General features: G+C 64.3%; 53 protein-coding genes and 1 tRNA gene (1 of these 54 only partly in view). 25 read left to right on the top strand and 29 right to left on the bottom strand.

What is annotated here, in order from left to right; genetic code table 11:
- From hemE to rho, 3 genes are all read left to right on the top strand, one after another.
- Positions 1-199 carry the 3' end of a uroporphyrinogen decarboxylase gene (gene hemE / locus GM910_RS07720; protein WP_159586939.1) on the top strand. 830 nt of this gene lie to the left of the window's left edge, so only the last 199 of its 1,029 coding nucleotides appear in the window; the start codon falls outside the window, past its left edge; its stop codon occupies positions 197-199.
- Positions 196-729, top strand: a complete 534-nt coding sequence (hemJ, locus tag GM910_RS07715; protein ID WP_159586938.1) for a protoporphyrinogen oxidase HemJ — start codon at positions 196-198, stop codon at positions 727-729. Before hemE ends, hemJ begins: the two co-directional genes overlap by 4 nt.
- Before the next feature lie 217 nt (positions 730-946).
- The gene (gene rho, locus GM910_RS07710; protein ID WP_159586937.1) at positions 947-2,212 is read left to right on the top strand and encodes a transcription termination factor Rho; all 1,266 of its coding nucleotides are present in this window, start codon (positions 947-949) and stop codon (positions 2,210-2,212) included.
- Positions 2,213-2,272: 60 nt separating this feature from the next.
- Here rho and GM910_RS07705 read toward each other — a convergent pair whose 3' ends face one another.
- A complete protein-coding gene (locus tag GM910_RS07705) occupies positions 2,273-4,294 on the bottom strand; it encodes a thioredoxin domain-containing protein (RefSeq protein ID WP_159586936.1) in 2,022 nt (673 codons plus the stop codon).
- 47 nt (positions 4,295-4,341) lie between these two features.
- On the opposite strand from GM910_RS07705, the gene mnmE reads away from it, so the two are divergent.
- The 5 genes from mnmE to GM910_RS07680 all read left to right on the top strand — a co-directional run bounded on the left by mnmE (position 4,342) and on the right by GM910_RS07680 (position 10,259).
- A complete protein-coding gene (mnmE, locus tag GM910_RS07700) occupies positions 4,342-5,673 on the top strand; it encodes a tRNA uridine-5-carboxymethylaminomethyl(34) synthesis GTPase MnmE (RefSeq protein WP_159586935.1) in 1,332 nt (443 codons plus the stop codon).
- Positions 5,674-6,019: 346 nt separating this feature from the next.
- Positions 6,020-7,885 (top strand): tRNA uridine-5-carboxymethylaminomethyl(34) synthesis enzyme MnmG, encoded by a 1,866-nt coding sequence (gene mnmG / locus GM910_RS07695; protein ID WP_159586934.1) that lies wholly within the window; start codon positions 6,020-6,022, stop codon positions 7,883-7,885.
- Complete coding sequence (rsmG, locus tag GM910_RS07690) at positions 7,882-8,529, top strand: 16S rRNA (guanine(527)-N(7))-methyltransferase RsmG (protein WP_159586933.1); 648 nt, start codon at positions 7,882-7,884, stop codon at positions 8,527-8,529. The genes mnmG and rsmG overlap by 4 nt, the downstream gene beginning before the upstream one ends.
- Before the next feature lie 29 nt (positions 8,530-8,558).
- Positions 8,559-9,353, top strand: coding sequence for a ParA family protein (locus tag GM910_RS07685; RefSeq protein ID WP_159586932.1), 795 nt, complete (start codon positions 8,559-8,561; stop codon positions 9,351-9,353).
- Between the two features lie 36 nt (positions 9,354-9,389).
- Positions 9,390-10,259, top strand: a complete 870-nt coding sequence (locus GM910_RS07680; RefSeq protein ID WP_159586931.1) for a ParB/RepB/Spo0J family partition protein — start codon at positions 9,390-9,392, stop codon at positions 10,257-10,259.
- Between the two features lie 61 nt (positions 10,260-10,320).
- On the opposite strand, the gene holA is transcribed toward GM910_RS07680, so the two are convergent.
- On the bottom strand, positions 10,321-11,358 hold the full coding sequence (gene holA, locus GM910_RS07675) for a DNA polymerase III subunit delta (RefSeq protein WP_159586930.1): 1,038 nt from the start codon (positions 11,356-11,358) through the stop codon (positions 10,321-10,323).
- 210 nt (positions 11,359-11,568) lie between these two features.
- Here holA and GM910_RS07670 point away from each other — a divergent pair, with 210 nt between their 5' ends.
- Positions 11,569-11,745: a hypothetical protein gene (locus GM910_RS07670; protein WP_159586929.1), complete on the top strand. Its 177-nt coding sequence runs from the start codon at positions 11,569-11,571 to the stop codon at positions 11,743-11,745.
- A gap of 146 nt (positions 11,746-11,891) precedes the next feature.
- Here GM910_RS07670 and GM910_RS07665 read toward each other — a convergent pair whose 3' ends face one another.
- On the bottom strand, positions 11,892-14,267 hold the full coding sequence (locus GM910_RS07665) for a peptidoglycan-binding domain-containing protein (protein WP_159586928.1): 2,376 nt from the start codon (positions 14,265-14,267) through the stop codon (positions 11,892-11,894).
- A 256-nt stretch (positions 14,268-14,523) separates the two neighbouring features.
- Here GM910_RS07665 and GM910_RS07660 point away from each other — a divergent pair, with 256 nt between their 5' ends.
- Together GM910_RS07660 and GM910_RS07655 are read left to right on the top strand one after the other, a co-directional pair.
- Positions 14,524-15,510 carry an AraC family transcriptional regulator gene (locus tag GM910_RS07660; RefSeq protein WP_159586927.1) on the top strand — a complete coding sequence of 329 codons (987 nt, stop codon included), beginning with the start codon at positions 14,524-14,526 and terminating at the stop codon, positions 15,508-15,510.
- Positions 15,511-15,572: 62 nt separating this feature from the next.
- Positions 15,573-16,364 carry a phenylalanine 4-monooxygenase gene (locus GM910_RS07655; RefSeq protein WP_159586926.1) on the top strand — a complete coding sequence of 264 codons (792 nt, stop codon included), beginning with the start codon at positions 15,573-15,575 and terminating at the stop codon, positions 16,362-16,364.
- Positions 16,365-16,496: 132 nt separating this feature from the next.
- Here GM910_RS07655 and GM910_RS07650 read toward each other — a convergent pair whose 3' ends face one another.
- From GM910_RS07650 to GM910_RS07610, 9 genes are all read right to left on the bottom strand, one after another.
- Entirely contained in the window at positions 16,497-17,495 is a 999-nt protein-coding gene (locus GM910_RS07650) for a glycosyltransferase family 2 protein (protein ID WP_159587028.1), read from the bottom strand.
- 22 nt (positions 17,496-17,517) lie between these two features.
- A complete protein-coding gene (locus GM910_RS07645; protein WP_201285429.1) occupies positions 17,518-17,976 on the bottom strand; it encodes a VanZ family protein in 459 nt (152 codons plus the stop codon).
- Between the two features lie 22 nt (positions 17,977-17,998).
- On the bottom strand, positions 17,999-19,192 hold the full coding sequence (locus tag GM910_RS07640; RefSeq protein WP_201285432.1) for a glycosyltransferase family 4 protein: 1,194 nt from the start codon (positions 19,190-19,192) through the stop codon (positions 17,999-18,001).
- 271 nt (positions 19,193-19,463) lie between these two features.
- Positions 19,464-20,729 (bottom strand): glycosyltransferase family 4 protein, encoded by a 1,266-nt coding sequence (locus GM910_RS07635; RefSeq protein ID WP_159586925.1) that lies wholly within the window; start codon positions 20,727-20,729, stop codon positions 19,464-19,466.
- A complete protein-coding gene (locus GM910_RS07630; RefSeq protein ID WP_159586924.1) occupies positions 20,726-21,496 on the bottom strand; it encodes a polysaccharide deacetylase family protein in 771 nt (256 codons plus the stop codon). Before GM910_RS07630 ends, GM910_RS07635 begins: the two co-directional genes overlap by 4 nt.
- A gap of 4 nt (positions 21,497-21,500) precedes the next feature.
- Positions 21,501-22,817, bottom strand: a complete 1,317-nt coding sequence (locus GM910_RS07625; protein WP_159586923.1) for an O-antigen ligase family protein — start codon at positions 22,815-22,817, stop codon at positions 21,501-21,503.
- 16 nt (positions 22,818-22,833) lie between these two features.
- Positions 22,834-24,405 carry a GumC family protein gene (locus GM910_RS07620; RefSeq protein WP_159586922.1) on the bottom strand — a complete coding sequence of 524 codons (1,572 nt, stop codon included), beginning with the start codon at positions 24,403-24,405 and terminating at the stop codon, positions 22,834-22,836.
- 128 nt (positions 24,406-24,533) lie between these two features.
- Entirely contained in the window at positions 24,534-25,709 is a 1,176-nt protein-coding gene (locus GM910_RS07615) for a GNAT family N-acetyltransferase (RefSeq protein ID WP_246225909.1), read from the bottom strand.
- Positions 25,706-27,019 carry a lipopolysaccharide biosynthesis protein gene (locus tag GM910_RS07610; RefSeq protein ID WP_159586921.1) on the bottom strand — a complete coding sequence of 438 codons (1,314 nt, stop codon included), beginning with the start codon at positions 27,017-27,019 and terminating at the stop codon, positions 25,706-25,708. Before GM910_RS07610 ends, GM910_RS07615 begins: the two co-directional genes overlap by 4 nt.
- Positions 27,020-27,221: 202 nt before the next feature.
- Between GM910_RS07610 and GM910_RS07605 the strand changes: the two genes are divergently transcribed.
- Together GM910_RS07605 and GM910_RS07600 are read left to right on the top strand one after the other, a co-directional pair.
- A complete protein-coding gene (locus tag GM910_RS07605; RefSeq protein ID WP_159586920.1) occupies positions 27,222-27,926 on the top strand; it encodes a N5-glutamine methyltransferase family protein in 705 nt (234 codons plus the stop codon).
- A complete protein-coding gene (locus tag GM910_RS07600) occupies positions 27,923-29,038 on the top strand; it encodes a hypothetical protein (RefSeq protein WP_159586919.1) in 1,116 nt (371 codons plus the stop codon). The genes GM910_RS07605 and GM910_RS07600 overlap by 4 nt, the downstream gene beginning before the upstream one ends.
- A 12-nt stretch (positions 29,039-29,050) precedes the next feature.
- Here the strand turns inward: GM910_RS07600 and nadE are convergent, their stop codons facing one another.
- The 7 genes from nadE to GM910_RS07565 form a co-directional block, all read right to left on the bottom strand.
- A complete protein-coding gene (nadE, locus tag GM910_RS07595) occupies positions 29,051-30,061 on the bottom strand; it encodes an NAD(+) synthase (RefSeq protein ID WP_159586918.1) in 1,011 nt (336 codons plus the stop codon).
- Entirely contained in the window at positions 30,058-31,602 is a 1,545-nt protein-coding gene (locus tag GM910_RS07590) for a class I adenylate-forming enzyme family protein (RefSeq protein ID WP_159586917.1), read from the bottom strand. The genes nadE and GM910_RS07590 overlap by 4 nt, the downstream gene beginning before the upstream one ends.
- Before the next feature lie 22 nt (positions 31,603-31,624).
- Positions 31,625-31,897, bottom strand: coding sequence for an acyl carrier protein (locus GM910_RS07585; RefSeq protein ID WP_159586916.1), 273 nt, complete (start codon positions 31,895-31,897; stop codon positions 31,625-31,627).
- Positions 31,898-31,914: 17 nt separating this feature from the next.
- Positions 31,915-33,861 (bottom strand): asparagine synthase (glutamine-hydrolyzing), encoded by a 1,947-nt coding sequence (gene asnB, locus GM910_RS07580; RefSeq protein WP_159586915.1) that lies wholly within the window; start codon positions 33,859-33,861, stop codon positions 31,915-31,917.
- A 218-nt stretch (positions 33,862-34,079) separates the two neighbouring features.
- The gene (locus GM910_RS07575; protein ID WP_159587025.1) at positions 34,080-35,555 is read right to left on the bottom strand and encodes a pyridoxal phosphate-dependent decarboxylase family protein; all 1,476 of its coding nucleotides are present in this window, start codon (positions 35,553-35,555) and stop codon (positions 34,080-34,082) included.
- A gap of 25 nt (positions 35,556-35,580) precedes the next feature.
- Entirely contained in the window at positions 35,581-36,666 is a 1,086-nt protein-coding gene (locus GM910_RS07570) for a PLP-dependent cysteine synthase family protein (protein ID WP_159586914.1), read from the bottom strand.
- Positions 36,667-36,887: 221 nt separating this feature from the next.
- Positions 36,888-37,388: a cupin domain-containing protein gene (locus GM910_RS07565; protein ID WP_159586913.1), complete on the bottom strand. Its 501-nt coding sequence runs from the start codon at positions 37,386-37,388 to the stop codon at positions 36,888-36,890.
- A gap of 193 nt (positions 37,389-37,581) precedes the next feature.
- On the opposite strand from GM910_RS07565, the gene GM910_RS07560 reads away from it, so the two are divergent.
- On the top strand, positions 37,582-39,567 hold the full coding sequence (locus tag GM910_RS07560; protein WP_159587024.1) for a BTAD domain-containing putative transcriptional regulator: 1,986 nt from the start codon (positions 37,582-37,584) through the stop codon (positions 39,565-39,567).
- Positions 39,568-39,883: 316 nt separating this feature from the next.
- On the opposite strand, the gene GM910_RS07555 is transcribed toward GM910_RS07560, so the two are convergent.
- Positions 39,884-39,958 (bottom strand) — tRNA-Gly (locus tag GM910_RS07555).
- A 204-nt stretch (positions 39,959-40,162) separates the two neighbouring features.
- Here GM910_RS07555 and GM910_RS07550 point away from each other — a divergent pair.
- The 3 genes from GM910_RS07550 to GM910_RS07540 all read left to right on the top strand — a co-directional run bounded on the left by GM910_RS07550 (position 40,163) and on the right by GM910_RS07540 (position 42,079).
- A complete protein-coding gene (locus GM910_RS07550; protein ID WP_159587023.1) occupies positions 40,163-40,660 on the top strand; it encodes a prolyl-tRNA synthetase associated domain-containing protein in 498 nt (165 codons plus the stop codon).
- 91 nt (positions 40,661-40,751) lie between these two features.
- Positions 40,752-41,741 carry a thioredoxin gene (trxA, locus tag GM910_RS07545; protein ID WP_159586912.1) on the top strand — a complete coding sequence of 330 codons (990 nt, stop codon included), beginning with the start codon at positions 40,752-40,754 and terminating at the stop codon, positions 41,739-41,741.
- Positions 41,742-41,869: 128 nt separating this feature from the next.
- Entirely contained in the window at positions 41,870-42,079 is a 210-nt protein-coding gene (locus tag GM910_RS07540; RefSeq protein ID WP_159586911.1) for a Trm112 family protein, read from the top strand.
- A 185-nt stretch (positions 42,080-42,264) separates the two neighbouring features.
- Here GM910_RS07540 and GM910_RS07535 read toward each other — a convergent pair whose 3' ends face one another.
- The 3 genes from GM910_RS07535 to GM910_RS27155 are packed head-to-tail and all read right to left on the bottom strand — an operon-like array spanning position 42,265 to position 48,069.
- Positions 42,265-45,627: an error-prone DNA polymerase gene (locus GM910_RS07535; RefSeq protein ID WP_159586910.1), complete on the bottom strand. Its 3,363-nt coding sequence runs from the start codon at positions 45,625-45,627 to the stop codon at positions 42,265-42,267.
- The gene (locus GM910_RS07530) at positions 45,624-47,030 is read right to left on the bottom strand and encodes a DUF6504 family protein (protein WP_246225911.1); all 1,407 of its coding nucleotides are present in this window, start codon (positions 47,028-47,030) and stop codon (positions 45,624-45,626) included. Before GM910_RS07530 ends, GM910_RS07535 begins: the two co-directional genes overlap by 4 nt.
- 55 nt (positions 47,031-47,085) lie before the next feature.
- Positions 47,086-48,069: an ImuA family protein gene (locus tag GM910_RS27155; protein WP_246225908.1), complete on the bottom strand. Its 984-nt coding sequence runs from the start codon at positions 48,067-48,069 to the stop codon at positions 47,086-47,088.
- Between the two features lie 183 nt (positions 48,070-48,252).
- Here GM910_RS27155 and GM910_RS07525 point away from each other — a divergent pair, with 183 nt between their 5' ends.
- Both GM910_RS07525 and GM910_RS07520 read left to right on the top strand, forming a co-directional pair.
- Entirely contained in the window at positions 48,253-48,696 is a 444-nt protein-coding gene (locus GM910_RS07525; protein WP_159587022.1) for a metallopeptidase family protein, read from the top strand.
- Positions 48,671-49,027, top strand: coding sequence for a YunG family protein (locus tag GM910_RS07520; protein WP_425482661.1), 357 nt, complete (start codon positions 48,671-48,673; stop codon positions 49,025-49,027). Before GM910_RS07525 ends, GM910_RS07520 begins: the two co-directional genes overlap by 26 nt.
- Positions 49,028-49,093: 66 nt before the next feature.
- On the opposite strand, the gene GM910_RS07515 is transcribed toward GM910_RS07520, so the two are convergent.
- Together GM910_RS07515 and GM910_RS07510 are read right to left on the bottom strand one after the other, a co-directional pair.
- A complete protein-coding gene (locus tag GM910_RS07515; RefSeq protein WP_159586907.1) occupies positions 49,094-49,300 on the bottom strand; it encodes a DUF1737 domain-containing protein in 207 nt (68 codons plus the stop codon).
- A complete protein-coding gene (locus GM910_RS07510) occupies positions 49,297-50,187 on the bottom strand; it encodes an HpcH/HpaI aldolase/citrate lyase family protein (protein ID WP_159586906.1) in 891 nt (296 codons plus the stop codon). Before GM910_RS07510 ends, GM910_RS07515 begins: the two co-directional genes overlap by 4 nt.
- Positions 50,188-50,302: 115 nt before the next feature.
- Here GM910_RS07510 and leuD point away from each other — a divergent pair, with 115 nt between their 5' ends.
- The 3 genes from leuD to leuB all read left to right on the top strand — a co-directional run bounded on the left by leuD (position 50,303) and on the right by leuB (position 52,590).
- A complete protein-coding gene (gene leuD / locus GM910_RS07505) occupies positions 50,303-50,908 on the top strand; it encodes a 3-isopropylmalate dehydratase small subunit (protein ID WP_159586905.1) in 606 nt (201 codons plus the stop codon).
- Positions 50,909-50,921: 13 nt separating this feature from the next.
- Positions 50,922-51,314, top strand: a complete 393-nt coding sequence (locus GM910_RS07500; protein ID WP_159586904.1) for a RidA family protein — start codon at positions 50,922-50,924, stop codon at positions 51,312-51,314.
- Positions 51,315-51,477: 163 nt separating this feature from the next.
- Positions 51,478-52,590: a 3-isopropylmalate dehydrogenase gene (leuB, locus tag GM910_RS07495; RefSeq protein WP_159586903.1), complete on the top strand. Its 1,113-nt coding sequence runs from the start codon at positions 51,478-51,480 to the stop codon at positions 52,588-52,590.
- 46 nt (positions 52,591-52,636) lie between these two features.
- Here the strand turns inward: leuB and GM910_RS07490 are convergent, their stop codons facing one another.
- The 3 genes from GM910_RS07490 to GM910_RS07480 all read right to left on the bottom strand — a co-directional run bounded on the left by GM910_RS07490 (position 52,637) and on the right by GM910_RS07480 (position 53,729).
- A complete protein-coding gene (locus GM910_RS07490) occupies positions 52,637-52,780 on the bottom strand; it encodes a peptide ABC transporter permease (protein ID WP_159586902.1) in 144 nt (47 codons plus the stop codon).
- 61 nt (positions 52,781-52,841) lie between these two features.
- On the bottom strand, positions 52,842-53,318 hold the full coding sequence (locus GM910_RS07485; RefSeq protein ID WP_159586901.1) for a DUF6644 family protein: 477 nt from the start codon (positions 53,316-53,318) through the stop codon (positions 52,842-52,844).
- A 12-nt stretch (positions 53,319-53,330) separates the two neighbouring features.
- Positions 53,331-53,729 (bottom strand): DUF6152 family protein, encoded by a 399-nt coding sequence (locus tag GM910_RS07480; RefSeq protein WP_246225907.1) that lies wholly within the window; start codon positions 53,727-53,729, stop codon positions 53,331-53,333.
- Between GM910_RS07480 and GM910_RS07475 the strand changes: the two genes are divergently transcribed.
- The 3 genes from GM910_RS07475 to GM910_RS07465 all read left to right on the top strand — a co-directional run bounded on the left by GM910_RS07475 (position 53,728) and on the right by GM910_RS07465 (position 55,610).
- Complete coding sequence (locus GM910_RS07475; protein WP_159586900.1) at positions 53,728-54,000, top strand: hypothetical protein; 273 nt, start codon at positions 53,728-53,730, stop codon at positions 53,998-54,000. The two genes, GM910_RS07480 and GM910_RS07475, sit on opposite strands and share 2 nt — an antisense overlap.
- 114 nt (positions 54,001-54,114) lie before the next feature.
- On the top strand, positions 54,115-55,149 hold the full coding sequence (locus GM910_RS07470) for an aspartate-semialdehyde dehydrogenase (protein WP_159586899.1): 1,035 nt from the start codon (positions 54,115-54,117) through the stop codon (positions 55,147-55,149).
- 5 nt (positions 55,150-55,154) lie between these two features.
- Positions 55,155-55,610 carry a GNAT family N-acetyltransferase gene (locus GM910_RS07465; protein ID WP_159586898.1) on the top strand — a complete coding sequence of 152 codons (456 nt, stop codon included), beginning with the start codon at positions 55,155-55,157 and terminating at the stop codon, positions 55,608-55,610.
- A 6-nt stretch (positions 55,611-55,616) separates the two neighbouring features.
- Here GM910_RS07465 and GM910_RS07460 read toward each other — a convergent pair whose 3' ends face one another.
- Positions 55,617-56,321 carry a class I SAM-dependent methyltransferase gene (locus GM910_RS07460; protein WP_159586897.1) on the bottom strand — a complete coding sequence of 235 codons (705 nt, stop codon included), beginning with the start codon at positions 56,319-56,321 and terminating at the stop codon, positions 55,617-55,619.
- Positions 56,322-56,448 lie beyond the last annotated feature (127 nt).

Below are 56,448 nucleotides of genomic sequence, written 5' to 3'. Positions count from 1 at the left end.
GGAAGGCCCGGTTCAGGGCAATCTCGACCCGATGCGGCTTGTCGCCGGCGGGCGGGCGCTCGAGGAAGGTGTCGACGCCATTCTCACCACGCTCGGGGGCGGACCGCTGATCTTCAATCTCGGGCATGGTGTGACGCCGGAGACGCCCGTGGAACACGTGGAAACCATGGTACGGCGGGTTCGGGAGGCCGGACAATGACAGCAGAGGCGAAAACGGACGGAAAGGGCGCGGTGCGGCGGGCTCTTGCCTCGCTAGCGATTTTCGCCGTGCTGACGGCATTGCTTTTCCTGGCGGCGCCGGACGGCCTCTATCCCTGGATCAAGGCGTTCCACGTCATCGCTGTGATCTCCTGGATGGCGGGAATGCTTTATCTGCCGCGGCTCTTCGTCTATCATTCGCAGACGAGCGCGGGTTCGGCCGAGAGCGAGACCTTCAAGGTGATGGAGCGGCGCCTTCTGCGCCTCATCATCAATCCGGCTATGATCGCCACCTGGATGTTCGGCCTGTGGCTCGCATGGAAGGGTTTTGGCTTTTCCGGCGGATGGCTGCACGCGAAGATCGCGGCGGTCGTCGTCCTTTCAGGCGTTCACGGGTATTTTTCCAGGGCGGTTCGGCTGTTTGCGGCCGACCGCAACGTGAAGCCGGCGCGGCACTGGCGTATGGTTAACGAAGTGCCAACGGTGCTGATGATCGTCATCGTTATCCTGGTGATCGTGAAGCCGTTTTAACCGCCCGTCCGACGGCGCGGACTTTCGCTTTTTCGCTTCGAAAGGAGAGAATCGCGGGAACAAAAAGGCGCCTTGCTCTTTGTCCAACAGGGCGATAAAAGGGCATTTCCTTCCTTCCACGTCCGGTGTCTTTCTTCCGATGTTCCGGACGCTGCCGGCGCCCAAAGCGCCCCAGCCATTCCTCAGGCTTCCCATGACCTATCCAGAGCCCGCCACTATGCAGGAAATGAAACTACAGGAGTTGAAGAGCAAGTCGCCGACCGACCTGATCGCGTTCGCCGAATCGCTCGAGGTCGAGAACGCCAGCATCATGCGCAAGCAGGAGCTGATGTTCGCGATCCTTAAGAAGCTCTCGACCCAGGACATCGAGATCATCGGCGACGGCGTAGTCGAGGTTCTTCAGGACGGCTTCGGCTTCCTGCGCTCGGCGACGGCCAACTACCTGCCGGGCCCGGACGACATCTACATCTCGCCATCGCAGATCCGCCGCTTCTCGCTGAAGACGGGCGATACGGTGGAAGGGCCGATCCGCAGCCCCAAGGAGGGCGAGCGCTATTTCGCGCTGCTCAAGGTCAATACGATCAATTTCGAGGATCCCGAGAAGATCCGCCATAAGATTCACTTCGACAACCTGACGCCGCTCTACCCGGACGAGCGGCTCAACATGGAAATCGAAAACCCGACCACGAAGGATCTGTCGGCCCGCGTGATCGATCTCGTGGCGCCGCTCGGCAAGGGCCAACGTGGACTGATCGTGGCGCCGCCGCGCACCGGCAAGACCGTGATCCTGCAGAACATCGCCCATTCCGTCACCACAAACCACCCCGAGTGCTACCTGATCGTGCTCCTCATCGATGAGCGGCCAGAGGAGGTGACGGACATGCAACGCTCGGTGAAGGGCGAGGTGGTGTCCTCGACCTTCGACGAGCCGGCGACACGCCACGTGCAGGTGGCCGAGATGGTGATCGAGAAGGCCAAGCGCCTTGTCGAGCATGGCCGGGACGTGGTCATCCTGCTCGATTCCATCACCCGGCTCGGCCGTGCCTACAACACGGTGGTGCCTTCCTCGGGCAAGGTGCTGACCGGTGGTGTCGACGCCAATGCGCTGCAGCGGCCGAAGCGCTTCTTCGGCGCGGCGCGCAATATCGAGGAAGGCGGCTCGCTCACCATCATCGCCACGGCGCTGATCGATACCGGCAGCCGCATGGACGAGGTGATCTTCGAGGAGTTCAAGGGCACGGGCAACTCGGAAATCGTGCTCGACCGCAAGGTTGCCGACAAGCGCATTTACCCGGCCATGGATATCCTCAAGTCCGGCACGCGCAAGGAGGATCTCCTGGTACCGCGCCAGGACCTGCAGAAAATCTTCGTCCTGCGCCGCATCCTGGCGCCGATGGGCACCACGGATGCCATCGAGTTCCTCAACGACAAGCTCAGGCAGACCAAGAGCAACGCCGAGTTCTTCGATTCCATGAACACCTGAGCCGGGATCTGTGTGCGGGCATTGGCCGAGGCCCATGCCTTCACTGCCAGCGCTCCGGCCCTATTCCTTCCGAGAGGAGCGCAGGGTAGCTTCCAGGATCACGGGGTCGTGGATGGGCGGCAGGCAGCTTTGGCCGATGCACAGCCAAGCCCCCGGCACCGAGTGGTCGATAGCTATCCCGGCCACTTGCTCGGCTGGCACCTTCTCCTTCTTGAGCATGATATCGACGCGCCGGGGATCGCTGATTCGATTCGCAACCGGAACGAACCGGTCACGCTTTGCCGTATCGTTGATGAGCAGTTTCATGGGGCGTTGCGCCAAGGCCGCGGCGTGGACGATGCCGACCTGTCCGTATGCCTGGGTCTGGGCACGGCCGAGCGCCGCCTCCGCCGTGCGGGCAGCTTTTTCGTAGAGGGCGTGATCGCCGCTTAGCGAGGAAAGCCGGGTCAGGGCGACGATGGTCTGCGCGGTGGCCGATGGCACGGCGTCGTCAACATCTCCGCGAATACGCATAGGCACGTCGGCATTGTCGGATGCGGTGAGGAAATAACCGCTCCCTGCATCGTCGGTGTGCCATCTGTCGAGCATCTCGGCCCAGTGGAGCGCCTGCCCGATGATCGCGTCTTCCTGTAGCGCTCCATGCAGTGCCACGGCGGCAGAGATCATCGCGGCGTAATCGCTGGCCAGCGCCGGAAACAAGCGTTTTTCACCCCTGATGCTGTGCGGCAGGCGCTCGTCCCGCATCGATTCGCAAACGAAACGATAGCCGGTTTGGGCGGCCTCGACCCAGTCCGGCCGCGCCAGCTGGCGGCCGGCGGTTGCGAGGGCGGCGATCGTCAGCCCGTTCCAGTCCACCAGAACCTTGTCGTCCCGCCCTGGCCGGGGGCGCTTTTCGCGCGCGGCAAGCAGCCTATCGAGCAGATCGCGCTGGCGGCGCTCTTCTGCCGGCGGTTGCGCATCGGGACGATGCAGCCGGTGCAGGATCGGATCCCCTTCCCATCCCTCAGGCCTGGAAAGGCTATAGAAGCCAAGGAGCGTTTCGGCGTCCTCGCCCAGGACCTTTTCGATCTCCGTGCGCGTCCACAGATAGAACTTGCCTTCCTCGCCTTCCGTATCCGCGTCGAGGCTGGACGCGAAGGCGCCCCCTTCCACCCGCATCTCGCGCAGCATCCAGCCGATCATCTCTTCGATTCGCATCCGGAACAATTCGTCGCCCGTTTCAGCATAGGCGAAGCAGGCGTGGCGGATGAGCTGAGCGTTGTCATAGAGCATCTTTTCGAAATGCGGGACGAGCCACTGTGCGTCGGTGGAGTAGCGCGCAAGGCCGCCGCCGACATGGTCGTAGATGCCGCCGGAAAGCATGAAGCGCAACGTGCCGAGAACCGCGTCGCGGTGCGCGGCGGTACGGTTCTCCAACCAGTCCAGCCAAAGGACATCGAGGAACGGCGCATTGGGGAATTTCGGTGCGCCGCGCAGGCCGCCGAGATCGGGATCCATCATGGAGGCGATCTTTTCGGCGAGGGGCTGCAAGGGCGGTGTAGCGGGAGCCGCTCCTTCGGGCGTCGGGGCAAGGCGGCTCGCCACATGCGCAGCGAGGACATCGGCGCTGCGGGCCAACTCCGCCTGCTTGTCCTGCCAGGCCGTGTGAACGGCGTTCAGAACCTCGATGAAGCCAGGGCGGCCGAAGCGCGCCTTTTTCGGAAAGTAGGTTCCGCCCCAGAAGGGCCTGGCATCGGGTGTCAGGAACATGGTGAGCGGCCAGCCGCCCTGCTCGCCGGTCGCCTGTAGAGCCGCCATGTAGATCTGGTCGATGTCGGGGCGCTCCTCGCGGTCCACCTTGATATTGATGAAGAGACGGTTCATGACGTCGGCAACTTCGTCGTCCTCGAAACACTCATGGGCCATGACATGGCACCAGTGACAGGCGGCGTAGCCGACCGATAGGAGGATGGGCTTGTTCAGGGCTTTCGCCTCCGCCAACGTCTTGGCCGACCAGGGGCGCCAGTGGACGGGATTGGCCTTGTGCTGCTGGAGATAGGGGCTGGTCTCATCGCCAAGCAGGTTTTTTGCGGGAAGGGCCACGATCTTGTCTCCATATTCGGACTGAAAAGGAAGGTAGAGCGCCGGCCATGGCGGATCAAACGCTAGTTCGTGACACCATCTTTGCCCTGTCGAGCGGCGCCCTGCCCTCCGGGGTCGCCATCGTGCGCCTTTCGGGGCCGGCAACCGGCGCTGTGATCGAAGCGATGACGGGGAGCCTTACCGCCCCACGCAACGCTAAACTGACGGCGATCCGCAACCGCGAGGGCACGCTTCTGGACCGGGGGCTGTGTCTCTTCTTTCCCGCGCCGGAGAGCTTTACCGGAGAGGATTGCGGCGAGCTGCATCTGCATGGCGGGCGCGCGGTGGTGAGTGCGGTGTTGGATGCGCTGGCGTCCTTCCCTGCCTTGCGTGGGGCGGAAGCCGGCGAGTTCACCAAACGGGCCTTTCTCAACGGCAAGATCGACCTCACCGGTGCCGAGGCCCTGTCGGACTTGATCGCCGCGGAAACCGAAGCGCAGCGGCGCTTCGCACTTGCCAATAGCGACGAGCGGCATCGCCGACTTTACGAGGAGTGGCGGCGGCAGCTTATCCATGCCCGGGCGATGATCGAGGCAGAGCTGGACTTTGCCGACGAATCGGACGTGCCCGGCTCGGTCGCGGACGCGATCTGGAGAGAGATCACCACGCTGCGCAGCGCGATCGCCGCCCATGCGACAGCCTACCGCGACGCCGAGATCATCCGCGAGGGCCTTCGAGTGGTGATCCTGGGCGCGCCCAATGCTGGCAAGTCGAGCCTGCTCAACGCGCTCGCGCGTCGCGACGTCGCCATCGTCACGGAGGAACCGGGCACGACACGCGACGTGCTCGAAGTGAACATGGACATCGGCGGCATGAAGGTTGTGCTCACCGACACCGCCGGCATTCGCGAGGCCGAGGGGCGCGTTGAGGCCATCGGCATCGAGCGCTCACTGCAACGGGCGCGCGAGGCCGACCTGGTGATCCTCCTGGAGGATGCTGCCGCGCCAGTCCCGTTCGACGGCGTTTCGGATAAGCCACTGATTCGGGTCGGCAGCAAGAGCGACCTCGTCGAAGGCGAGATGCCGGGGGGGCGGTATGCGTGTCTTCTTTCCACGAAGACCGGCGAAGGGATCGATCACCTGCTGCAGCTTTTGCGCGACGCTTGTGCAGGGTATGATGCGCGCGCCGGCGATCTTCTGCCGTTCCGCTCTCGGCATGTGGCGTTGCTGCAGGAGGCGGTGGAGGCTTTGGATGCCGCGCTTGAGGGGCAGGACGATGCACTGGAATTGAGAGCCGAGGGCCTGCGCCTTGCCTCCACCGCGTTGGGCCGCATTTGCGGGGAGATCGACGTGGAGGATTTGCTGGACACGATCTTCTCAACCTTCTGCATCGGCAAATGATTCACGTGAAACATGGGTGTGAGAGGAGCGGCGTGATTCACGTGAAACATTGGCGGTGATGATTGGCCGCTGGCGGTGTATCGATGTTCTGGCATGGGTCCTCGGGTCAAGCTCGAGGATGACGACCGCAGGGGCGTTTGCGCCGATCGCCCACGTTGGAGAATTGCGGCGGCCTCCCCGCTTCGTCATTCTCCGGCTTGACCGAGGACCCATGCAATCGAGCCGTCAGGGATGAGTAAGCGGGAAATGGGGCGGCCATACCGTTTCACGTGAAACACTTGCCTTCCCGACGGGCTTGACTGACGGACCCGATGCGCGCATCTGGGGCCGGCGAGAAGGAGCGGTTATGGGCGAGTTTTTCGATGTCGTGGTGATCGGCGGCGGCCATGCGGGGTGCGAGGCGGCCGCGGCGTCCGCGCGCATGGGTGCGAGGACGGCGCTCGTGACGCTGCGGCAGGACACGATCGGCGTGATGTCCTGCAACCCCGCCATCGGCGGGATCGGCAAGGGCCAGCTCGTGCGCGAGGTGGACGCGCTGGACGGGCTGATGGGCCGCGTGGCGGACGCGGCGGGCATCCAGTTTCGCCTCTTGAACCGACGCAAGGGGCCGGCGGTGCGGGGCCCACGGACCCAGGCGGACCGGCGGCTCTATCGCGAGGCCATGCAGGCGGCGATCGCCGAACAGGAAAGCCTTCACGTGGTGGAGGCGGAAGCTCATGCGTTGGGCATCGAGAACGGTCGGATCAGCCATGTGGTCGTTTCCGATGAGCGCCGGATCGATTGCGGTGCAGTGGTGCTGACGACGGGCACGTTTCTGCGCGGGCTCATTCATATCGGCGAGAAGACGATTCCCGCTGGGCGGGTGAACGAACCGGCAGTGAAGCGGCTTTCGGCCTCCATGGAGCAAGCGGGCTTCGCGCTCGGGCGACTGAAGACGGGCACGCCGCCGCGGCTCGATGGGCGCACCATCGACTGGAGAGGGCTAGGTCGGCAGGAAGCGGACGATGAGCCGACGCCGTTCTCCCTGCTTACGGATCGGATCGTCAACCCGCAGATCGCCTGCAGCATCACACGCACCACGGCGGAGACGCATGCGATCATTCAGGAGAACATCACGCGCTCCGCCATGTATTCCGGCGCGATCGAAGGCGTAGGGCCGCGCTACTGCCCGTCGATCGAGGACAAGATTGTCAAGTTCGGCGAGCGCGACGGCCACCAGATTTTCCTGGAGCCCGAGGGGCTGGACGACGACACGGTCTATCCGAACGGTATCTCCACTTCGCTTCCCGAGGAGGTGCAGCATGCCTTTTTGAAGACCATTCCCGGGCTTGCTAGGGCGCGCGTGCTGCAGCCGGGTTATGCCATTGAATATGACCATGTCGACCCGCGCGAGCTGGAGCCTTCATTGGAGACCCGGCGCGTCTCTGGCCTTTTCCTGGCCGGACAAATCAATGGCACGACCGGCTACGAGGAGGCGGCCGCGCAGGGCATGCTCGCCGGGCTTAACGCGGCGCGGGTGGCCTCGGGGGCTGCATCCGTCGCCTTTAGCCGGGCCGATGCCTATATCGGCGTGATGGTGGACGACCTGGTGACACGGGGCGTGAGCGAGCCCTATCGCATGTTTACCTCGCGTGCCGAGTTTCGTCTGTCGCTGCGGGCGGATAATGCCGACACACGGTTGACGCCCCTGGCGATGGAGTGGGGCGTTGCCTCGGCGGAGCGGCGGGCGCGTTTCACGCAGGTGGAAAAGGCGCTGGCCGAGGCGCGCGCCCTCGCCCAGGCGCGTGACATGACGCCGAATGAGGCGACGCGCCATGGCATCGCGCTCAACCATGACGGGATTCGTCGCAGCGCTTACGACTTATTGTCATATCCCGATGTGACGCTTGCGCGGCTGACGCAGATTTGGCCGGAACTGGGTGATATACCACCGAAGACGGCCGAGCGACTGGAAACCGAAGCGCGCTACGCGGTCTATCTGGAGCGCCAGGCAGCGGATGCTGATCGGCTCCGGCAAGACGAGAGCAAGGCCATTCCCTCGGATGCGGATTTCAGTTCGGTGCCGGGCCTTTCCAATGAGCTGAAGGACAAGCTGCGGCGGCTGAAGCCGCGCACGCTGGCCGAGGCGCAGCGGATCGACGGGATGACGCCGGCCGCCCTTGCGCTGATCCTGATGGCGCTGCGCCAGGGCGAAGCGCGGGGCGCTGCGTGACGGAGGGGCGCTTTGCGGCGCTGCAGGCAGTCGCCGGGCCGGTTTCACGTGAAACATTTGTGCGTTTGGAGGCCTTTGAGACCGCGTTCCGACGCTGGGCGGCACGCATCAATCTCGCCGCTCCTTCCACGCTTCCGCATCTGTGGGAGCGGCACATTCTCGACAGCGCGCAGCTCGTTCGCTTGGCCCCGGAGGCCAAGCGATGGCTGGACCTCGGTTCCGGCGGTGGCTTTCCCGGCGGGGTGATTGCCGTTTTGCTGATCGAGCGCGCCGAAGCGCATATCGATCTGGTGGAAAGCAATCGGAAGAAGGCGGCGTTCCTGCAGACGACGCTGGCAGGTCTCGATGCCCCCGCCACGGTGCATGCACGGCGAATTGAGGACTGCTACACGGCGGTTCCAGCGCCGGAAATCGTCACGGCGCGGGCGTTGGCGCCATTGAGCCGCCTGCTGGAGCTTGCCGAACCATGGCTTGCCAAAGGCGCAAGGGCTCTCTTTCATAAAGGCCGGGATTACCGGCGGGAAGTGGAAGAAAGCGGTGACGCTTGGCAATTCGATCTGGTAGAACACAGCGAGTCGATCGGCGACGGCGTGATTCTGGAGATCCGCGATCTCCGCCGCCTCTCGCACCGCCGGCGACGGTGATGTTGGATGAATATTGGCTGCAGGGGCCCATGAGCACGCCATCGCGCATCATTACAGTGGCAAATCAGAAAGGCGGCGTCGGCAAGACGACCACGGCCATAAACCTGGCCACCGCGCTCGCGGCCATCGGCGAGCGGGTGTTGATCGTCGACATCGACCCGCAGGGCAACGCCAGCACCGGCCTCGGCATCGACCGGCAGGCGCGCATGGTCTCGTCCTATGACGTCCTGACTGGCGCCGCAAATGTCCGTGGGGCGGCGATGGATACGGCGGTTCCGGGTCTTGCCATCATTCCCTCGACGCTCGATCTGCTCGGCATCGAGATGGAGATCGCGGAAGCGCCGGACCGGGTCCTGAAGCTGCGCCGGGCGTTGCGGGAGGCGCCGGGCGGCGTGCCCTACTCCTACGTGCTGATCGATTGTCCGCCCTCGCTCAACCTCCTGACGCTGAACGCCATGGCGGCGGCCGATTCGGTGCTCGTGCCGCTGCAATGCGAGTTTTTCGCGCTCGAGGGCTTGAGCCAGCTGCTCGAGACGGTGGAGCAGATCCGCACTTCCATTAACCCGCGCTTAACCATACAGGGTATCGTGCTGACCATGTTCGACCGGCGTAACAACCTGGCCAACCAGGTGGTCGAGGACGTGCGCGCCCATATGGGCGACACGGTCTACGAGACGGTGATCCCGCGCAATGTGCGCGTGTCCGAAGCGCCTTCCTACGGCAAGCCGGCGATCCTTTACGACCTGAAATGCTCCGGTAGCCAGGCCTATCTGCAACTGGCCTCCGAGGTGATCCGGCGCGAGCGGCGCCTGCGGGCGGCATGAGTTTTTTTCGCATAGTCTCCAGAGTGTGGAACCGACATGAACGAAGATGCCTCGCGTAAACGTCTCGGCCGCGGCCTGGCCGCTCTGATCGGCGAAATGGACAACCCTTCAGCGAGCGAGCAGGAGGCGGTGCGCGCCGACCGGGTGGCACCGATCGAGTTCATCTCGCCCAACCCGCGCAACCCGCGGCGCAGCTTTGCAGAGGACGAACTCGGCGATCTTGCCCAGTCGATCCGCGAGCACGGCATCGTGCAGCCGGTGGTGGTGCGGCCCGCGGCGGCGGACGGCCGCTTCGAGATCATCGCTGGCGAGCGTCGCTGGCGCGCCGCTCAGCGGGCCGGCCTGACGGAGGTCCCCGTCATCGTCCGCGACGTGGACGACAAGGTCGCGCTAGAACTCGCCATCATCGAGAACGTGCAGCGCTCCGACCTCAACCCGATCGAGGAGGCGCGGGGCTACCAGCAGCTCATGGACGAGCACAGCTACACGCAGGCCGATCTCGGCCAGGTTATCGGCAAAAGCCGCAGCCACGTGGCCAACACGCTGCGGCTGCTCAAACTGCCGTCCGCCGTGAGCGATCTCATCGTCGATGGCTCGCTGACGGCCGGCCACGCGCGCACGCTGGTCACCGCCGCGGACCCGGCGAGCCTTGCCAGGCGTATCGTCGAGCAGGGGCTCTCCGTGCGCCAGGCGGAGGCGCTCGCCGCTGCGCCAGATGTCGAGCCGGCATCGGGTGGCGCTACGCGCAAGGAGAAGGACGCCGATACGCTGTCGCTGGAAAAGCTGCTGAGCGACCATATCGGCATGAAGGTGACGATCAACCACAAGGATAAGGGCGGCGAGCTGCGCATTGCCTACCGCACGCTGGAGCAGCTCGACGAGCTTTGCCGGCTATTGCAGCGCTAGCGCTGGGTGTTAGTGGGAATGGCCGCGCCTCTGAGCAAGATATTAGCCGGCAAATTTACATCTATCGTGCAGCTCGGGCGCCTTCGATGGCAAGCGCCAGAAGCGCTTGGCGGCTGAGCGGCTCGGCTACGGCCGGATGCTGGCGGGACTTCAAGATGGCGCCGTGCAGGCGGTTTGCTGCAGCCTGCAGCATAGCCTGGTTCCAGCGCTGCAGGGCCTGCTCGACCGCGCGCCGCCGGGTGAAGAAAACAGGCGGCCGGGCGGATGCGACGGCGGCGGCCGGTGTCTTGCTCTGGCGATCCACCTGCTCGCGCATCAGCTGCAGTGCCTGTACTTGGCGCAGGGCGGCGGAAAGAACCAGGAAGGGCGGGCTGCCGCTGGCGAGATGGCGCGTAAAGAGCGTGTCGAACGCGGCGATGTTGCCGCAGAGCACGGCATCCACCGCATCGTCGGCGGAGAGGCGGGAGACATCGCCGATCACCGCAAGCACATCTTCGGCTGAAACCTCGCCGGCACCGGCACAGTAAAGCGCCAGCTTCTCCAGTTCGCCGCGCGAGGCGAGCCGATCGCCGCCCAGATTGGCCTTCAGAAGCTGCCGCGCGTCGAGCGCGATCGACAGGCCGCCGGCGGCAAGAACCTCGTCGATCACGGTGTCGATGCCGCGGCCGTCGTCGGCGTAGCAGGGCAGCGCCATGGCCGTAGGGCCACGCTCAACGGCAGTGCGCAGCGCGGCGCTCTTTTTCAGGTCGCCGGCTTCGATCAGCACCACGCTGTCTGCCGGCGGGTCGGCAATGAGCGCTGCCACATCGGCGGCGAGCGCGCTGTGGCCGGCAGCGCCGCGCACCCATACGAGGCGGCGCTCGGCGAACATCGGAACGGTGCGCGCCTCGTCGAGTAGGCGTCCCTGCTGATCCGCGTCGGCGGCGTCGATCCTGACGACGGTGAAGGGGTCGTCGAGGGGCAGGCCGGTTTTCCGGGCGAACACCCGCGCCCGTTCCGACACCAGCCCGCGGTCCGGCCCGTAGATCAGGACCACCGGTATGTCGCGGTCGGGTCGGGCCAGCCAGCCGTCGACTTCATGCGCTTTCTTCTGTGCCATGGGTCCCAAACTAGGCGAGCGGCGGGTCGATGTGAAGCGGCGCGAGGATGGAAGCCCCGGGCAATGACGCGGCGCCGGCGTCCGCGAACATCGGTTCCGTACCCGGATCGCTCGTCAAAGCCAATCGGAATAATGCGCCTGCGAAAATGTCGGGATCCTCCGCCCGCTTCGTCCTTCGGCCGGTTGGCGGAGGCAAAACAGGAGGTTCCCGTGGAACTGTTCTTTCTCATGCAATGCGCGATGGAGGCCGCGGGTCGGCGCACCGCGGAAGCGCTTGCCCAAGGGCGGCTTTCCAGGGAGGGGGTGGCCGGCTTTCTCATGGCTCTTGCCCTCATAGGTCTCTTCGTGAGTGCGCTTGAGATTGCAGCGACACTGGCCGGCGCTTAGACCAGTTCATCGTTTCGCGGAATCGATGAACCGGTCCAACTCTTTGGCTTGTCGCAATCCCGGACGGAAAACCGGTTTCCACTTTTTCTGGAATTGCTCCAGCGGCCTGCCGAGCAGCACTGCTCGGCAGGATATTCGTTGCGTCCCTAGGGCGTGCGCGTCGCCGGTGCGACACGCTGGGGCGCTTCGCGCGGTGCAACCCTCCGCGGCGCTTCACGGGCGGCCGTGCCGATCCGGCATGCGCCGTTCCTGAGCGCGGAACCCTGCGGGCAGAGGCAGGCCCCGTTGCGCACGACGCCGCCCCGACAGGCGATCTCGGGCGCTACCCTTCGAGGTTCCGGCTTCCTGACTGGAGGCTGGACAACAATACCCTTGATCTCAGGGCGGGCCACTTCGCGTATGCAGCGATAGACGTTCGTCCGCACCTCCTCTGCACGGGTGCCTTCCGGACAAGCGCACATGCCGTTGCGTACGATACCGCCGGCGCATGCGACGTTCTTCGGCACGGGATCGACAATGGCGCGTTTCGGTGCCGCGGTGTCGCCTTGCCTCTCCGGCATCTTGCGCGGCGCGGCCGCGCGCAGCGCCGCCACCGTCTCGTCGTCCACCTCGGGCTTCGGAGGCAGGCCGTTGTCTGCCTTGAATGCAAGGAGCGCGGCGCGTGTGCGCCTGCCGAAGGCGCCATCGATCCCGCCGACCTCGCGGTAGCCGAGATCGAGGAGGCGTCGCTGCACCCAGCGGATATCGACAGCCGCCGAGGGCGGCTTGCGGCCGGCAAGATCGTCGGACGGGACGACCACGTCGGGGTTGAGGTTGACCGTGGGCGCCTTGCCGAGGCCCGTCGGCGCCGGATCCTGGCAGGCGAAGTCGTAGCTGGCGACATTGCTCTCGAAGGTCACCGGATGCTCGATGACGATCTGCAACGTTCCCGTCTTGCGTCCGGCCTGGCTGCCCGCTCCGGTTCCCGGCAGCGCCCAGCCGCCTTCCTCGGACACCCAGACACCCTCGCCGCTGGTAGAGAAGTCGAGATATTCGAGGAATTTGCCGATGTTGTTTGCGTGGGACGTCAGGATGGTCTGCCAGGGGGTCGTGATGCCCTGGTGGTTCCTGAGGCGGAACTTGACGGGGACGTTCTTGACGTTCGTCTGGATCCAGCCGACGACAGTTATGCCGCATTGGGAGCCGTCGATCGGTGCCTTCGGGAAGGTGGTCAGGAAGGCCTGCTCGATGAAGGCCGGCTGGCCGAGCGATTGCGGCAGGTCGCCGACCGACGGCCCCACCTGCGGATCGCAGGTGACCGAATATTTCCACCACTCCGATATCACCGTCTTGCCGCCACCGGTTGCGACGAGCCGTAACGAATCTTCATGCAGATTGCCGGGATTGTAGCCCGTCTGCACCTCGCCCGGGCCGTCGGGTATCCCGCCGGAACCGGGGAACGTGTCGTCGGGCGCAGGCTCGACGGTGCCGATCTGGCCGATGCCCGCGGCGGCGTCCATGCCGGCACCGCCGGACGGTTCCTTCGGCGGCTTCTCCACGGGAATGGCGAGGCTCGCCGTAAAATGCTTCGCCCAGCTTCCGTTTTCGCCGGCCTCACTCGTCTGGCTTGCGAGCTTCTCCGACTTCCAGCCGCTTTTGGCCTCGATCCTGGCCTCGAAGGGGCCCGGGATGTTGCTCTCCACGTCCATGGAGAGGTCTAGGTCGACTGGACACGCACCTTCATGGACGCTCGGAGCGCCCTGCAGCGCCGCACCGACCACCTGGTACGGCGGCAGGTCCTGGCTGATCTCCTCGGGTCCGCCGGCGCCGGGCACCGCCTTGCAGGTTACGGAAAGACCGACGTCGAACGTACGGCTGAAATCGACATCCACGAGCGGCTCGCTTCCCAATGCGAAGCCGTTGCCCGACGAATTGAACGAGAAGCCGTCCCACATCTTCGTGTCGGCGCCCAGCGTCATCTCAACGGTGTGCATGAAGCCGAAGCCGTTGTGCAGGCTCTTGCCTTCCTCAAGGCCGGCATTGCACCGGGCTATGATCTCGTTGCCATAGGGCACCAGCGGGATGCCGCCCGAATTCGAACCGCCCAACAGGCCCGACGGGAAGGAAAAGCTGACCGTGCCGTCGATGGATTTCGGGCTGGTCTCGTCGAACATGGCCGATCCGAGGAACGGTGTCCCAAACGTCTCGAAGCAGGCGTGTCCTTCACATGTGCCCAGAAAGACGGCGAAAGCCTTGATAAGGCCGTGCTTCATCTTGATCTTGAGCGGGCCGGCGAGCTGGATGCCGGTATCCCGGATGTGGGTCCAGCTTTCCCCGTCGGCGGAATCGACGTAGACGCCGACGTAAATCCCGTCGGCGGTCAGGTCCATCGACATGGTGTCGAGCGTGCCCTCGGGCGCGGCGTCCGCCACGGTGGTGGGCAACATGGCGGCGAGTGCCAGGCCGCAGCAGGCGACCGCGGAAACGGCTCCTTGGCGAACCGTACGGGCGCATGCGCCGGCAAAGCGGGTCAAGCGGTTCATCGTCGTTCCTCCAGTCAGGCATGCGCCGTCGCATCCGCCCGGCCGATCCCCCGAACCGCCTGCTCTCGCCGCTGCCACTGTCCCTTTGCGTCGAGGCTAACTCCGGCTGGAGGAGAGGTCTTGAACGGAGGCGAAACGAGGCTTGGCCTGAAACGAAGTGTTAGGGTTCGATAAGTCGGAGTTGTGAGCGCCATGTTGCATTGCGGCCACCCGTGCTAGTCTGTGTCTTAGCGTTGTTAGCAGCCAGAGAAATCCGATGGGGGCGCTGCAACTGAACTTCGGCCCGGCAAGGGTTTCCAGCGACGGATTGCCGCCGGCCAAGCGGCCGTCTTTCTGGCGCGAGGCGCTTGGGCCTCATGTGGCGTTCGACATGGAGCCCCTGGACGGCAAACCGTTTCGCTGCAAGGCGACGATCCGCGCCCTGCCGGGGCTGAAAGTATCGCTGATCGGCAGCTCCACGGGCGTCGCCGCGCGCCGCACGCAAGAATGCATCGCCACCGACGGCAATGACGACTTCGTCCTGCTCATCCCTGTGACGGGCAGCGTGACCGCCAGCCAATTGGGCCGCAAGGCGGGCGCGGCCGAGGGCGGCGGCATTACTCTTCTGAACGCCGATCCGAGCTTGATGCGGTATATGCCGGCCGTACAGTGCCTGGCAGTCTGCATGCCGCCGGCCGTGCTCATGCCGCTGGTTCCGAGCATTGAGGCCGCGCGTGCGATTCCCGGTGGCAGTGACGCGATGCGTCTTCTGACCGGCTATCTCCGGCTGGTCTGGGAGGACGGCAGGATCGAAAGTGCCGAAATGCGCCGTGCCGTCTCACACCATATCCAGGATCTGGTCGCTCTGGTTGTCGGGGCGACCGGCGATGCCCGGGAATGCATCGAAGCTCGTGGCATGCGCGCGGCGCGGCTGAAGGCGATCAAGGCCGATATCCTCGACCGGCTCGACCATCCCGGCCTCGGCGTCGCCGCGGTGGCGGCGCGGAACGGCGTCTCGCCGCGCTACATCCAGCTTTTGTTCGAGGGCGAAGGCACCACCTTCACGCAGTTCGTGTTGCGCCAGCGGCTGGCGCGCGCCCGCCGCCTCTTGAGCGATCCGCGCCTCACCGACCGCACAATCAGCTTGCTGGCAACCCAGGCTGGCTTTGACGACATCTCCTACTTCAACCGCTGTTTCCGCAAAGCCTTTGGGGCTACGCCCTCCGATATCCGCGAGATGGCGCGTCGGCAGAATGTGAAATAAATACTCGGCCTGCCGGTGGTACAATTGCAACAGCAATCTGTCCTGACGAATGAGGTGACGTCATGACCAAGGAAAGCACCTATACCGCCAAGTTGCCGGAGCCGGACGGAACCTATCTCTACACGCCCGAGGAAGATGCGATCTGGGGCGAACTCTACCGGCGGCAGATGGCGCTGCTCGCCGACAAGGCCTGCGATGAATATCTTGAAGGGGTTCGGACGCTGGGTTTGAGTCCGGACAAGGTCCCGCAGCTCAAGGATGTCAACAGGCGGCTTGCCGAAAGCACCGGCTTCGGTGTGGAAGGCGTTCCGGCCCTTATCCCGCCCTCGCGCTTTTACGAGCTGTTGTCGCAGGGCAAGTTCCCGCTCGCCACCTTCATGCGTCGGCGCGAGCATATCGACTATATCGAGGAACCCGACCTCTTCCACGAGGTTTTCGGCCATTGCCCGCTGCTCACCAACACGAGCTACGCCAACTTTGTTCGCCGCTTCGGACAAAAGGCCACCAAGCTCGGCAAAGGCTATTCGTGGCATCTGTTCCGCATCTTCTGGTTCACGGTGGAATTCGGTCTGATCAACACGCCGAAAGGCAGGCGCTGCTTCGGCGCGGGTATCGTTTCGTCGCCGAGCGAGACGCGCAACGCCATGGCTTCGACAAAATGCGAGTTCCGGCCGTTCGATCTGATGACAGTGCTGCGCACACCCTACCGGATCGATATCGTCCAGCCGATCTACTACGTCATCGACAGCTTCGCTCAGCTCGAGTCGATCGTCGAGGAGGATATCGCGGCGCGGATCAATGAGGCGAAGGCGCTCGGCGATTTCCCGCCAGCGTTCGAGGCGAAAGCGTCCTGACCGATCTTTCGGTACGGTCTTGCCTTGCGTCAAGTTCCGGGGCCTCGCAGTGCTCGTGGACGCTGCGGCTCCGGTCGCAGGAGAGGTCTCCCGCACCGGCATCCGTTCATCCATGGCGGCGGTGAAGAGCCTTCATGTTTCCTCGCCCAGCCTGCGGCTTTCAATCCAGGCCCGAGGATCGCTGCGCGGGCGGAGAAAGCCAACGGGAAGAGCCGCCGCGTGAAACAGCCACGCAACCACGGAATAGGCGCCCATGACCAAGCTTCCCTTGCGCAGCGACATGGCAAGCACGACGAAGGCGAACAATCCCAAGACGATGGCCAGCGACAGAAGTTTCCCGGGGAGGAAGAGGAGGAGCGACAGCGATAACACGATCCAAGCCAGGACCAGCGCCCAAAGCCTGAGCTCCGGCAATTCCCTGAGCATCTGCCGGAAATAGGGCTTTCCCACCGACCCGCGCAGCACCTCGCCGATGCCAAAGAGATATTTGCTCTTCCAGCGTCTCACGAGGAGGCGAAAGGAGTTTTCGACATGGCCGTAATGGCGCACGAAGCGCCTGTCGAGGCGAACCAGCCGCCAGCCGGCGCCGCGCAGGCGGATGCCAAGGTCGAATTCCTCGTAGCCGTGCAAATTGCGGTCCGTGAGGTAGCCTACGCTTTCGATGGCCGCGCGGCGATAGAGCCCGCCGCCATTCATCCGGTCGATCTCGCCGACCCGGTTTTCCGGCGCGTTGCGGGTTACGCGGCGGGTGAACTCCAGATTGGCGAGGTTCATCTCCTCCACGTGCCCGGTCACGCCCGCCACATCCGGGTGCGCGCGTAAATATTCCAGCGCCTCGGTGAGAAAGGTCGGGTCCAGGTCCATGTCGCCGTCGATGAGGCAGATGAAATCGTGTTGGGCGTATTGAAAGCCGAGCTGGCCGCCGATACCGCAACTGGGCCGCGCCGGCTCGACGATCTGGACCGTGGTTGCGGGATAGTGGGAGACGATCTCGGCCGTCCGGTCGGTGGAACCGCTGTCGGCCACGATAACCTCGCCCTCTCCGTCCGGCAGACCGGCAAGCGCGTGTTCGACGGTCGAAGCGATGTGCTTTTCCTCGTTCAGCGTCTTGATGATGATGCTGACAGCCAAGATCGCCCCCTCTTCCGACTGCTCACGCGCCTGCACGCGGATGATGGTTCCTGCGCGCAGACCAGTGCGGCCAGTCCGTATTGGCCTCTTGCGGGCGCTTGCGGCGGCGCGCGAGGAGGCGCAGCGATATCCAGGTAATGAAAATGCCCCCTGCACCACCGGCGAGTTTCACCGCGAGATCGGAAAAGCGGGGATGACGATCCGTCAGGCTCAGTTGCAGGAGCTCAAGCGCGACGGTCGAGAAGGCGACGATGATGCAGACGAGAACCAGGCGCCTCGGGAAGGCAACAGCATAGAGGGAACCAAGAAGGGCAAAGGCGGCGAAGCGTTCCGCATGGACGGACCCCGTGCGGGGACGCATGTCGAGCGGCGAAAGCGTAGCCAGAAGAATAGCGGCGAAGATCAGCCACGGCGCGGCCCGTCGCGCCCAGACCAGCAGTCCCATGAGGCGATGGCGGCGTGCTTTTCCATGCCGGGACATTTTGGGTTCCTCGAACGTGCGTTCAGGCCAGCAGCGAGCGGTAGACGGCGGCCGTCCGCTCGGCGATCGAGGCCCAGCCATAACGATCCTCGATCTGCCGGGCCTTGCGGCGCCGTTCCTCCTGTGAAGAGATGGCGGAGAGCTTGCGCTCGATCGCCGCGGCCAAGGCATCGACGTCGCCCAAGGGGAAGTGATCTTCCGTCGGCAAGCCCACTTCCAGATTGGCAGGGATGTCGCTTGCAAGAATAGGCAGGCCGTGCCCGAGCGCCTCCAGAAGCGCTATCGGCATTCCCTCGTGGCTGGACGGCAGGACGAAGAGCGCAGCGTTCGCGAAGAGCGCTGCGAGGCTGTCCCCAGTCTGGAAGCCGGTCATGACGACGCCCGGCACCTCGCGTGCCTTTTCCGCGAGCTGGCGGGAATAGGGGGTCTCGAACTCGCTGCCGCCGACAATCACCAGCTTGTGGGTCGGGTTCTTCAGCTTGGCGAAGGCGTCGATCAGGTCGGTCTGGCGCTTTTCCGGGACAAGGCGCGCCACCGTCAGGATGTAGCCTTGCGGGGACAAGTCGGAGCGCTCGAGCGCCTTCCCTCCATCCTCGGCGATATGGATGGCGACACCGTTGGGAATAAAGCTGACGGGAACGCCATAGCGGGTCTGCATCGCCTCCGCGATGCCGCCAGCGATCGCGATACGCCCGTTGGCGAATCGCATACCGAGCGACTCGCCGAGTTTCAGGATCCTCTTGGCGACAGGGCCCCATTTTTGCCGGTTATAGTCGAAGCCGTGGTGGGTCACGACGACCTTCAGACCAAGGAGCCGGGCGAGCGGCACCATGAGCGAGGGGCCGATCGCATGAATGTGCAGGATATCCGGCCGATGGAGACCGGAATAAAGCACGCCGAGAAGTGTGTGGACGGCTGCCTCCAGCGCCACCTTCCGCGGTGACCAGATCGGCACCACATCGATGCCGTTCCAGCTGGTCGCCTCCTTTTCAGGCAGGTATGACCGGCGCCCGATTACGGTGACATGCCAGCCGAGGCGAATGAGCTCGCACCCGAGCATTTCGACATGCCGCTCCACCCCGCCTTGAACGTTGGGAATGCCGCGCAGGCCGAGCATGGTGACGCGTCCCTTCCGGAACGCGGCGGTCGAGGCCGGCAAAGACAGGTGAACGGCGTCGGAGGCTGGTCGGGCGGCGCGAAGTGCTGCCGCAGGCATGGGCTGCTCGGACGTGTGGAGAAGCCCACCAGACGGCTTTCGCGGCTTAGCGCCGTGGCCCTCGCAGGCGGCTGCGGTGTTGACGTCGGACATTACCTCTCCAGGAATGACGGCCGGACGATAGCCGCGATCTCTAAAAGAAGCGTGAATCGGACCGCTAAACCAGTTCATCGGTTCCTGGAGTCGATGATTGGTCTAACTCCTTGTTTTGCGGCAATTTCGAACGGAAAGAAAACCGGTTTCCACTTTTCCTGGAATTGCTCCCAAGGAACTACGTTCCGTGCCGCCGCATATCGCCGAGGTCGGACGAAACAAGGGCGGCATAAAGGTCGAGCATGCGTTGCCGGTAGCGCGTTGCCGAAAACTCGGTCAAGACCCACTCTTTACCGCGCATTCCCATCGCGGCGCGCTCAGCAGCCGACAGGGACGCCACGGTGAGCATGGCTTGCGCGAGGCTTTCGGGCGATCCGGCTTCAGCCGTATAGCCCGTCTCGCCTTCCTTGATCATCTCCGGAATGCCGCCGATGGCGGAGCCTATGACCGGCTTTCCGAGCGCATACGCTTCCAGAATGCTGATTGGCGCGTTCTCGTACCATTCGGAAGGAAGGACTAGAGCCTTCGCCCCGCCGATCAGACGGTGGAGGCTTTCGCCCGACATATAGCCGGCAAACGAGACATCGGCGCCGCTATCGCGAGCTAGAGCGTGCAACGCCGCCTCCTCCGGCCCGGTGCCGGCGATGACGAGCTTCTGCCTGGACAAGGCCGCGGCGCGAATGAGCGTGGTAATACCTTTCTCCGGCGCCAGCCTTCCAGCGTAGACGAAATGGTCCTGCTCCGCCCAATCCGTCCTCAGATGCGATGCGTTGACGAAATTCGGGATGTAGACGAGCTTCTCGGCCGGCCAGCCCCACTCGATGAGCTTCTCGCGATAGAAGCGGCTCGGAACGACGAAGCGGTCGACCTTGTCCCGATAGAGCCCGAGCAACCGGTGCACGATTGTCTCGACAAACACGATGCCGCTCACGGCGAAGGAATCCTTCACGCAGCGGTTCAGGACCACGTTGTGGATGCGCCCTCCCTTGCACTTCTCGCAAACGACGCCCCGGCGCAGCATCTTATAGGCGGGGCAGCCAAGCTTCAGGTCATGCGCGGTCATGACCACGGGAATCCCCGCTGCCTTCAGCGTTGAGAAGACGGCCGGCGATAGGTGATGATAGACATTGTGCGCATGCGCGATCGTTGGCGGCGCGGCTTCGATCAGCCTTGAAAGCTTGCGCTGGGCTTCCAGCGAATAGATGACCTTGGCGGCGTGCATTGCCTTCGTGAGCGCGCCGTGCTGGTTGCCGTACTCGATCTCGGAGATGAAGTAGTCGGACCACGCGGAGGGCTCGTTCCTGTCGTGCTGCATGGCGAAAGGCACGACATCCCAGCCGATCTCGGCAAACAGCGCCATGTGATCGAAGAAAACCGCTTCGGCCCCTCCCCGTCGGTAGAAGTAGTTGTTGATGGCAAGCAGCCGCGGCGCATCTATGGTCATCGGCTTGCCCCCTCCCAGCCGAGCAGTGCGACAGCTTCGCCGATCGTCACGATCCTGCAGCTCTTCGCTGAATAGGCGACCAGATGCTCGAATGTCTCCGGGGTGCAGCCGAACTGGGTCGGCGTATCGGCGATGTCGTGCGTGAAGAAGATCAGCCATCCAGGCGTTGCCGCTACGTCGTCCACCCACCGGGTCGCCGAGCGGGCATAGGCCTCGGGCTGCCGGATCTCCACGGCCTTGAGCATGAGATGATCGACCTTGCCGCGGTTGATGGCCTCGCCCGCTCCCCTGCACGTGAGATAACGCGCGCGAAGCGTCGGTCGCGCCAGGGGCCAGGCTGCGTTGTAGGGAAACGCGAAATTGCGAATAGGTGGCTCGACGCCGGCCGCCGACAGGTAGGCTGCGTTTCTTTCCAGATCCGCCTCAAGGTCGGCGCCCAGGGAGCGGAGCTTCCGGTGCGCGAAGGTGTGGCAGCCGATCTCGTGCCCGCGCATCGAGAGCTCGCGGCAGCCCTCCCTCGATATCAGCGTGCGATCGCGCTCCACGCGCGAGGCGATGCCGCCGGCCACATAGAAGGTGCCCCGGGCGCCATGCCTCTCCAGGATTGCCGCGCCGTTGGTCAGAGCCGTCTCCGGTACGTCGTCGAACGTGAAGGTGACCAGCGGTACGTCCGTCAGCACCTCCCGCTCCTCCTCCGCCGTCCTCCAGACGAGACGGTTGACGGCGCGGTCGATCAGTTCATCGGCTTTCCTCGCAAGACCCCGCACGCCCCTACCCCGCTAGTCTTCTCGGTGAATGGACGATTTGGGCAGAAGATTGGTAACGGAATCCATAAAGCGCCAGCAAAAAGGTGAACCAGAGCGGGTTGCCCCCTTCGTAAAACAGGCTTTCGAGGCCGGCGTTGAACAGAGTGTAAAGCCAGATGCGCGTGTAGAGCCGGGTCAAGGGCGAACGCTGTTCCTCCGGCCTTATGCGCGAAATGTCGCGAAGGGGGAGGAAAACGATCCAGATCAGCGTCAGCACGAGCCCCGGCACTCCCGTCATGAGGGTGATGTCGAGGTAGGAGTTGTGCCCATTGGCGGCGGCCACGGCCCAGGTTTCTATCGTGCCGCCGCTGTAGACCAGCTCCTCCGTCTGCCAGAACGCCTTGAACCCGTGCCCCAGGATGGGGCTGTCGGCAATTGCCGAAAAGGCGAACCGCCAGATATCGGCGCGGTTGGTAAAGGTCGCGTCGATGCCGAGATTCGTGAGCAGTTCGCCGAACGGCTTGATGACCGCCGAGCCGATGGCCAGCAGGTTGAACAGAGCGATGCCTCCGACGGCGATGGGCACCCGCAGGATGCGGAACCGCTCGAATGCCCACGTAAGGACGATGATCGCCGGCAGCATCGCACTGGATGTCTTACCCCCCGTATTGAACAGGAAAAACGCCGCCAGCACCGCGATGGCCGCACCGCCAACGCGCGACCACGCGCGCATGACGAAGAGGCCGAAGAAGGTGGAGACGACCATGGCTGCGGCGGCGCTGTTCTTGTGCGGGAAATGCCCGCGCCAAAATCCGGCGTTCATCGGCTCGCGCAGTTCGGACGCCTGGTGAATGGCGAGCGTCGGCTTGAAGATAATCCCGAAATAGGAGAGCGCCAGCACCGCCATCGTGCCAAACGCGATCATTTTGGCAAAGTGGCGCTCCGACGCGGGAATGAGCAGGTAAATGCTCGCATTCACCGTCACGAGGACTGCCAGCACGACGCCCTTGACGCCCAGCATCGGGTGGCTGGAGATCATGGAGACGAACAGAATCCAGCAGAAAAGCGGTACCAGCAGCGCAAGCGGCTGGAATATCGCGCCGCGCAGCGGATGCAGCATTCCGAAAAGCAGGATGCCGCCGAACAGCCCGAGGAAGACAAGCTGGTTGAGCCGGTTCGAATTGCTCGCGGAGGGATCGAGAGCCGCCTCGCCCGTCAAGTCCACGAACGGGTTCAGCGAGATCCAGAGGAAGAAGAACAGCGCCATGAACAGCACCGTGCGTGCCGCCGTCTGAAGCCCGCCCTCCGGCAGATCGACGGCCGTCAGTTGCGCCGACTGCATCAGAGGCGCTCCTTCATCACACGGCGCGGCGTTGCGGCTCGCGAAGATATCCGAACAAGCCGAGCGTCAGGGCGGCGAAGAGGCCCAGCAAGAGCCCTGCAAAGGCGCCGGCTGCAAGCAGTATCATCGTGCGAGGCGGCCAGCTTCGTGATTTGGGCGGCACGGCGCGCGAAATCACCCGGATGTTGCTGGTGTCGATCTGCTGACGCTCCGTAATCTGCTGACTGCGCGAGAGGTAGGTCTCGTAGAGCGCGGCCTTCGCCCGGGCATCGCGCTCCAGTTCGCGCAGGGTCACCTGAGCGCTGCTGTCATCGAAGACCTTCGCCTCTTCATCTCGCGTTTTCAGCCGCAATTCCTCGGCTACCGTGCGGGCCTGCTCGGCGTCGATCCTCGCGGCATCGACGATGCGCTGCGCTTCGGCCGAGATCGCACGCTGCACGGAGGAAAGCTCGGTCCTGATCGCCTGCAGGCGCGGATGCCTGTCGAGGTAGACCAGCGCGAGCGCCCCCAACTGTTGCTGCAGACGGTCATGCTGCGCACGCAGATCGATAAGCGTTTCCGACTGGAACACGGGGGAGGCGGTAGTGCGCTGCTCTTCCAGCGCCTGCCGCAGTTGGCGGTAACGCATTTCGAGCTGGATTTGACGTTCCTGGGCTTCGAGCACCTGATTGTTCAGTTCGCCGGAAAGGCGCATACTGACGAGTTCGCCGTCGTTCGACTGCAGACCGCTTTCGCGCTTGAACGTCTCCACGCGGGCCTCCGCCTCCGCGACGTTGGCGCGCAACTCGTCCAGCCGCTCGCTGATGCTTGCAGCCACGCGCCCCGCACTCCCGGCCGCGGTTTCGAACACCTCGGCCTCGAAGGCGTCGACGATGGCGTCGGAAAGGGTGACAGACTTCATCGGGTCTTCCGTCCACACGCTGAGGACGACCACGTAGGAGCGCTCCTCCCTGCGCGCTTCCACGCGCTCCGAAAGCGCGCGCAAAACCGCCAGTTGCCGGTTTTCGGAAGCAGGTCCGCTGGAGATAAGCCGCTTTAGGGGGGCCAACCAGTCGGGTTTCACGAATTCGGGGTCTTCGGTAAGGTTCAGATCGCTGATGACGCGGTTCAGCACATTGCGCGAGGTGAGGATCCTCAGCTTGCTTTCCACCTCGAGCAGTTGCGTGTCGCGCTGCGGATTGCTGGCGAACACGTCGTCGGTGACCACCTGCAGATTGGCCGGGTCCACCACGATATCGGTATAGACCGTGTAGCGCGGCGATGCGGTGATGGCGTAGGCGAAAGCCGCCGCCACGCAAAGAAGCACCAAGGAAACGACCAGGACCTTTCCGCGGTCGAGCCAGAAGAGAACGTCGTCCGGGGAGATTCGGCGCAGCTTTTCCAGATAGTCGGCCGCGCTCCCGCGCACAGGTGGCGCCGGTGCAAGGGCCGGTTCCGCTTCCCGCGCCGGTGCAGCGGCAGGTTCCGCTTCCTCTGTCGCGGGCGGGTTGGAAAGCAGGTTGAGAAGTGAGCCCCGCGCATGCAGGTTTTTGGCTCGGTTCCGGGCCGGCTTTGCGGGTCCGCGACGCGGTTCAGCTACTTCATACATGCCAGTCTCATCCGCATCACTGCTCAGCCCGACACCGTGGCCTCGGTACGTCGAAGGGACCCTATAGCGTTATGGTTTAACATGTCTTAATCCACGGGAAACGGGCGCGCCTTCGCTGGCTCCGCTCCTCAGAACGCGACGAGCAGGTTGCTCCAGCTTTCCGATGCAAGCCCGCCGATGTACATGTCGCCAGAGAGAGCCGCGTCCACAATCTCGGAATGGCGGCTGACCATGCAGAAATAGCCCGAGTGCCTGAAGGTGAGCTGCCGCTGCCGCATAATCGCCTTCATGAGGAAGGGCTGGGCCATGCCCCTTGCATCGCAATATCCTTCGGTATCGAAAAAGGCGCACAACTGCCCGACGACCTCTCGCTCCCTTCCTTGGGTGCAAATGAGGTTGAGCACCCGGGCGATGCCGTTTGCTTCGCCGAAATAGAGCACGAAGCCCGCTGTCTCGCCCTTCGGGTCGAGGACCTTACGGCAGTTCAGCGTGCCGCACGTGAGGTTCTGACTCGCCAGCCCGATAAGCCAGGAGAATTCCCCGGCCGACCATGCGGGCCGCACGTAAAAGCGCTTGAGCACGGTGCTCGCATATTCCCTGAATTCCTCGTAACCCGCTGGCTCCACGCGATATCCGGGGGCGGTGGCCGGCTTGAAGGAGGGCAACAGCCGCCGGGCCAACCGGTCGAGCGGGAGGGCGACGATGCGCAGCGGGAGCTTCCGCAAGGCCGGAGCGGCAACGTAAAGCCGCTGCAGGTTGCTCGTGAAAGGACGGAAGACGCGCCGCCACTCCAGGCTCTGGATAGGCAATATGTGCCCGCCGCCGGCCTCCCAGTGATCGGCGCTACGCGGCGAGGCATTGTCGGAGAAGCAGAAATCCTGGTGCTTCGCCCGAAACGTTCTTGCCAGATGGGCCGCGCCGAGGGCGCCGGACTTGCCTTTTGCCATGAAGGCGCAAAGGAGCCTTGCCGTAAGCGTTCTTTCGCCTACCTGCAGCTGCATGGGAACGGATAGGACGGCACTGTCGATCTCCCCTTCGGCATTCTCATGGACGATGCTTCCGGTTTCCGGCGTGTAAAGGGGGCTGGAGAAGGTTACCGTCTCCAGGTAGCGGTTGAGCTCCCGGCTTCCGTCCGCCTCGTTCTTCCTGAAGATGCAGTTGAACAGCTTGGCGACGGCGGCGATATCGCCTCTCTTCATCGGGCGCACACGTCCCCGCCGCCGTGCGACGATCGGATCAGCCGCCATGTCCTTGCTGTCCGGCGCGACCATGACGCCGGTATCGTCCATCTCGATGGCCTTCATGGCTGTGCCTCCCTAAGAAGACTTGCCTCGGCCGCCGAACCCTTGCTCTTGCGGATGACGTGCACGAGGACGAGCCATGACGCCACCACCATTGCGAACTCGATGACGTAGAGGGAAACGATCGTGCCTGTCGGCGGCGCATACCAGCTGGCCCAGGCGGTCAAGACAGCGCCGAAGAGACTGCCGAGAGCCATCACGGTGCCGCGATAGGCGTGATTACCGGATGCGCCCAGCGCCTCCACCGCAACCGACCAGATCGCGAGCAAAATGACGATCCAGCACATCTGGCGCACGAAGGAGACGAGCGAAACGTAGTCGTGGCCGAACAGATAGGGCAAGAGCGGCGCGATGATAAACACGGCAATGGCCGCGGCGACAGAGATCAAAGTCGCAGCGGCAAGAACTTTTTTGACCCGCTTGGCCATGTGGTGCAGTCCTCCCGCGCTGGCTCTCGCCGAGCCGGGATAGATGAGCCGATTGAGCGCCTCGACCGAGAGATAACTGCTTTCCAGCATCCTGCGGGCTACGCTGTAGCTCGACACGATCTCGGCGGTCGAAACGAGGCTTAGGACCAGGAGATCGACGTTCTGACGGGCGGCCCGGAGGATGAACGGAACGCTGAAGTAGATCCCGTTCATGATCTCCTCCCGCACGATCCTGAATTCGGGCCGACCCAGCCGCATGAGCACGCGGCAGCATACGAGCGCGACCAGGACATGGCAGACGAACTGCCAGATCGCCCATTGTCCCGTCGTCGACACGCCGAATATGACGCAGGCCAAGACCGCGGCGATCGTCCTTGCGACCGCGAAGCCGACGACCACCATGTTAGCCGTGCCGAACTCGCTGCGTCCTATGAATATCTGCTCCGTCAGCACAATCAGCCGGACGAGCACGATATTCGTGACCAGCATGGCCATGATGAAGACGACATTGAGGATCGGACTGCCTGAAAGCTTGAACAGGAAGGGCAGCACAACCGCCCCTGCAGCCACCAGGATCATTCCGCTGATGCCCGTCAGGATAAGATTGTGACCAAGCATGACGGGATAGGCGGAAGGGTCTCGCGCCACCCGCCGTACCAGAGTTTCCATGGCACCGAGTCCGCACAGATGTAGCGCGACGCTGCAGATAGCGGTGATCGCCACGAACAGGCTGAACTCTTCGACGCCAAGCCATCGGGCGAGGATTGCGAACGTCACCAACTGCGCGGCGGAGCTGACGAGAAGGCTGCCGCTCGACGCCACGTAGGTGGTGAGTGTCGCAAGGAGGGACCTGAAGTCGCCTGTGATGTGCTTGCCCCTGAACATCAAATTCCAAGCCCTGCCGCGCGCCGTCCCTCGAGCCGGCGAGAGACCGGATCGCCGGTAATCGTTCTATTCCACTTCGGGCCTTAATACGCGGCGGGAATGATCTTGCGGTTAACGCGCCGTCCAGAAGCTTCGTAACCCGCTTCAAGCTCCATTTACCTGTGTCGACTATATCGAAGTTCGATTTGAAGAGGGGCGCGGGATGGCGAAGCAAGAAACGATCGAAGCAATTCCTGTAGAGAGGCCGCCATTGGCACGGTCGGTGCTTTTCATGGGCATCGAGTTGGAGACGGCTCCCGGCGTTCTGGTGCCGCGTGAAGAGACGGAGCTTCTGGGCCGCAGCACGGTCGAACTGCTGCGGGAAGTGTCCAGCGAAGCCATCGTGATCGACATGTGCTGCGGCTCGGGCAACCTCGCGCTGGCTATCGCTGCGGCGGTTCCAACGGCAAGGGTCTGGGCATCCGACCTCACTGACGACACCGTGGCTCTTGCTCGGCGAAATGCGGAACGTTGCGGCCTCGCCGGCGCCGTCAAGGTCGTGCAGGGCGACCTCTTCTCCGGGCTCCAGGATGAGGGGCTGGAGGGGAGAGCCGATCTCGTCGTCTGCAACCCTCCCTATATCTCGACCCTTCGGCTGGAAGGCGACCGCTCCGCTCTGCTCGAAAACGAACCGAGGGAAGCCTTCGACGGAGGGCCTTACGGTCTCTCGATCCACCAGCGCCTCGTGCGCGAAGCAGCGGCCTTTCTCAAGCCCGGCGGATGGCTTGCCTTCGAATTCGGCGAAGGGCAGGACCGCCAGGTCAAGATTCTCCTCACCCGGGCCGGCTTCTACGAGCCGGTCCGCTTTGCCCCGGACGTCGCCGGCATGCCGCGTGTCGCGATCGCACGCAAGAAGCACGAGCAATGACAGCCGTTCGGCCGCTAAGGGAGGACGATATCCCGGCCGTCACCGGGCTGTTTCAGCGCATCTTCAGGGATCGACACCGGCGCCCGCCCGAAGCGCTCGCCGTCTATCTGCGGCGGCTTTACCTAGAATTTCCGGGGCACGACCCGGAGATCGCCTCGCTCGTGCATCTGAGGGAAGACGGCAGCATTTCAGGCTTCATCGGCGTGACCACGCTGCCAATGACGTTCGAGGGCCGGCCGCTGCGCGCGGCCATCTGCGGCTCGCTTATGGTGGAAGATCGCGAGAGCGATCCCATGGCCGGCGCGCGGCTTCTGAAAGCATTCCTCGCCGGGCCTCAGGACATCTCTTTCAGCGAGACGGCGAGCGAGGTGTCGGCCAATATGTGGACGCGGCTGCGCGGCGTGCAGCTGCCGCAATATAGTCTCGACTGGGTCCGCGTGATCCGGCCCTTTTCCTTCCTTGCGCAAGCGGCTTCCGGGAAGGTCCGTGCGCTACGGATGCTGTCGCCACTGGCGGGCATGATGGATACGCTCGCCCGCGGACGCATGACGGCGGATGCCTTGCGGTGGTCCGGCATACCGGAAAACTGGAAGGGTGCGGGCGCCTGCAAAGCGGTTGAAATCACCCGGGACGACTTCGCCGGGCTGGTTGCGCCATTCACCGCCCACTTCCCCCTCCGGCCGGAATGGGCGCCGGGGCAGCTTGAGCAGGTCCTCGCTGACGCGCAAAGCAAGGAGGAATACGGGCCTGCCAGGTTCTGCAAAGTCGTTTCGCGGACGGGCAGGGCGATTGGCGGCTTTTTCTATCACGGCGGGCCAGGCCGCATCGGCCGTGTGCTGCAGTTGCTTGCCCTTCCCGGCCAGGCGGACGCCGTGATCGACGCCATGTTCGCCCACGCCGCGGACCAAGGTCTCGCCGGCCTGCGCGGCCGCACCCAGCCGGCCCTGCTGGAAGCCATGCTCGGACGGCGCGTCGCCTTTACGCATCTTGCCTCGACCGTCGTGCATGCGCGCGATGCCGAGATCGTCCCTAGACTTCAAGAGGGCGAGGGATTTCTGAACGGCATTGCGGGCGAACATTGGAGCCGGCTAATCGGCGGCAGGTTCGACTAGCGCCAAGCCTTTTCAGGAGGCGATTTCAGCTACGGTCTCGACCAGTTGAGGCCCGAGGTGGAGGTAGCGGGTTGTCTTGCGCTTGGTCGCAATATCGGCCCACATACGCTGGACCTGCTCCTCGGTGAGCGCCGCCGCCGCCGCAACCTCGGATGCCGGTATGCCGTGGTTGAGGCCGTAAAGGCACAGGTCCATCCGGTCGTAGGGGAGCGAAAAGTAAAATTCCTCCTGTGTCTGCTGCAGCGAGTAGGTATCCGTTGTCGGCGGCCTGCGTCGGATCTCTTCCGGGACACCAAGATGCGCGGCAAGCTCATAGACTTGCGACTTGTAAAGATGGGCGATCGGCTTCACGTCGGCTGCTCCATCGCCGTTCTTAACGAAGAAGCCCTGGTCATATTCGAGCCGGTTGGGCGTGCCGATGACGGCGAAGTTCAGCCTGTCGGCGTGGTAGTATTCGATCTGTTTGCGGGTGCGCTGCTTCATGTTTGTCGCCGCCACGACCCCCAGATAGACCTCCGGCGTCATCCGCAGCTTCGTCTGCCTTCCTTCGGGATTCTGCACCACGAGGAAGGAGATGTTGTAGCCGTCTCCTTCCAGCGCGTTGGCGATGACGATCTTCGAGGCCCAGCCGGGGCCGTAGTCGGGAACGAGCTTGCGAATGAAGCTGTCGCGCCGCTCATAGCAGCCCATCGCCTGAAGGCTCGGGCCGATATCCTCCACGATGCCGCTATCGACGCCGAAGGTCCGGGCGACCTGCCGGCCGAGCGAAAGGCTCTCCGGATCGGAATCGTTTTCCGGCATGAAGACGCAGAGAACGTTCTTCGCGCCCACCGCCCGGACCGCGAGCGCGGTGCACACGCTCGAATCCACGCCCCCCGACACGCCCAGCACGAGGCCGCGCTTGCGCAGCGAGCGCAGCTGGGCCCTGAGCGCGGCTACGATCCGTTCCGTCTCGGCGGCAGGATCGATGGCGAGCGCCGTGGACGAAAAGAAAGCGGCGTCTTGAACGGAATGGTGTGTCATTCGGCTGGCTCTATCGTTTCGGCCGCAAGCCTGCGGCTGACCTTGCCCGTGTCCGTCTTCGGCAGATCGCTGACGAACCGCACGAGTTTCGGGACCATGAAGTCTTCCAGGTGCCGGGCGCAATGGCGGATGACGTCGCGCTCGGAGAGTGCTGGGTCGGTCGAGACGACCATGGCTGCGATGGCATGGCCCAGCACGGGATCGGCCACGCCCGTCACCACGGCTTCGGCGATTGACGGATGGGCGTGAAGGACCGCCTCCACCTCCTTGGGCGCCACCTTCTCGCCGCGCGTCTTGATGATGTCGTCCTTGCGGCCGACGAAATAGAGGAAGCCGTCGGCGTCGGTGCGGAAGAGATCTCCAGTGTAGAGCACCTTCTCCCACGGATTGAGGCCCGGTCGCAGCATCCTGGCCGTCGCCTCCTCGTTGCGCCAGTAGCCCTGCATGACGTGCGGACCACGGATCACCAATTCCCCCACCGTGCCGGGTGGAACGGGCCTGCCGTCCTCGTCCACCACGAAAGCTTCGGTATTCGGGATCGCGATGCCGACCGAGTCCGGCCGATGGTCAAGCTCCTCCGGCGGCAGATAGGTGCAACGCTTGCATTCGGTGAGCCCGTACATGGAATAGAGATCGACACCCGGGCACAGCTCACGCAGCCGGGCGATATGGGGCGGCGGCAGGGCGGCGGCGGTGTTGGAAAAGTAGCGCAGGCTCGGCAGGAAACCGGGCTGGAGGTCGCGCATCTGCAGGATCATCGCTGCCATGGTGGGAACCAGCGGAAAGCCGGTCACCTTTTCCTTGCGCATCAGTTCGAAGATCGCCTGAGGGAAAGCGAAGGACTTCTCCAGCACCAGTGTCGCGCCGAGCTTGACCGACATCAGGAGCTGATAGAGCCCGTAGTCGAAGGCGAGCGGCAGGGCGTTCAGGATAATGTCTTCCCGCGTGTTGCGCAGGTAGGTGGTAATGGATGTGGCGGCCGCCTCCACGTTGCGGTGCGTCATCATCACGCCCTTGGGGCGGCCGGTGGAGCCGGAGGTATAAATGAGCATGGCAAGATCGACATCGATGCCGCCATGCGAAACGGGAACGGGCTCGGTCGTCAGAGCCTCGGCAAAGGAGAGGGCGCCGTCCGGCACAGCCTCCCCAGGCCTCTGCGTGGAGAAGAGAACGAACGGCCGGCCGCAAAGCACGCGCGCCTCGGCGGCGACCGGCAGGAGCTTGGCCTGCGTCAGCACCGCCGCGGCCTCGCAATCCCCCGCCACATAGGCAAGTTTCTCGGCCTTGGTGGAAGCGTTGATCGGGCTGAAGGTGGCGCCGGCCTTCAGCACGGCGAAGATGGAGACCGCCGCCTCCCAGGAATTGTCCATGAAGACCAGGACGCGGTCGTTGCGGCGCACGCCGCTCGACGCCAAGGCTGCCGCCAACCGGTCGGACAGCGCATCCATCTCGTCGTAGGAAAGCCGCCGGGGGCCGCAGATCAGAGCCGTCTTGGCTCCATCGGCCAGGGCGCTGCGTTTCAGGAACTCTTCGACACGCATACCGGATCTCCAGCCTCCCCGCTCACGCGGACAGAGACGCCTCCGCGCCCACTCTGGCGCTGACGAAAGCAGCGATCCGGTCGAGCGAATCGAGATTCGCCGGAACGATGTCAGCATCGGCCATGGTCAGTCCGAACTGCTCTTCGATGAAAGCGACGAGCTCCAGCACACCGGTCGAATCGATGATGTCGTTCTCGATGAGCGATGCGTCTCCTTCGAGTGCGAAGGACGTGTCGCCGAATAGGAAATTCTCGACGATGAACGCGCGCACGCTATCCTTGATGTTGTTCGTCATTCCCATCTCCTTAAAGCTTACGCGGCCTCCGAGGCCCGGAAGCGCGAACCCGTGAATGTCTCGAGCCAGAGCTGAGACGAAAGAATGCCGACGAAGGCGGCGTTGTCGCGAAACCCGGTGAGCGGCTGCTGGCGGCTTTTCGCGAAGAGCTTGGACACAGAGGCCGGATTGAAGAGGCCGCCGGCGGCAAGCTTCTCCGCGCTCATGGCCTCGCGGACGTAGTCCTTCTCGCCTGCCCCCCTGAAAGACTGGCTGTCGGGCGCGCGGTAAGGCTGCTTTGTCCGTCGCAGGATCGTTTCCGGCAGAAGGTTTTTGCTCGCCTCGCGCAGGATATGCTTTTCGACCAGCCGCTTCAGCTTCATCTCCGGCGGAAGTGTTGCGGCAAACTCGACCAATCTGTGGTCGAGGAAGGGAAAGCGCCCCTCGATACCGTGCGCCATCGCCATGCGATCGCCCTGGCTCGAAAGAATGTAGCCCGGCAGGAGGAATCGCGATTCCAGATACTGCGCTTGGTGCAGCGGATGCCAGCGGCCGAACTCCGCCGGCAGGCGGGATGCCAGTTCCTCCGCCGCGTCGTAGCCGGAAAGGGCCTCGCGCAGATCCGCGGAGAAGAACAGCTTCGCCGCCCCGGTCGCCCGAAACCGGGGATTGTGGGAAAACAGAGGATCGTCGAGCGCATCCGCGCCCGCACCGAAGAAGGCGGCCAGATATTCCGCCGACTGCTGCTTGAGGCCCGGCAGGTAGGGGTAGAGCTTGCGGAAGAGATGGGGCCGGATGCGCGAGCCCGGCTGGCGCGCGCAGAAGCGGCGCACCCGCGCCTCCTTGAAAAGGTCGTAACCGGCGAACACCTCATCCGCCCCCTCGCCCGTAAGCACGACTTTCAAGCCCTTCTCGCGAACGAGGGCGGAGAGCTTGAAAAGCGGCGCGGGCGCCGTCCGCAGGATCGGCCGCTCCGTAAAGCGGATGACCTCGGGGAAGACAGCGGCGATGTCGTCATCCCGGCACTGCACGGAGCTGTGCATCGTCCCGAGGGCGGCCGCCATCTCCTTCTGAAAGGCGCTCTCGTCATGCTCCTCGCTGTCGAAGGCGACCGAAAAGGTGCGTAGCACCTCCGGTGTCATGCCCGCCGCGAGCGCAGAGACAATCGAGGAATCGAGACCGCCCGAAAGGTAGGAGCCCACCGGCACGTCGGCCCGCATGCGCAGACGCGTGGCATCCGCAAGCAGTGCGCGCAACTCCTCGGCAGCAGCGTTCTCGTCCGTGTAGCGGCTGCGCGAACAATGATCGGGAAAGGAAAGCGACCAATAGGGCCTTACCGTTTGCTTGCCTTGTTCGACAATCATCATGCTCGCCGGTTCGAGCTCATGGATGCCTTTGAAGGGGGTGCGCGGAGCAATGGGCACCCAGAGCGTGAAGATCTGGTCGAGTGCAACCGGATCTATTTCGGCTTCGACACCTGGCACGCGCAAAAGCGCCTTCGCCTCCGACGCGAAGAAGAGCGTGTTTCGGACGGTCGTGTAGAACAGCGGGCGCACGCCCATCCGGTCGCGGGCAAGGAACATGCGCCGGTGTTGCGCATCCCAGATGGCGAAGGCGAAATCTCCATTGAGGTCGGCGAGGCAGTCCGGCCCCCTCTCGTCGTAAAGATGCAGGATGATTTCGGTGTCGCTGGAGGTGTGGAAGACCCTGCCGCGCGAGCGGAGCGCCTCACGCAACTCGACATAATTGAAGATTTCTCCGTTGAAGGCGATGGACAGTCGCCCATCCCCGATGGACATGGGCTGCTGGCCGTCCGCAAGGCCGACGATCGACAGGCGCGTGTGACAAAGGCCCGCGTCGGCGAAGACGGCCACGCCGCGTTCATCGGGACCGCGGTGCGCGACAGTAGAGGCCATCCGCTCAAGCAGCGGCTTCGCCTCAGCCGGCGCCACGCCGGAGCCGAAATATCCACCAAAGCCGCACAAACCTCTGCCCCCAATATCGTCCGATGCACGCAATACCGCCGCACACCTTAATAATTGGATATTTCTTCACACAGCGCGCCGAACTCGGCGGGGATTGCCGGAAGTATCGTAGAGAAAGGCTTAGCCTATTCGCTTAAATGCAAAGATCTCTCAATTTCGCTTGTCGGATCTCCAACTCCTTGGCCGGAAGCCGATCGGAGGGCCGGACGACGGAAGGGCTACGCGCCGGAGATTTCGCGCCCAAGGCGAACGGTTTCCCGGACCAGGAGAACGAGATCGTCGCGCCGCGTTCGATGATTGTTGATTGCCACCCTCAGGCAATGCTTGCCGTGCACCGTCGTGTCCGAGAGCGCGGCCGTGCCTTGCTCCTGCAATCGCAGCATGATCTCGATGTTGAGCGCTTTCAGCGCCTCGTCGTCCACTTCCCTTGGCACTCCCGCCGGGCGGAAGCGATAGCACACGATGTTGATGCTGGTGGGTGCAACCAGTTCAAGAAGGGGCTCGTGCTCGATCAACTGGCTGAGATAGGCGCCTTGAGCGATGTTCTGGTCGATGAGCCGGCCGAACGTGTCCACGCCGTGCTCCTTGAGCGCCATCCAGACTTTCAGTGAGCGGAAACCGCGGGTGGTCTGCAGACCGTAATCGTGCAGCCATGGAGCCGATGCGAGGCCGCGCGGCGTCGATTCGAGGTATTCCGGGGCGACTGCGAAGGTGCCGCGGTGGGCAGCTGCGTCCCGTATCATGGCGCAGCCAACCTCGAACGGCGCATGCAGCCACTTGTGTGGATCGAGCGCCACGGAATGGGCATGTTCGATCCCGGCGACGCGGTGGGCATTCTTCGGAGCGATGGCAAGCAGGGCGCCGATGCAGCCGTCGACATGGAGCCAGAGATCCTCTTCCCTCACCAGCTTCGCCAGGGCCTGAAGATCGTCGATGGCGCCCGTATTCACCGTCCCGGCTGTTGCGATCACACAGGCGGGACGGAACCCGGCGGCCCGGTCCTCCGCAATCGCCGCTCGCAGGGCGGCTACGTCGATACGCAGTTCACTGTCCGTCGCGATGCGCCGCAGGGCCCGGTTTCCCAGCCCGAGCGCTTCCACGGCCTTGCGGTGGCAGCTGTGAATTTGATCCGAGCCATAAAAGCGTAAGGGGTTCTCTATGGCGGCGACGCCATGTTCCCGTACATCGACGCCGGCCTTCACATTGCGCGCCACGGTCAGCCCGATGAGGTTCGCTATCGAGCCGCCGCCGACCAGCGTACCACTGGCCGAAGCCGGGAAGCCGATCATCTCCTTGCACCAGTTCACCACCTGGCTGTCCACAAACACGGCGGCGTGGTTGCCACCGCCGAGATTGGAGCCCTGGACCGCCGCCAGGAAGTCTGCCAGCGCCCCGGTGAAGTTGCCCGATCCCATATACCAGGACCAAAAGCGCGGATGAACATTGCCCATCGGGTAGGGCATCACGTTCTCCGCGACCTCGCGGTAGACCTCGGCGAGCGGCGCTGGCGAGCGTGGCAAGGGTGTGTCAAAGAAGGCTCTCACCTCCGCAGGCACCTCCCGCCACACCGGTCGGTCACGGACATCGCGCAGATAGGCGATGGAATCATCGATGATCCGGCGCGAGAGCGAACGTATGCTGCTCCAGTCGCCTGGATCGAGCGTCTCTACCTCCTCGCCCAGGGCGTTCTGCATGTCGTTCACGGGGCCTCCTTGCCGCTCAGGCGGCGAATTGAAAGCCTGGCGTGGAGCGTGAGAGCGCCATCTCCTCCTCATCCATGTCTGCCTCGATAGCCTCGAAGAGCGGTGTGGTCATATACCGCTCGCCCGTATCCGGCAGCATGCAAAGGATGACGGAACCGGCGGGTGCGCGTTCAGCGATCTGACGCGCCACGGCGAAGGTGGCCCCACCGGAGATGCCGGTGAAGATACCCTCTTTCTGAGCCAGCGCCTTGGCCCATTTGATGCCCTCGGGTCCGGCAATCGGCACGACCTCGTCATAGAAGCGGGAATCGATCGCCTCCTGCAGCACACGGGGGATGAAGTCGGGAGTCCAGCCTTGGATCGGGTGCGGCTCAAAGGCGGGGTGACTGGCGGCCGGGGCGCCGTCGGGCGCGCGCTTTTGTTCATGGCCGCTACCGATAAGCTGGGCATTGGCCGGCTCGCTGAGCACGATCTTCGTTTCGGGCCTTTCCCGGCGCAGCACGCGCCCGACGCCGACGACCGTGCCGCCGGTGCCATAGCCGGTCACGAACCAGTCGAGCCTGGACCCGGCAAAGTCGTTGATGATCTCGCGCGCCGTGGTCGCTTCGTGGATATCCGCATTGGCCTCGGTCTCGAACTGGCGTGCCAGGAACCAGCCATTGGCCTCGGCCAGCTCGACCGCCTTTCTGTACATGCCGAAGCCCTTTTCCGCGCGCGGTGTCAGCACGACCTTTGCGCCCAGCATGCGCATCAGCTTACGGCGTTCGATGGAGAAGCTGTCGGCCATGGTGACGACGAGGGGGTAGCCCTTCTGCGCGCAGATCATGGCGAGGCCGATCCCGGTGTTGCCGCTGGTCGCCTCGACGACCGTCTGCCCCGGCTTCAGAGCCCCGGTACGCTCGGCCTCCTCGATGATATTGAGAGCCAGCCGGTCCTTGACCGATCCGGCGGGATTGAAGAATTCCGCCTTTACATAAATGGTAGCATTCTCGACGCTGAGATTGTTGATCCGGATCGTGGGCGTGTCGCCCACCGTGTCGAGAATGCTGCCGAAGAGGCGGCCTCGGCCTGCCGTCGTACGTATCGTTGCTTGGATAGGCATGAACGATCTCCTGGTGATCACGTTGAACCCGGACTTCCCGGTGGTTCCGATGCAGCGCAGCCGGCCTGCCTCCGCTTGCAGCGCAGGACCGCGGCAGGCCGGTCGCCGATCATAGCCCCTACAGCGCCGTGCGTCCTTCAGGACGCTACAAGGACGCTGTAGGTTATCAAATCTACGCATCGTGCTTTCCGAAAATCGATTCCGACTTTCGGGGCGATGCGCTAGTTCGTGCGCGGGTCGTCCCTGGGATTAACGTATTCGACACCGAACGGGCCGATGCCGTTGAGCTGGACGACCGTCTCTTCGTCGGCCCAGGCGAAATGCGCTGTGCCGACGGGGATGCGCACGAAACTTCCCGGCGGCAGGATGGGCGCCGCGCCGCGGTCGTACGTCTCTCCGGTGGCCATGCCGAAGCCCCCCGAAACCACAGTGACATGCTCCTCCTTCAGATGGCGGTGGGGTGCGATCGCGTAGCCGGCGGGGAATTTCAGCCGAAAGACGAATTGGCCTTCCTCGGCCGGGTTGCCGTGCAGTACGGCGATCTGAGCGCCGGCCGGCAAAGGGGGCGGGCCGGGCTTCCACTCCACCTGGTCTTCGGTGACTGCGGCATGATGCTCCTCGTCCGCCGGCACGGGTGTTGCCGATAGGGCGAGAAGCGCGCCGAGCGCGACAGCGCCGTAGAGCGCCGGCGGCGAGACACGACAACTCCTACACAGGGTCATTGTTATTCCTCCTCTTTCTCAGTCGTTCTTTCCGCCCGCTCCACACGTCGGGAGCGGGCAGGCGTCCAGCTCGATGCCGGATGCGGTCCGCCTGATTCGATGATAGAATGCGCGCAAAGAGCCCATCGTTGGAGAGAACGTGGAAAGGCGCGTGGAATCCCCGTCGTTGGGCGTCGACGACGTCCATGTGCGGATGCTCGGCCTTCTGAGAATCGACCGGAATGGCACCGTGCTGGACCTTCCGGCCTCACGAAAGGTGCGCGCGCTTTTTGCCTATCTGGCTCTCACCCCTCATGCGATCGGGCGCAGCCGTCTCTGCGAGCTTTTCTGGGACGTTCCGAACGATCCGCGGGGCGAGCTGCGGTGGTGTCTCAGCAAGCTCAGAGGCATGCTCGACGGGCCCGGCCGGCACCGGGTCGCGACATCCGACGATATGGTCGCACTCGACCTTAGCGGCTGCTTCGTGGACGCCATCGAGATCACGGCTGCGGCCAAGGAAGGAATAGGGACGCTGGATGCGGAGCGCCTGCGAGCGCTCTCCAGCCTTTTCGCAGGCGATTTCATGGAAGGGCTGGAGATTGACCGCAGCCCGCAGTTCGATAGCTGGCTCACCGCGCAAAGACGCCGCCTCCGGGCCTGCCACACGGCTGTGCTGGAGCACCTCGTCGAAAGCCTCCCTGCGGGCTCCGACGAGGCCTTTCCGCTGCTGGACAAGTGGGTCGAGCTTGCCCCGTATGACGGGCGCGCGCATGTGACGCTGTTGCGCGGGCTGTCGGCGCGCGGCCAAATCGGTGAATGCGAGGAGCATCTTGCCGCGACCGCCAAGCTCTTTGGAGCTGAAGATCTGGATTTCGCGCCGATTCGTGAAGCGTGGCGGACCCTCAGGGACCGGCGGGCAGTCGCATCACGCCCCATCGAAGCGATCCCAGCGGCTTCCGCTTCGGTGTCGGTGGCCGGCTCCGCTGAAACCGGCGCTTTCACGGCCCGCCGCGCCTCCCTCGCCGTCATGCCTTTTCTGGAGCACACGAACGCAGGCAGCCTTCGCGGCGGGCTCGCCGACGGCCTCACCCACGATATCATCACCCGCCTGGCCAAGCTGAGGAGCCTGTTCGTAATCGCACAAGGCTCAGTCTTTGCCCTTGCGGAGCGAAATATCGGGCCCGAAGACGCCGCCAGACGGCTCGATATCGACTACGTCGCCAGCGGGATGCTGCGGCGCGATGGAGGCCGCTTTACCGTGACGATCGAACTGGTCGAGGCGCGTACGGCCAGAATCGTATGGGCGGAGGCCTTCGACCACAAGGCGGACGATGCCTTCATCGTCCTCGACGAAATCGGCAACAGGATTGTCGCCTCGATCGCCAACGAGATCGAGGCCGCGGAAAAGAACCGCGCAATCCTCAAGCCGCCGAACTCGCTCGATGCCTGGGAGGCCCATCATCGCGGTCTCTGGCATATGTATCGCTTCACCAGAGGCGACAACGAGCAGGCCCGGCACTTCTTCGAGATGGCGGTGCGGCTGGATCCGACCTTTGCCCGCGCCTATGCAGGCCTGTCCTTCACCCACTGGCAGAGCGCCTTTCAGCATTGGGCGGATCGTGAGCGCGAGACTGATCTCGCGTTCGAGGCGGCAGGCCGAAGCCTCATCATTGACGACCACGACCCGGCTGCCCACTGGGCGATGGGCCGCGCCCTATGGCTGCGCGGGCGCCGGGACGAGTCTCTCGGCGAGTTGGAGCGGGCGGTGGACCTCAGCCCGAATTTCGCGCTCGGCCACTATGCGCTCGCCTTCGTCCATTCCCAGTCGGGGAACCCGGTTGCCGCCATCGGGTCGGCCGATCACTCGCGCAGCTTGAGTCCGTTCGACCCTCTGCTGTTCGCTATGCTTGGCTCGCGGGCGATGGCTCATGCTCGTCTCGGCCAGTTCGAGGAGGCCGCGGAATGGGCGGTCAAGGCGGCCGCGCGGCCCAATGCCCATGTCGTCATCCGCGCCATAGCCGCTCATTGTCTCGCGTTGGCCGGCAGGGTGGAGGAGGGCCGGGCCTATGTGAAGGCCATCCGCGAGACGCTTCCGAGCTACAGCGTCGACGATTTCCTCACCGCCTTGAGGTTCGCACCCGACGCCGAGGCCCTGTTCCGGGAAGGCGCCGAGCGGATCGGCTTTGGCAGGGGCAGCTAAGGCTGGTTCCGAAAATGCAGTACTCGCCAACGCGACCGAGGCATTAAATCTTCCCGATCGGGAGCTTGCGGTGACGACCCTGGAGGTCACGCTGCTCGAAAAGTCGGGTGGTCCAGACGAGGTAGACGGGCATCCGGTGCTCTACGCTGGCCTTAAGGATCGCCGCCGAGCTTCTGTTCGAGTGGATCAGGTGCACGCCGCATTCGAGCTTTGGACCAGCTAGGAGCAGGGCCACTCCCCCATAGACTCCCCGGCGTCCAGACAGCAGAAAGGCCCGGATACCCCGAGCCCTAAGCCATTTAAATTTAAGGAATTTTGGAGCGGGCGAAGGGATTCGAACCCTCGACCCCAACCTTGGCAAGGTTGTGCTCTACCCCTGAGCTACACCCGCTCGCACGGCGAAAGCCGTAAGCGGCGCTTATATGGCTGAACTGCCGGCCGATTGCAACAGGGAATTCGTGCCGACTTTGCATTCGCCCGGACGCCTGGTGCTTCGACAAACGTGGTCGGCTCGCTGCCGCTGGCGGTCGTGCTTGCAAAAAGGCAGCGGGAGCACATACATCGGCGTGGTGCCAGCTATTCGAAGCGAGGGGTCATGCCGAGATCGCCGGAAGAACTGATGGATTATCTCGCGGGGCTCCGCATCGATGTGACGACCCATCGCCATCCTCCGCTTTTCACGGTCGAGGAATCGCAGGGCCTGCGGGGTGAAATTCCCGGCGGTCACACAAAAAACCTGCTCTTGAAGGATAAGAAGGATCAGTATTTTCTGGTGACGGTCGAGGAGGATGCGCGGGTGGACCTCAAGACGATTCACCACGCGATCGGCGCGTCCGGCCGCGTGTCCTTCAGCAAGCCGGACAGGCTTATGGCGCTGCTCGGGGTCACCCCCGGCGCTGTCACCCTCTTCGGCGTGGTCAACGATAGCGAGCGGAAGGTTACCGTGGTGCTGGACGAGGCGCTCCTGGAGCACGAAATCATCAACGCGCATCCGCTTCACAACGAGGCGACGGCATCGATCCGCAAGGCCGACCTCATGCGTTTCCTCGAAGCGACCGGACACCGGCCGCTCGTCTTGAAAGTTTCGCAATGATCGCCACATCACGTTTTCCGCTCTTGTCGGCGAGACGGCGCTCCGGCGCCGCATTGGCGAGCAGGCGCGTGAAGCACACGAAGGGGCAGATATGAGCAACCACGACAATCCCTACGGCGGAACAGGCGGTCAGATGACGGCGAATGTCAGTTTCGGCGGGCCGGGCGGCGAGGCAGGAAGCGGCAACGGCTTTGCGGAGGCCGCTCCCAGGGCGTCCGATCTTATCAAGGACACGTCGACGGCGTCCTTTGCCGCCGATGTCGTCCAGGAGTCGAGCCGCCAGCCGGTGCTGGTGGATTTCTGGGCGCCTTGGTGCGGCCCCTGCAAGCAGCTTACGCCGGCGCTCGAGAAGGTGGTGCGCGAGGCGGGCGGCGGCGTCAAGCTCGTGAAGCTGAACATCGATGAGCACCCGGCCATTCCCGGCCAACTCGGCATCCAGTCGATTCCCGCCGTCATCGCTTTCAAGGACGGCCAGCCCGTCGACGGTTTCATGGGTGCCGTTCCAGAGAGCCAGATCCGCGACTTCGTGAAAAAGCTCTCGGCCGGTGGCGGCAATCGCGTCGAGGAAGCGCTGGCCGCGGCGGCGGAGGCGCGCGAGGCCGGCGACCAGCAGATGGCGGCGCAAATCTATTCGGCGATCCTGCAGCAGGAGCCGGAGCATGTGGAGGCGTTGGCGGCCCTTGCCGACCTCCTGTTCGAGGCGGGGCAGGCCGACGAGGCGCGGGCCGTGCTCGGGCGGGTGCCGGAAGCGAAAAAGGATGCCGCTTCCGTTGCCGCGGTGCGGGCCAAAATGGCGCTGGCCGAACAGGTGGCGGGGCTCGGCGACCCGGCCGGCCTGCAGAGGCGGCTTGAGGCGGATCCTGTCGACCATCAGGCGCGCTTCGATCTGGCGCTCATCCGAAACGCGGAGGGAAAGCGCGAGGAAGCGGCGGAACACCTGCTCGCCGTCGTCAGGGCGGATCGGAGCTGGAACGACGACGCGGCGCGGACGAAGCTCCTGGAGCTCTTCGATGCCTGGGGGATGAGCGATCCGGCGACCCTTTCGGCCAGGCGCAAGCTTTCCTCGCTGCTGTTTTCCTGAGTGCCGCTCCCGTACGAGCGAAATATAGGGGTGCCGGACACCCTCTCGCTCATCCCGCCATCATGCTATGAATGGGCGAAGAAGCGTGTTCGGTGGACAGTGGAAAGTGGAGCGGAGACGCTGGTGACATGACTGACAGAGGGCGGAGTGAACAGACCTTGATCGAGCCGAAGCTCCTGGAGCTTCTGGTTTGTCCCCTCACCAGGGGCCCGCTTAAATGGGACCCGGCGGGCAGCGAGCTGATCTCCAGGGCGGCCCGACTTGCCTACCCGGTGCGCGACGGCGTTCCCGTCATGCTGCCGTCGGAAGCGCGGCCGCTGGATTCGGACCGCCCCTGACGTGAGGCCGCGTCCTTTCAGCCTGGCTTTTCAGAGCATGACCCCGAAAAGTGGATGCCGGGAAAGATAAGCGGCATCATGACCTAGACCAGTTCATCGTTTCATGGAATCGATGAAGGGGTCTAACTCGTTGTTTTATCGCAATTCTGGACGGAAAACCGGTTTCCACTTTTCCTGGAATTGCTCTAATGGAAATTCCGCCCCTTGGGCATGACGGCGGCGGTTTGCGGGCGCACCAGCCGCGGGGCTCCCTCTGATGGCGGCGGCCTGCCTTGCACAGCTGTAGCGCCCGGCCGTTTCGTCCCGGTCCACCTGTCGTCCTCCCTTTGCCGTTCGTCCTTGACGAGGATGTCGAGCCAGGTGCTCAGGTCTTCGATCCGCTCGGCGATGAGGTGGATGACGCCTGAGGCCGCCTGCAGGCGGCCCGTGACGCGCACCAAGCGGGCGCCCAGCACCTGCGGCCGGAAGCGCTCGAAGGTTTTGTGCCAGACGACGATGTTGGCGATGCCGGTTTCGTCCTCGAGGGTCATGAAGATGACGCCTTTGGAGGTGCCGGGGCGCTGGCGGATGAGCACCAGGCCGGCGACGGAAAGGCGGCGCCCGTTGCCTATCACCGGCAGACGTTCGTTGGAGGTCACGCCTTCCGCATCGAGGCGGGTGCGCAGGAAGGAGACAGGATGCGCCTTGAGCGACAGACCGAGCGCGCGGTAATCGTGCACCACGTGTTCGCCGAGCGGCATGGGCGGCAGGCGCATCTCCGGCTCGCGGTCGGCAAGGCGCAGGCTTGGCCGGTCGAAAAGCGGCAAGCGCTCGGCGGCGGCTTTCTCGTCCAGCGCCCGCGCGGCCCAAAGTGCCGAGCGCCTGTCGAGGCCGAGGGAGCGGAAGGCATCGGCCTCCGCCAGGCGGGCGACGGTGCTTTTGCCCAAGCCCGCGCGCAGCCACAGGTCGCGCACGGAATCGTAGCCGGCACCGCGATTTTCCACCAGCCGCTTCACGTCCTCCTCCGAAAGCCCCTTGACCTGGCGCAAGCCGAGACGCACGGCATGCCGCGTCTGGATGACGGGGCGCATCTCCGCGTGCCGTTCCGCAACGCGGGCGGGGTCGAAGGAGGCTTCTTCCAGCGTGCAGTCCCATTCGGACAGGTTGATGTCCGCGGCACGAACCTCGACACCATGCTCGCGCGCGTCGCGCACGAGCTGCGCCGGCGCGTAGAAGCCCATGGGCTGGGCGTTGAGGATCGCCGCGCAGAAGACGTCCGGATAGAAGGTCTTGAACCACGCGGAGGCATAGACGAGGAGCGCGAAGGAGGCGGCGTGGCTTTCGGGGAAGCCGTAGTCGCCGAACCCTTCGATCTGCTTGAAGCAGCGCTCGGCGAACTCGCGCGGATAGCCCCGCGACACCATGCCGTCGATCATCTTCTGGCGGTACTCGTGGATCGTGCCCGTGCGCCTGAAGGTCGCCATCGCGCGGCGCAGCTGGTCGGCCTCGCCGGGGGAAAAGCCGCCGGCCACGACGGCGATCTTCATCGCCTGTTCCTGGAAGAGCGGCACGCCGAGCGTTTTCTCCAGAATGGCCTCGAGTTCCGGCCGCACATATTCCGGCTCCTCCTTTTTCTCCCGCCGCCGGAGATAAGGGTGAACCATGTCGCCCTGGATGGGTCCCGGCCTGACGATCGCCACCTCGATAACGAGATCATAGAATTTGCGTGGCTTGAGGCGCGGCAGCATCGACATCTGTGCGCGGGACTCGACCTGGAAGACGCCGAGCGTGTCCGCCCGGCAGATCATGTCGTAGACGCACCGGTCCTTGATCGGAACCGTAGCCAGTTCGAGAGGCCGGCCATGGTCATCCCTGACGTCGTAGTGTTTCTTCAGCAGTTCGAACGACCGCCGCAGGCAGGACAGCATGCCGAGCGCCAGGACATCGACCTTGAGCATCTTGACCGCATCGAGGTCGTCCTTGTCCCACTCCACCATCTTGCGCTCGTCCATCGCCGTCTTGACGATGGGGACCATCTCATCGAGCCGGTCTTTGGTGATGACGAAGCCACCGACGTGTTGAGACAGGTGACGCGGGAAACCCAAAATCTCATTAGCGCGGTCGATCAGATGCTTTGTCCTAGGATCAACTTTATCGAGACCGGCGGCGTTGGTCTCCGTGTCGCCGAGCCTGGCGCTCGACCAGCCCCAGATCGAGCTGGATAGCGCGGCCATCGTGTCCTCGGAAAGGCCGAGCACCTTGGCGACCTCGCGCAGTGCGGAGCGGCCGCGATAGGTGACGACAGAGGCGGCGAGGGCGGTCCGCTTCTCACTGTACTTCCTGTAGATATAAGCGATGACTTCGTCGCGCCGGCTATGCTCGAAATCGACATCGATGTCCGGCGGTTCGTTGCGCTCCTTTGAAATGAAGCGCTCGAAAAGGGTATCGATGATGTCCGGTCCGACATCGGTGATGGACAGGCAGTAACAGATAAGGGAATTGGCGGCCGAACCTCGGCCTTGGCAGAGGATACCTTCCCCACGGGCAAACGTCATGATGTCGTGGACGGTCAGGAAGTAACGGGCGTATTGCAACTCGCGGACCGTCTTCAGCTCATGCTGGATTATCGCCTCTATCTTGGGAGAAACGCTGTCTGGAAAACGCTTGCGTGCGCCCTCCCAGGTGAGCCGTTCGAGCTCTTCCTGAGGCGGAAGGCCGGATTCCGTCGGCTCGTCGGGATAATTGTATTGAAGCTCTGCGAGCGAGAAGGAGAGGCTTTCGGCAAAACGGATCGTCTCGGTGAGCGCTTCGGGGTAATGGCGGAAGAGCCGTGCCATTTCCTCCGGCGGCTTCAGGCGGCGCTCGGCGTTGGTTTCGAGAGCGAAGCCTGCCTCCGTTATCGGCGTGTTCAACCGGATCGCAGTCAGCACATCCTGCAGCGGGCGCCGCTCCGCCGCATGATAGAGTACGTCATTGGTCGCCATCAGCGGCAGGCTCGAGACCTCTGCCATACTTGCCGCCTGAGCCAATTTCCAGCGATCGTTCCCGCCATAGGAGAGCGCCACGGCAAGCCGGACCGCATGTCCAAACCGGTCCTTCAGGCGCTTGAGAAAGGAAAGCGTTTCCTCCGGCCGCGCTTCAAGATCAGGCAGGGCGGCGAGCGAGATGCGATCCCCCCATTCGAAGAGGTCTTTCGCGAAAAGGACGGGCGCCCCCTTTTCGCTTTCCTCGCGCAGATTTGCTTCTGTCAGCATTCGACAGAGATGTGCCCAGCCTTGCCGATCTTGCGGATAGGCAAGAATATCCGGCGTGCCGTCGGAAAAGACGAGCCGGCTGCCGGGGTGATAAGGAAGCTGGGTCGGCTCGGCATCTTCCGCCAGCTTGATGTGTTTGGACTGGCTCCAGGCCCGCACGGCGCCCGCCACGGTGTTGCGGTCGGCAAGGCCCAGGGCCGCATGACCGAGCAGCTTTGCCGCGACGACCAACTCCTCCGGCTTCGAAGCGCCGCGCAGGAAGGAGAAGTTCGACTGCACGCCGAATTCGGCATAGGCGACGGCGGGCGTGCTCATGGGAAAATCCCGTGCAGGAACCACCGCGGCGCGGCGGCCTCGCCATAAAGCCCCTCCCGGTAGAGCCAGTAGCGGCGGCCGGCCATGTCCTCGACGCGGAAATAATCGCGCGTGGGCGCGGGAGGGTCCTCGTTCCACCATTCGGAGGTGATGCGCTCGGGGCCCTCCGCACGTGCCACGCGGTAAAGCGCCCGCCGCCAGCGGAAGGAGAGGGGCGGGCCTTCGGGGACTTCCGCCGAGGCCGTCACCGGCTCGGGCTTTTCCAGAAGCCGGATGGGACGAGCCTCGGCCGTCGGCAGCGGCTCCGTTGTCCCTGTCGGCCGGGCGCGTGCCTCCTCCTCAATGGGAGCGAAGCGGGCCCTGCGCTCGGGCACGTGGCTCTCGGCCAAGGCCGGGGCGAGAATGGCGCCGTTGCCGAGGCGCGCGCAAATGCGGTCGGCAAGGAGGGAAAGCGCCTCCTCTTCCTCCGATGCGTGCCCCGAAAAATCCGCTTGCTGCATCACGAAGGGCGCGGCGACGGCAACCGAAAGCCGTACCAGATCGAAGCCATATCCGGCATCGAGGCTGTTTTCGAGGGCGGTCAGCCTCTCTTGGAACAATCTTGCGACCAGCGGCGGCTCACGCAGCGGGCGTGACGTGCCCACCCGAATGCGCATCACGGCACCGTCGACCCGGAAAAGGGAAAGCTGTAGCCGCCTTGCGCCTTCGCCGCTCCGCTCCAGATCCTCCTTCAAGGTGCGGGCAAGAATGAGGATCAGCCGCTCGATATCCTCCCGGGTGCCGATCGGCTCTGCAAGCTGGCGCTCGACCGAGAGCGGCGCCACGGGCAGGCGTGGCGAGATGACTTCCTCGGTCATCCCCAAGGCCTGGTCGAGGCGGGCGATGAGCATGCTCCCGAAGCGGCGGGCGAGCGGGGCGCGCGGTGCGCCGAGCAGTGCGCCGACATGGCGCAGGCCCACACTTTCGAGGCCAAACCGGGTCTTCTCCTCCAGGCGCAAAGCGGCAAGGGGCAAAGGGGCAAGCGCGTGCTCCTCCTCGCCCGCAGGCACGCTCCGGTCGCCGCCTTCATAGTAGCGCGCCGCCGCCCAGGCCATGCCCGGCGTGGAGGCGAGAGCGGCGCGCGCATCGAACCCTTGGTGCGTGAGTCGGCGGACGATCTCCTCCAGCATCGCATCTTCGCCACCGAAAAGATGCGCGCAGCCGTTGATATCGAGGAAGAGTCCGTCCGCGCCGTTGAGCGCCACCAGCGGCGTGAAGCGGTCACACCAGTCGGCCAGACTTTCCAGCAGCCGCCGGTCGGCATCCGGATCGGCCTCGATGATCTCGATCCTCGGATGCATGGCGCGCGCGTCGGCAATACCCGTCCCCGGCTTCAGGCCGAGTGAGGCGGCCCGCTCGTCCAGGGCGGCGATGCGCTGGGTGTTGCCCTCCCGGCAGCTTATGACCAGTGACGGAAAGTCAGCCTGCGCGCCTCTCCTTGCGCGCAGCCGCCAGCCCGCCCCGTGCCGGCGGCGCAGGATCCGGTCGGTCGAAAGATGCGGCAGCCAGACCGCCAGTATCCTGCGCTTCCCGGCTGCTTTTGAAAGCAGATCCCCGTTCCCCGGTGGGCCATCTTTCCTGAAAAACGAAGTCATGGGGGTTCCATTCCAGTGTGAATGTTCCGGTTTTCCCGGTCCGGCTCCTGGCCAGGGTGACGGCAAAGGCCGGCGGGCCGATGGAGCGGGGGAGCGGTTCGGCAAGGGTTTTGCGCAGGGAAGAGGACGCGGGGAAGACGAGAAGGCGCGTGGTCGCCGCCGTAGGCTCCGGCTCGGACGAGTGGCGGATGAGGAATACGGGCTGCCCGGCCTCCCTCGCGCGATGGTGCAGGCGTCGCGTGGCGGTCAGATCCAGTCTTGCCGGGTTGCCGCGCAGTTCCAGGAAGGTGGCCGAGAAGCAGCCCAATCCGGCGGCCTCTTCCGCCGCCCAGAGTGCATCTTCGAGCCGGTTTGCCCGAACGAGGAGAAGCCGGTCGGGAGTAAGGCCGAAGAACTGCTCCACGCCCGGCGCATAGGGAAAGCCGGCTTCAGCAAGAATGTCTGCCGTGGCGACCCACAGGACCGGCCGGGCGCCCTCGGTCGAGGCGGCGCCCGCTCGCGCGGCAATCGCGGCAAGCGCCAGCGAAAATCCGGAAACGATCCCGCTGTCGCGGGTCTCGCGGCCGATGACCTCCGTCAGAGCCGCCTGCAGGATGCCGCCGCCAAGAGCGGCGTCGAGGCGCGGCGATCCCGTTTCCGCAGAGAGGGACGGGCGCCCTGCCGTACCCTCGGGGCGGCCGTAACGGCGCAGCACCAGGCTCTCCCCTTCCCCCGGCGCGGCAAGCCGTTCGGGCATGGTCCCCTCGATCCTGGCGATTTTCCGGCGCAGGGCACAAATCGTCTCCTGCGCCATGGCAGTGCGTGCCATACCGTCCGCTCCGGCCGCTTATTTTGTTCCTGTTATGTTCCTATCGATTCCAGAGCTTTGCCCGAGAGTCAAGAAGGATTTTATTCCTCCCTGCGATGCGTTCTTTTCCCAAAAAGGAAAGGAACCACCTGCACTCTCGAATCCGCCGCCGGAAAACGCTATATGCGCGGCAAAGGACACAAGATGGCACGCATCTACCAGACACGCGCCTGGCACGACCAGCTCTCTCCCTCTCTCGCCGAATTCGAACTTCTGGCGATGGAGACCTATGCCAATCTGCCGAAGGAGTTTCGTGAACTCACCGGCGACATCGTCATCCAGATCGACGAGTTTCCCACCGAGGAGATCATGGACGACCTGGCGCTGGAAACGCCGTTCGACCTGCTCGGCCTGTTCGAGGGGCGCGGCATCGCCGAGCGCTGGAACCCGGCCACCGGCGAGGGCCCGAACCGCATCACACTCTACCGCCGCGCCATCCTCGACTACTGGGCTGAGAACGAGGAGACGCTGGGCGATATCGTGGCGCATGTGCTGATCCACGAGATCGGCCATCATTTCGGCCTGTCGGACGACGACATGGCGCGCATCGAGGAGAATGCAGGTGAGTGGCCGAGCGCCGGTGCGTGACCTGCAGGCGCTCCATGACCACCTGCGCTCCGCTTGGAGCGCGGAAACCTCAAGCAAGTGGGGCGCGGAAAATCCTGCCTGCGGACAGTGCAGCGTTACGGCGCTTGTGGTCCACGATCTCTTCGGCGGCGAGATTCTGAAAACCGAAACGCCCGCCGGCACGCATTTCTACAACCGTATCGAAGGCAGAAGGTGGGACTTCACCCTTAGCCAGTTTGATGGGGCCATCCCGTTCGATGACACGCCGTCGAGCAGGCAGGAGGCGCTCGCCGATACGACCCTGATACAGTACCAAGTGCTGAAAACGCGGCTGGATGCGCGCTTTCGATAGATCGCCTCCTACTGGATGGACGTTGGGGCTTGAGCCGAGGATCCACTTGCAGAGCTTCTATCCAGATCAATATTCGCCCAGCTTGACGTCCGGCGTATAGTCCACCCCTTCCACCTCCTTGTAGACGGCCTGGCCGCAGCGCATGGTCTGCGTTTCCGTGTCGTAGGCATAAGTGGGGCCGCCGTGGAGGAGCCAGCCCTTGTTCAGGGCCGCGGTGACCTTGTGGCAGAAGCTGGAATTGTCAGGCCCGGTCAGGAAGCGGTAGAGCCTCATTCGCCTTTCTCCTCGATGTGTTCCGCCTTGGCGAGCAGCCCTTCGGCCATCTCCAGGTGCAGGCGTTCGATCATGCGGCCGTTCAGCGAGACGACGCCGCGGAAGCGGTTTTCCGGTTTGGCGAATTCGGCGACGACGGCCCGGGCCTCGGCCACCTCCTCCTTCGTCGGCGCGAAGGCGGCGTTGGCGGGGGCGATCTGTGCCGGGTGGATGAGCGTCTTGCCGTCGAAGCCCATGGCGCGGGCCTCGGCGCATTCGCGGGCAAAGGCTTCGAGATCGCGGAAATCGTTCAACACGCCGTCGAGCACCGTGAGGTTGCCGGCGCGGGCGGCGAGCACGAACTGCATCAGCCATGGCAGGAGATTGCCGCGGCCGGGGCCGGGGGCGATGCCGGTTTCTTTCACCAGGTCGTTGGTGCCGGCGACGAGGCAGGCAAGCCGTGCCGCCGGGTCGCGGCCCAGTTCGGCGATGGGGCCGGCATTGAGGAGGGAGCGCGGGGTCTCCATCATCGCCCACAGGCGGAGCGAGCGCGGCGCGTCGGTCTCGTCCAGCGCCGCGTCGGCGTCGAGGATGTCGCGCGGGCCGTCCACCTTGGGAAGCAGGATGGCGTTGGGTTTCAGCGCGCGGGCGGCGAGGAGGTCTTCCGTGCCCCATTCGCCGGAAAGCGCATTGATGCGGACGACGACCTCGCATTGCGGGCGACCGGGACCGCCGAGGAACCTCCGCAGCCGCTCGCGCGCCTCCGTCTTTTCTTCAGGCGCGACGGCGTCCTCGAGATCGAAGATGACGGCATCGCAGGCAAGAGCGGCGCTTTTCTTCAGCGCTTTTTCGTTGCTGGCCGGGACGTAGAGGACGGAGCGGCGGAGGCAGGCGAGGGGCTCGTGCATGGGCACATTTCATGGCCGAGCGCGGCGCCGGACGCAAGAGCCTTTGCGTGAGCGCCAAGCTTGATGTAAATGGTGGCTCGACCCACTCTGCAAGATCAGACAGGCACCAAGGCCCATGGAAAAGTTCACCACGCTCACCGGCGTCGCCGCGCCGCTCCCCATCGTCAATGTCGACACCGACATGATCATCCCCAAGGATTATCTGAAGACGATCAAGCGCACGGGGCTCGGCACGGGGCTTTTCGCCGAGATGCGGTACAACGAGGATGGCTCGGAAAACCCGGAATTCGTCCTGAACAAGCCGGCCTACCGCAACGCCAAGGTGCTGGTTGCTGGCGACAATTTCGGCTGCGGGTCGAGCCGCGAGCACGCGCCGTGGGCGCTCGCCGATTTCGGCATCCGCTGCGTCATCTCCACCAGCTTCGCCGATATTTTCTACAACAACTGCTTCAAGAACGGCATCCTGCCCATCGTCGTCAGCCCGGAGGACCTTGAGAAGCTGATGGACGACGCCGAGCGCGGCGCCAACGCGACGCTGTCGGTGGACCTGGAGACACAGGAAATCCGCGGGCCGGACGGCGGCGTCATCACCTTCGAGATCGATGCCTTCAAGCGCCACTGCCTGCTCAACGGGCTCGACGATATCGGGCTGACGCTGGAGAAGGCGCCGGCCATCGAGACGTTCGAGCACAAATACGCCGAAAGCCGCCCTTGGGCGTGAGCGGACAAGCCCCGTGCGCCGCCTGATCTCCACCGGCTCTCCCTTCGAAAAGACCGCCGGCTACAGCCGCGCGGTGGTCGACGGCGACTGGTGTTTCGTCTCCGGCACCACCGGCTACGATTACGCCACCATGACCATGCCTCCTGGCGTGGAGGAGCAGACGAGGAACTGCCTCGCCACCATCCGCGCCGCGCTCGCCGAGGCCGGGTTCGAAATGGCGGATGTGGTGCGAGCGCATTACTACGTGACGGACCGCGCCTATGTGGACCGCGTCTTCCCCATCCTGGGTGAGGCCTTCGGCGACATCCGGCCGGCGGCGACAATGGTCGTGTGCAAGCTCGCCAAGCCGGAAATGAAGGTCGAGATCGAGGTGACGGCGCTGAAGCGCGACCGCGCCGGCGCATAACGTCTCGCCTCGGCGCCTGAACGGCAATCGTGGACGGGACGGTGCCGAAGGCCTGCCTTCTACGCATGTTCTTCGAGCCCAGCCGCGCCTGATCTTTCGCATCTTGCGCAAGCCCGCCCCGCCGTTTAGCAAGGGCGCGATCCCATATCCGCAAGAGGCACCCATGGCAACGCGCAAGCTCCTCCTCCTTCCAGGCGACGGTATCGGTCCCGAGGCGATGGCCGAGGTCACGAAGCTCATCGCCATCATGAACGCCGAGTTCGGCGCCGGCTTCGAGACGGAGGCGGGGCTGGTCGGCGGCTCGGCCTATGACGCGCATGGCGAGGCCATCTCCGACGCCGATATGGAGAGGGCGCTTGCTGCCGACGCGGTTCTGTTCGGCGCCGTCGGCGGTCCGAAGTGGGACGGCGTGCCCTACGAAGTGCGGCCGGAAGCAGGGCTCCTGCGCCTGCGCAAGGAGATGGAGCTTTTCGCCAATCTGCGCCCGGCCATCTGCTATCCGGCGCTGGCCGAATCCTCCTCGCTGAAGAAGGAGGTTGTCGAGGGGCTCGATATCCTCATCGTGCGGGAATTAACGGGCGGTGTGTATTTCGGCGAGCCGAAGGAGATCATGACCTTAAGCAACGGCCAGAAGCGCGGCATCGATACGCAGGTCTACGACACCTTCGAGATCGAGCGCATCTCCGGCGTCGCCTTCGAGCTGGCGCGCACGCGCAGCAACAAGGTGTGCTCGATGGAAAAGCACAACGTCATGAAGTCCGGCGTGCTTTGGAAGGAGGTCGTGGCGGAGACCCACAAGGCGAAGTATTCCGACGTCGAGCTCACCCACATGCTGGCAGATGCCGGCGGCATGCAGCTCGTGCGGTGGCCGAAGCAGTTCGACGTGATCGTCACGGACAACCTGTTCGGCGACATGCTGTCGGATGTGGCGGCGATGCTGACGGGCTCGCTCGGCATGCTGCCGTCGGCCTCGCTCGGCGCGCCGGACCCGAAGACCGGCGCTCGCCGGGCGCTCTACGAGCCAGTGCACGGCTCGGCGCCCGACATCGCCGGCAAGGGGGTGGCCAACCCGATCGCCATGATCGCTTCCTTCGCCATGTGCCTGCGCTATTCGTTCAACATGATCGCGGAAGCCGATCGCCTGGAGAAGGCGATCTCGGACGTGCTGGACGAGGGCTACCGTACCGGCGACATCATGTCGGAGGGTATGCGCGAGGTGAGCACCTCGGCGATGGGTGACGCCGTGGTGGAGAAGTTCCGGGCGCTTTCGGTTTAGGCATTCCGGTGGCCCCTCTCCAGGTGGAGATGGATTAGCCTCCACCTCAGGCAAGCGCCAGCAAGAGGGACACGATGACGATGCCCGCCAGGCCGGCGATGAAAATCGCCCGCCGCAGCGGCGTTTTGAGCACGATGTAGCCTTGGCTGGTGTCGCGTCCGGAAAAGGTTCTTTTCTGCTTTTCGGCCATGCGCACACTCCCTGCCTCGGCAAATGAGCGCGGGGGGCGAAATGTTCCCCGGGCCAGCGCCTCAGAGGAAGGCGATCCAGCGCCCGGCGATGAGCGCTGCGATCCAGATCACGAGCGACAGCGCCGCACCGGCCTTGAGGCGAGGGCTTATGGCGCCGCCTGCTGTCGCCTTTTGCCATCCGGAGCTGAGGCGGATGAAAATCGCATTCGCCGCGCCGAGGGCGACGAGCGAGACCTTGGTCAGGAATGCTGCGTTATAGGCATATTCCAGCGGCTGGACCGAGAACAGCAGGAAGCCGGTGACGACGGCGAGCGCCAGGCCGATGGCGGAAATCCTCGCCATCAGCCGCAGGAATGGCGCCGCGGCGATACTCGGGAACAGCCCCAGCATCCTCAGGTCCGCCGGCAGGATGGCGCCGATCAGCAGCGTCAGCGAGAAGATGTGCGTGGCGTTGAGGAGCGGATAGGCGTAGAGCGAGCGACGCAAAAGCGCCGCCGCCTGCCAGTCGTGCAGCGCCTGCAGCCACTCCGCCAGCATCCGCGCGGGCCCTCAGGCGCCCGGCACGCGGCTGGGATAGACGTCGTAGGTCTCGCCGTCGATGACGACGCGCGCCGCTTTCATGCTCATCTGCCCGGGGTCGCGCGAGCGGAAGCCAACGCAGGTCACGGTATCGCCGATCTCCGCGGCGCCCTCGTCGAAACCGGCGCGCAGCGTCGGCGCGAGCGGTGCCAGGTCGACGTGCCAGAGGCCGTCTTCGGCGCGTACCGTGAGCGTGACATGAGGGTTGCCGATATAGATGTCCTCGACGGTGCCGGTGAGCTCGAAAGGCTCGTCCTCGGTCCAGGCCCAGCCGTGGTGAGCGAGCGCCGGAACGGCAGCGCCGGCGGCAAGGCCGATCCCCAGAGCGAGGATACGCGGTAGGAAGCGCATCGGCGTTCGACGTCTCATGGCCATCTCCATTATCTGTTCCCGCCGTGCCCGAGCCTACGACGAGGAAGCGCGCGGCCAAAATCACGTTCAAGCGAGCGACCACGCGGCCGCACGATTGACTTCGCGCCGATTCGGCGTAAAACCCGGCGCGGAAACGGAGATTGCTCGGCTCATGCGCCCCCACCTTTCAGCGCACCTCATTGCCAGCCTGCTTGACGCCGCCGGGAACAGCGGCGCCGGTTTCCGCTTTACCGAGACGACGGCCAAAACGACCGCCAAAACGGTCTGACCTTCCTTGGCCCGCTCGCTCTCTCCCCGAGCCAGGCCGGGGAGGCGAGGAGCCCGCGCGGCCGGCGGGTTTCGGATACCAAGCCAAGCGGAGAGGGACAGGAGTTAAGAACCCATGGGTTTCAAGATAGCCGTTGCCGGCGCCACCGGAAATGTCGGCCGGGAGATGCTCAACATTCTGGAAGAGCGCGGCTTTCCCGCCGACGAGGTCGTGCCGCTCGCCTCGCGCCGTTCCCTCGGCACGGAAGTCTCCTACGGCGACAAGACGCTGAAGGTGAAGGCGCTCGACAATCACGACTTCTCCGACACCGATATCTGCCTGATGTCGGCGGGCGGCTCGGTCTCAAAGGAGTTCTCGCCGAAGATCGGCCGCCAGGGCTGCGTCGTCATCGACAACTCGTCCGCCTGGCGCTACGACCAGGACGTGCCGCTCGTCGTTCCGGAGGTCAATCCGGACGCGGTGGAAGGGTTTTCGAAGAAGAACATCATCGCCAATCCCAACTGCTCCACCGCACAGCTGGTCGTGGCGCTGAAGCCGTTGCATGACGTGGCAAGGATCAAGCGAGTGGTGGTCTCCACCTACCAGTCGGTCTCCGGCGCCGGCAAGGAGGGCATGGACGAGCTCTTCGAGCAGACCCGCGCCGTCTTCGTGGCCGATCCCATCTCAACGAACAAGTTCACCAAGCGCATCGCCTTCAACTGCATTCCGCATATCGACGTCTTCATGGAGGACGGCTACACCAAGGAAGAGTGGAAGATGGTGGCCGAGACCAAGAAGATGCTTGATCCCAAGATCAAGCTGACGGCCACCTGCGTGCGCGTGCCGGTCTTCATCGGCCATTCGGAGGCGGTGAACCTGGAGTTCGAGAAGCCGCTTTCCGCCGACAAGGCGCGCGAGATCCTGCGCGAGGCGCCGGGCTGCCTGGTGGTCGACAAGCACGAGGACGGCGGCTACGTGACGCCCTACGAAAGCGCCGGCGAGGACGCCACCTATATCAGCCGCATCCGCGAGGACCCGACCGTGGATAACGGCCTCGCGCTGTGGGTGGTCTCCGACAATCTGCGCAAGGGCGCGGCGCTCAACGCGGTGCAGATCGCCGAGCTGCTCGTCGCGCGTGGGCTGATCACGCCGAAGAAGAAGGCGGCCTGAGGCCGATGCCGAGCGAAATCGTCCTGCGTCCGGGAAGAAAAGCGGACGCGGACGAGATCGCACGGGTCATGCGGTCGGCGCTGAGTTCCTTCGACTGGATGCCGGTGGTGCATACGCCGGAAGAAGATCGGGCTTTCATCAGCGGCCATGTACTGCGGCATCAAAAGGTTACCATCGCCGAGGCAGGGAGTGAGATCGTCGGCTTCATCGCCGTAGAGGGCGAGTGGGTCGAGCAGCTCTATCTGAAACGGGGATGGACCGGCCGCGGTATAGGAAGCCGACTGCTCGGCCATGCGACGGCCGCCATGCCGGTCGTCAAGCTTCACTGCTTCCAGGCCAACAGCGGGGCCCGCCGCTTCTATGAAAGGCACGGATTCGTTGCCGAGGTCTTCGGCGACGGCAGCGGCAACGAGGAGAAGCTGCCGGACATCCGCTATGTACGATACCGGGCCGGGCGTTGAGAGCCGTCAGGCGGCGCGCTCGAGCGAGAAGACGATGCTGTTCTTCATCGGCGCGTTCTTGATGTCGCCGACATCGGGCACTGGATATTCGGCGAGCGTGCGGAGCCGTGGGCGGGGCAGATAGGCGCGGCCAGGATCGCCGATAAGCACCTCGATGCCGGCGGCGAGACAACGGTCGAGGAAGGCCGTCACCCGCTCGGCGAGGGCGCGTTCGTAAAAGAGGTCGCCGACTGCAACCAAATCCACCGCGGGCGGTGGTCCTGCGGTGATATCCTGCACGACCACCGCTACGGTGACGCCGTTCGCAAGGGTGTTGAGCGTGAGTGCGGCGACGGCGTTGCGGTCGATCTCGGCTGCGGTCACCGCGCCTGCCCCGGCTTTCGCCGAGGCGATGGCGACGATGCCTGAGCCGGCGCCCAGATCAAGCACGCGGCGGCCGGCCACCGTCTCCGGCTGATCGAGGAGATAGCGGGCAAGCACGGCGCCGCCCGGCCACGGATATGCCCAATAGGGCGGCTGGAGTCCGAACCCCTCCTCGTTCTGCTCGGCAAGACGACGCAGGCCGCTCCCCGGATGGGCGGTGTAAAGCTGGATTTCGGGAAGCGACGGAACCGGCGCGAGATGCATGTTCGCGCGGATGAAATCCAGCGGGTCGGGTGCTCTGGTCAGCGTGGCTTCCTTCACATCTGGGCCCTCTATCACCGCAGCCATTTCAGGTATTATACCACCGGACCGTTTTGTCTGTTGGATCGTTCAGGCATGGATCCTCGGGTCAAGCCCACTGGTGTCCGGTTAAGCTGGCGCGAGGTTTAGGGTCATTTGCCGTGGATCGGGCGGC

The organism is Chelativorans xinjiangensis, from assembly GCF_009812055.1.
GTDB lineage: Bacteria > Pseudomonadota > Alphaproteobacteria > Rhizobiales > Rhizobiaceae > Chelativorans > Chelativorans xinjiangense.
This window is presented reverse-complemented; position numbering and strand designations above follow the sequence as displayed.

Coding starts and splice junctions, on each gene's coding strand:
- hemJ (WP_159586938.1), top strand. CDS start 196: ATGACAGCAGAGGCGAAAACGGACGGAAAGGGCGCGGTGCGGCGGGCT.
- rho (WP_159586937.1), top strand. CDS start 947: ATGCAGGAAATGAAACTACAGGAGTTGAAGAGCAAGTCGCCGACCGAC.
- mnmE (WP_159586935.1), top strand. CDS start 4,342: ATGGCGGATCAAACGCTAGTTCGTGACACCATCTTTGCCCTGTCGAGC.
- mnmG (WP_159586934.1), top strand. CDS start 6,020: ATGGGCGAGTTTTTCGATGTCGTGGTGATCGGCGGCGGCCATGCGGGG.
- GM910_RS07685 (WP_159586932.1), top strand. CDS start 8,559: ATGAGCACGCCATCGCGCATCATTACAGTGGCAAATCAGAAAGGCGGC.
- GM910_RS07680 (WP_159586931.1), top strand. CDS start 9,390: ATGAACGAAGATGCCTCGCGTAAACGTCTCGGCCGCGGCCTGGCCGCT.
- holA (WP_159586930.1), bottom strand. CDS start 11,358: ATGGCACAGAAGAAAGCGCATGAAGTCGACGGCTGGCTGGCCCGACCC.
- GM910_RS07665 (WP_159586928.1), bottom strand. CDS start 14,267: ATGAACCGCTTGACCCGCTTTGCCGGCGCATGCGCCCGTACGGTTCGC.
- GM910_RS07660 (WP_159586927.1), top strand. CDS start 14,524: ATGGGGGCGCTGCAACTGAACTTCGGCCCGGCAAGGGTTTCCAGCGAC.
- GM910_RS07655 (WP_159586926.1), top strand. CDS start 15,573: ATGACCAAGGAAAGCACCTATACCGCCAAGTTGCCGGAGCCGGACGGA.
- GM910_RS07645 (WP_201285429.1), bottom strand. CDS start 17,976: ATGTCCCGGCATGGAAAAGCACGCCGCCATCGCCTCATGGGACTGCTG.
- GM910_RS07640 (WP_201285432.1), bottom strand. CDS start 19,192: ATGCCTGCGGCAGCACTTCGCGCCGCCCGACCAGCCTCCGACGCCGTT.
- GM910_RS07635 (WP_159586925.1), bottom strand. CDS start 20,729: ATGACCATAGATGCGCCGCGGCTGCTTGCCATCAACAACTACTTCTAC.
- GM910_RS07625 (WP_159586923.1), bottom strand. CDS start 22,817: ATGCAGTCGGCGCAACTGACGGCCGTCGATCTGCCGGAGGGCGGGCTT.
- GM910_RS07620 (WP_159586922.1), bottom strand. CDS start 24,405: ATGTATGAAGTAGCTGAACCGCGTCGCGGACCCGCAAAGCCGGCCCGG.
- GM910_RS07615 (WP_246225909.1), bottom strand. CDS start 25,709: ATGAAGGCCATCGAGATGGACGATACCGGCGTCATGGTCGCGCCGGAC.
- GM910_RS07610 (WP_159586921.1), bottom strand. CDS start 27,019: ATGTTCAGGGGCAAGCACATCACAGGCGACTTCAGGTCCCTCCTTGCG.
- GM910_RS07605 (WP_159586920.1), top strand. CDS start 27,222: ATGGCGAAGCAAGAAACGATCGAAGCAATTCCTGTAGAGAGGCCGCCA.
- GM910_RS07600 (WP_159586919.1), top strand. CDS start 27,923: ATGACAGCCGTTCGGCCGCTAAGGGAGGACGATATCCCGGCCGTCACC.
- nadE (WP_159586918.1), bottom strand. CDS start 30,061: ATGACACACCATTCCGTTCAAGACGCCGCTTTCTTTTCGTCCACGGCG.
- GM910_RS07590 (WP_159586917.1), bottom strand. CDS start 31,602: ATGCGTGTCGAAGAGTTCCTGAAACGCAGCGCCCTGGCCGATGGAGCC.
- GM910_RS07585 (WP_159586916.1), bottom strand. CDS start 31,897: ATGACGAACAACATCAAGGATAGCGTGCGCGCGTTCATCGTCGAGAAT.
- GM910_RS07575 (WP_159587025.1), bottom strand. CDS start 35,555: ATGCAGAACGCCCTGGGCGAGGAGGTAGAGACGCTCGATCCAGGCGAC.
- GM910_RS07570 (WP_159586914.1), bottom strand. CDS start 36,666: ATGCCTATCCAAGCAACGATACGTACGACGGCAGGCCGAGGCCGCCTC.
- GM910_RS07565 (WP_159586913.1), bottom strand. CDS start 37,388: ATGACCCTGTGTAGGAGTTGTCGTGTCTCGCCGCCGGCGCTCTACGGC.
- GM910_RS07560 (WP_159587024.1), top strand. CDS start 37,582: ATGCTCGGCCTTCTGAGAATCGACCGGAATGGCACCGTGCTGGACCTT.
- GM910_RS07550 (WP_159587023.1), top strand. CDS start 40,163: ATGCCGAGATCGCCGGAAGAACTGATGGATTATCTCGCGGGGCTCCGC.
- trxA (WP_159586912.1), top strand. CDS start 40,752: ATGAGCAACCACGACAATCCCTACGGCGGAACAGGCGGTCAGATGACG.
- GM910_RS07540 (WP_159586911.1), top strand. CDS start 41,870: ATGACTGACAGAGGGCGGAGTGAACAGACCTTGATCGAGCCGAAGCTC.
- GM910_RS07535 (WP_159586910.1), bottom strand. CDS start 45,627: ATGAGCACGCCCGCCGTCGCCTATGCCGAATTCGGCGTGCAGTCGAAC.
- GM910_RS27155 (WP_246225908.1), bottom strand. CDS start 48,069: ATGGCACGCACTGCCATGGCGCAGGAGACGATTTGTGCCCTGCGCCGG.
- GM910_RS07525 (WP_159587022.1), top strand. CDS start 48,253: ATGGCACGCATCTACCAGACACGCGCCTGGCACGACCAGCTCTCTCCC.
- GM910_RS07515 (WP_159586907.1), bottom strand. CDS start 49,300: ATGAGGCTCTACCGCTTCCTGACCGGGCCTGACAATTCCAGCTTCTGC.
- GM910_RS07510 (WP_159586906.1), bottom strand. CDS start 50,187: ATGCACGAGCCCCTCGCCTGCCTCCGCCGCTCCGTCCTCTACGTCCCG.
- leuD (WP_159586905.1), top strand. CDS start 50,303: ATGGAAAAGTTCACCACGCTCACCGGCGTCGCCGCGCCGCTCCCCATC.
- leuB (WP_159586903.1), top strand. CDS start 51,478: ATGGCAACGCGCAAGCTCCTCCTCCTTCCAGGCGACGGTATCGGTCCC.
- GM910_RS07490 (WP_159586902.1), bottom strand. CDS start 52,780: ATGGCCGAAAAGCAGAAAAGAACCTTTTCCGGACGCGACACCAGCCAA.
- GM910_RS07485 (WP_159586901.1), bottom strand. CDS start 53,318: ATGCTGGCGGAGTGGCTGCAGGCGCTGCACGACTGGCAGGCGGCGGCG.
- GM910_RS07475 (WP_159586900.1), top strand. CDS start 53,728: ATGGCCATCTCCATTATCTGTTCCCGCCGTGCCCGAGCCTACGACGAG.
- GM910_RS07480 (WP_246225907.1), bottom strand. CDS start 53,729: ATGAGACGTCGAACGCCGATGCGCTTCCTACCGCGTATCCTCGCTCTG.
- GM910_RS07470 (WP_159586899.1), top strand. CDS start 54,115: ATGGGTTTCAAGATAGCCGTTGCCGGCGCCACCGGAAATGTCGGCCGG.
- GM910_RS07465 (WP_159586898.1), top strand. CDS start 55,155: ATGCCGAGCGAAATCGTCCTGCGTCCGGGAAGAAAAGCGGACGCGGAC.
- GM910_RS07460 (WP_159586897.1), bottom strand. CDS start 56,321: ATGGCTGCGGTGATAGAGGGCCCAGATGTGAAGGAAGCCACGCTGACC.